50 protein-coding genes and 1 pseudogene (2 of these 51 running past the window's edge) are annotated in these 56,043 nt (G+C 64.6%); 28 read left to right on the top strand and 23 right to left on the bottom strand.

Annotation, left to right across the window (positions count from 1 at the left end; translation table 11 throughout):
• From bioC to ppk2, 8 genes are all read left to right on the top strand, one after another.
• Positions 1-727, top strand: the 3' portion of a protein-coding gene (gene bioC / locus L1F06_RS22190) for a malonyl-ACP O-methyltransferase BioC (RefSeq protein ID WP_129482543.1). 77 nt of this gene lie to the left of the window's left edge; only the last 727 of its 804 coding nucleotides appear in the window; its start codon lies off the left edge, out of view; its stop codon occupies positions 725-727.
• Between the two features lie 47 nt (positions 728-774).
• Positions 775-1,461, top strand: coding sequence for a dethiobiotin synthase (gene bioD / locus L1F06_RS22185; RefSeq protein ID WP_129482544.1), 687 nt, complete (start codon positions 775-777; stop codon positions 1,459-1,461).
• A gap of 99 nt (positions 1,462-1,560) precedes the next feature.
• Positions 1,561-1,869 (top strand): hypothetical protein, encoded by a 309-nt coding sequence (locus tag L1F06_RS22180; protein ID WP_090429284.1) that lies wholly within the window; start codon positions 1,561-1,563, stop codon positions 1,867-1,869.
• 52 nt (positions 1,870-1,921) lie between these two features.
• Positions 1,922-2,656 (top strand): putative metalloprotease CJM1_0395 family protein, encoded by a 735-nt coding sequence (locus L1F06_RS22175; RefSeq protein WP_129482545.1) that lies wholly within the window; start codon positions 1,922-1,924, stop codon positions 2,654-2,656.
• Positions 2,657-2,826: 170 nt separating this feature from the next.
• Entirely contained in the window at positions 2,827-4,632 is a 1,806-nt protein-coding gene (locus tag L1F06_RS22170; RefSeq protein ID WP_004373634.1) for a phenylacyl-CoA dehydrogenase, read from the top strand.
• A 115-nt stretch (positions 4,633-4,747) separates the two neighbouring features.
• On the top strand, positions 4,748-6,067 hold the full coding sequence (locus L1F06_RS22165; RefSeq protein WP_230089956.1) for a GGDEF domain-containing protein: 1,320 nt from the start codon (positions 4,748-4,750) through the stop codon (positions 6,065-6,067).
• Positions 6,068-6,232: 165 nt separating this feature from the next.
• On the top strand, positions 6,233-8,011 hold the full coding sequence (locus L1F06_RS22160; RefSeq protein ID WP_004373631.1) for an acyl-CoA dehydrogenase C-terminal domain-containing protein: 1,779 nt from the start codon (positions 6,233-6,235) through the stop codon (positions 8,009-8,011).
• A 280-nt stretch (positions 8,012-8,291) separates the two neighbouring features.
• A complete protein-coding gene (ppk2, locus tag L1F06_RS22155; protein ID WP_004373628.1) occupies positions 8,292-9,224 on the top strand; it encodes a polyphosphate kinase 2 in 933 nt (310 codons plus the stop codon).
• Between the two features lie 34 nt (positions 9,225-9,258).
• On the opposite strand, the gene L1F06_RS22150 is transcribed toward ppk2, so the two are convergent.
• From L1F06_RS22150 to L1F06_RS22140, 3 genes are read right to left on the bottom strand one after another with little or no spacing between them, the layout of a single operon-like run.
• A complete protein-coding gene (locus L1F06_RS22150) occupies positions 9,259-10,200 on the bottom strand; it encodes a PstS family phosphate ABC transporter substrate-binding protein (protein ID WP_129482546.1) in 942 nt (313 codons plus the stop codon).
• Between the two features lie 4 nt (positions 10,201-10,204).
• Positions 10,205-10,432: a hypothetical protein gene (locus L1F06_RS22145; RefSeq protein ID WP_004373623.1), complete on the bottom strand. Its 228-nt coding sequence runs from the start codon at positions 10,430-10,432 to the stop codon at positions 10,205-10,207.
• A 19-nt stretch (positions 10,433-10,451) separates the two neighbouring features.
• Positions 10,452-11,612 carry a Na/Pi symporter gene (locus L1F06_RS22140; protein WP_129482547.1) on the bottom strand — a complete coding sequence of 387 codons (1,161 nt, stop codon included), beginning with the start codon at positions 11,610-11,612 and terminating at the stop codon, positions 10,452-10,454.
• Positions 11,613-11,947: 335 nt separating this feature from the next.
• Between L1F06_RS22140 and L1F06_RS22135 the strand changes: the two genes are divergently transcribed.
• Positions 11,948-14,035 (top strand): TonB-dependent receptor, encoded by a 2,088-nt coding sequence (locus tag L1F06_RS22135; RefSeq protein WP_129482548.1) that lies wholly within the window; start codon positions 11,948-11,950, stop codon positions 14,033-14,035.
• Positions 14,036-14,039: 4 nt separating this feature from the next.
• On the opposite strand, the gene L1F06_RS22130 is transcribed toward L1F06_RS22135, so the two are convergent.
• Positions 14,040-14,630 (bottom strand): HutD/Ves family protein, encoded by a 591-nt coding sequence (locus L1F06_RS22130; protein ID WP_129482549.1) that lies wholly within the window; start codon positions 14,628-14,630, stop codon positions 14,040-14,042.
• 227 nt (positions 14,631-14,857) lie between these two features.
• On the opposite strand from L1F06_RS22130, the gene hutI reads away from it, so the two are divergent.
• From hutI to hutC, 6 genes are all read left to right on the top strand, one after another.
• Positions 14,858-16,075 carry an imidazolonepropionase gene (hutI, locus tag L1F06_RS22125; protein ID WP_129482550.1) on the top strand — a complete coding sequence of 406 codons (1,218 nt, stop codon included), beginning with the start codon at positions 14,858-14,860 and terminating at the stop codon, positions 16,073-16,075.
• The gene (gene hutG / locus L1F06_RS22120; protein WP_129482551.1) at positions 16,065-17,000 is read left to right on the top strand and encodes a formimidoylglutamase; all 936 of its coding nucleotides are present in this window, start codon (positions 16,065-16,067) and stop codon (positions 16,998-17,000) included. The genes hutI and hutG overlap by 11 nt, the downstream gene beginning before the upstream one ends.
• 91 nt (positions 17,001-17,091) lie before the next feature.
• Entirely contained in the window at positions 17,092-18,417 is a 1,326-nt protein-coding gene (locus L1F06_RS22115) for a YjiH family protein (protein ID WP_129482552.1), read from the top strand.
• Between the two features lie 38 nt (positions 18,418-18,455).
• Positions 18,456-20,117: a urocanate hydratase gene (hutU, locus tag L1F06_RS22110; RefSeq protein ID WP_129482553.1), complete on the top strand. Its 1,662-nt coding sequence runs from the start codon at positions 18,456-18,458 to the stop codon at positions 20,115-20,117.
• 117 nt (positions 20,118-20,234) lie between these two features.
• Positions 20,235-21,770, top strand: a complete 1,536-nt coding sequence (gene hutH / locus L1F06_RS22105) for a histidine ammonia-lyase (RefSeq protein ID WP_129482554.1) — start codon at positions 20,235-20,237, stop codon at positions 21,768-21,770.
• A gap of 88 nt (positions 21,771-21,858) precedes the next feature.
• Positions 21,859-22,572: a histidine utilization transcriptional repressor HutC gene (gene hutC / locus L1F06_RS22100; protein WP_129482555.1), complete on the top strand. Its 714-nt coding sequence runs from the start codon at positions 21,859-21,861 to the stop codon at positions 22,570-22,572.
• A 115-nt stretch (positions 22,573-22,687) separates the two neighbouring features.
• On the opposite strand, the gene L1F06_RS22095 is transcribed toward hutC, so the two are convergent.
• The 4 genes from L1F06_RS22095 to L1F06_RS22080 all read right to left on the bottom strand — a co-directional run bounded on the left by L1F06_RS22095 (position 22,688) and on the right by L1F06_RS22080 (position 26,199).
• Positions 22,688-23,347 (bottom strand): endonuclease, encoded by a 660-nt coding sequence (locus L1F06_RS22095; RefSeq protein WP_004373600.1) that lies wholly within the window; start codon positions 23,345-23,347, stop codon positions 22,688-22,690.
• A gap of 737 nt (positions 23,348-24,084) precedes the next feature.
• Entirely contained in the window at positions 24,085-24,963 is an 879-nt protein-coding gene (locus L1F06_RS22090) for an alpha/beta hydrolase family protein (RefSeq protein WP_129482556.1), read from the bottom strand.
• Position 24,964: 1 nt separating this feature from the next.
• Positions 24,965-25,540: a TetR/AcrR family transcriptional regulator gene (locus L1F06_RS22085; protein ID WP_129482557.1), complete on the bottom strand. Its 576-nt coding sequence runs from the start codon at positions 25,538-25,540 to the stop codon at positions 24,965-24,967.
• A 104-nt stretch (positions 25,541-25,644) separates the two neighbouring features.
• Positions 25,645-26,199 carry an NADPH-dependent FMN reductase gene (locus L1F06_RS22080; protein WP_129482558.1) on the bottom strand — a complete coding sequence of 185 codons (555 nt, stop codon included), beginning with the start codon at positions 26,197-26,199 and terminating at the stop codon, positions 25,645-25,647.
• A gap of 221 nt (positions 26,200-26,420) precedes the next feature.
• Here L1F06_RS22080 and L1F06_RS22075 point away from each other — a divergent pair, with 221 nt between their 5' ends.
• Positions 26,421-26,585 carry a hypothetical protein gene (locus tag L1F06_RS22075; RefSeq protein ID WP_177491120.1) on the top strand — a complete coding sequence of 55 codons (165 nt, stop codon included), beginning with the start codon at positions 26,421-26,423 and terminating at the stop codon, positions 26,583-26,585.
• On the opposite strand, the gene L1F06_RS22070 is transcribed toward L1F06_RS22075, so the two are convergent.
• Positions 26,582-27,478: a LysR family transcriptional regulator gene (locus L1F06_RS22070; protein WP_129482559.1), complete on the bottom strand. Its 897-nt coding sequence runs from the start codon at positions 27,476-27,478 to the stop codon at positions 26,582-26,584. The genes L1F06_RS22075 and L1F06_RS22070 overlap by 4 nt on opposite strands.
• A 142-nt stretch (positions 27,479-27,620) precedes the next feature.
• On the opposite strand from L1F06_RS22070, the gene L1F06_RS22065 reads away from it, so the two are divergent.
• Both L1F06_RS22065 and speB read left to right on the top strand, forming a co-directional pair.
• Positions 27,621-28,694: an extracellular solute-binding protein gene (locus tag L1F06_RS22065; protein WP_129482560.1), complete on the top strand. Its 1,074-nt coding sequence runs from the start codon at positions 27,621-27,623 to the stop codon at positions 28,692-28,694.
• A 54-nt stretch (positions 28,695-28,748) separates the two neighbouring features.
• Positions 28,749-29,711: an agmatinase gene (gene speB, locus L1F06_RS22060; protein ID WP_004373585.1), complete on the top strand. Its 963-nt coding sequence runs from the start codon at positions 28,749-28,751 to the stop codon at positions 29,709-29,711.
• Here speB and L1F06_RS22055 read toward each other — a convergent pair.
• From L1F06_RS22055 to L1F06_RS22040, 4 genes are all read right to left on the bottom strand, one after another.
• A complete protein-coding gene (locus L1F06_RS22055) occupies positions 29,708-32,020 on the bottom strand; it encodes an FdhF/YdeP family oxidoreductase (protein WP_129482561.1) in 2,313 nt (770 codons plus the stop codon). The two genes, speB and L1F06_RS22055, sit on opposite strands and share 4 nt — an antisense overlap.
• Before the next feature lie 141 nt (positions 32,021-32,161).
• Entirely contained in the window at positions 32,162-33,721 is a 1,560-nt protein-coding gene (locus tag L1F06_RS22050) for an acyl CoA:acetate/3-ketoacid CoA transferase (RefSeq protein ID WP_129482562.1), read from the bottom strand.
• Positions 33,722-33,864: 143 nt separating this feature from the next.
• Complete coding sequence (locus L1F06_RS22045) at positions 33,865-35,250, bottom strand: GntP family permease (protein WP_004373579.1); 1,386 nt, start codon at positions 35,248-35,250, stop codon at positions 33,865-33,867.
• Between the two features lie 427 nt (positions 35,251-35,677).
• Positions 35,678-37,138 carry a sigma-54 interaction domain-containing protein gene (locus L1F06_RS22040; protein WP_004373578.1) on the bottom strand — a complete coding sequence of 487 codons (1,461 nt, stop codon included), beginning with the start codon at positions 37,136-37,138 and terminating at the stop codon, positions 35,678-35,680.
• 297 nt (positions 37,139-37,435) lie between these two features.
• Between L1F06_RS22040 and L1F06_RS22035 the strand changes: the two genes are divergently transcribed.
• From L1F06_RS22035 to L1F06_RS22020, 4 genes are all read left to right on the top strand, one after another.
• A complete protein-coding gene (locus L1F06_RS22035; protein ID WP_004373575.1) occupies positions 37,436-38,437 on the top strand; it encodes a DctP family TRAP transporter solute-binding subunit in 1,002 nt (333 codons plus the stop codon).
• A 157-nt stretch (positions 38,438-38,594) separates the two neighbouring features.
• Positions 38,595-39,071: a TRAP transporter small permease gene (locus L1F06_RS22030; RefSeq protein WP_012019890.1), complete on the top strand. Its 477-nt coding sequence runs from the start codon at positions 38,595-38,597 to the stop codon at positions 39,069-39,071.
• Positions 39,061-40,356 carry a TRAP transporter large permease gene (locus L1F06_RS22025; RefSeq protein WP_129482563.1) on the top strand — a complete coding sequence of 432 codons (1,296 nt, stop codon included), beginning with the start codon at positions 39,061-39,063 and terminating at the stop codon, positions 40,354-40,356. The genes L1F06_RS22030 and L1F06_RS22025 overlap by 11 nt, the downstream gene beginning before the upstream one ends.
• Before the next feature lie 87 nt (positions 40,357-40,443).
• Positions 40,444-41,544, top strand: coding sequence for a GGDEF domain-containing protein (locus tag L1F06_RS22020; RefSeq protein ID WP_096825449.1), 1,101 nt, complete (start codon positions 40,444-40,446; stop codon positions 41,542-41,544).
• Between the two features lie 34 nt (positions 41,545-41,578).
• Here L1F06_RS22020 and L1F06_RS22015 read toward each other — a convergent pair whose 3' ends face one another.
• The gene (locus L1F06_RS22015) at positions 41,579-41,950 is read right to left on the bottom strand and encodes a hypothetical protein (protein ID WP_004373567.1); all 372 of its coding nucleotides are present in this window, start codon (positions 41,948-41,950) and stop codon (positions 41,579-41,581) included.
• 182 nt (positions 41,951-42,132) lie between these two features.
• On the opposite strand from L1F06_RS22015, the gene L1F06_RS22010 reads away from it, so the two are divergent.
• Entirely contained in the window at positions 42,133-43,764 is a 1,632-nt protein-coding gene (locus tag L1F06_RS22010; protein WP_129482564.1) for an ATP-binding response regulator, read from the top strand.
• Position 43,765: 1 nt separating this feature from the next.
• On the opposite strand, the gene L1F06_RS22005 is transcribed toward L1F06_RS22010, so the two are convergent.
• Positions 43,766-44,401, bottom strand: coding sequence for a LuxR C-terminal-related transcriptional regulator (locus L1F06_RS22005; protein WP_129482565.1), 636 nt, complete (start codon positions 44,399-44,401; stop codon positions 43,766-43,768).
• Between the two features lie 197 nt (positions 44,402-44,598).
• Here L1F06_RS22005 and L1F06_RS22000 point away from each other — a divergent pair, with 197 nt between their 5' ends.
• Positions 44,599-44,757 carry a YqaE/Pmp3 family membrane protein gene (locus L1F06_RS22000; protein ID WP_003084988.1) on the top strand — a complete coding sequence of 53 codons (159 nt, stop codon included), beginning with the start codon at positions 44,599-44,601 and terminating at the stop codon, positions 44,755-44,757.
• A 239-nt stretch (positions 44,758-44,996) separates the two neighbouring features.
• Here the strand turns inward: L1F06_RS22000 and egtD are convergent, their stop codons facing one another.
• The gene (gene egtD, locus L1F06_RS21995; protein ID WP_012019884.1) at positions 44,997-45,959 is read right to left on the bottom strand and encodes an L-histidine N(alpha)-methyltransferase; all 963 of its coding nucleotides are present in this window, start codon (positions 45,957-45,959) and stop codon (positions 44,997-44,999) included.
• Positions 45,960-45,961: 2 nt separating this feature from the next.
• Positions 45,962-47,245 (bottom strand): ergothioneine biosynthesis protein EgtB, encoded by a 1,284-nt coding sequence (gene egtB / locus L1F06_RS21990; protein WP_129482566.1) that lies wholly within the window; start codon positions 47,243-47,245, stop codon positions 45,962-45,964.
• 853 nt (positions 47,246-48,098) lie between these two features.
• On the opposite strand from egtB, the gene L1F06_RS21985 reads away from it, so the two are divergent.
• From L1F06_RS21985 to L1F06_RS21970, 4 genes are all read left to right on the top strand, one after another.
• Positions 48,099-49,814: an HsdM family class I SAM-dependent methyltransferase gene (locus tag L1F06_RS21985; RefSeq protein ID WP_252576695.1), complete on the top strand. Its 1,716-nt coding sequence runs from the start codon at positions 48,099-48,101 to the stop codon at positions 49,812-49,814.
• The gene (locus tag L1F06_RS21980) at positions 49,814-50,896 is read left to right on the top strand and encodes a BsuBI/PstI family type II restriction endonuclease (RefSeq protein WP_129482568.1); all 1,083 of its coding nucleotides are present in this window, start codon (positions 49,814-49,816) and stop codon (positions 50,894-50,896) included. Before L1F06_RS21985 ends, L1F06_RS21980 begins: the two co-directional genes overlap by 1 nt.
• A gap of 86 nt (positions 50,897-50,982) precedes the next feature.
• Positions 50,983-51,855 (top strand): HAD family hydrolase, encoded by an 873-nt coding sequence (locus L1F06_RS21975; RefSeq protein ID WP_129482569.1) that lies wholly within the window; start codon positions 50,983-50,985, stop codon positions 51,853-51,855.
• Between the two features lie 15 nt (positions 51,856-51,870).
• Positions 51,871-52,686: a hypothetical protein gene (locus tag L1F06_RS21970; protein ID WP_129482570.1), complete on the top strand. Its 816-nt coding sequence runs from the start codon at positions 51,871-51,873 to the stop codon at positions 52,684-52,686.
• A 36-nt stretch (positions 52,687-52,722) separates the two neighbouring features.
• Here the strand turns inward: L1F06_RS21970 and L1F06_RS25015 are convergent.
• From L1F06_RS25015 to L1F06_RS21940, 6 genes and pseudogenes are all read right to left on the bottom strand, one after another.
• Positions 52,723-53,279: pseudogene (locus tag L1F06_RS25015) on the bottom strand (Fic family protein); the annotation flags it as partial.
• Between the two features lie 15 nt (positions 53,280-53,294).
• The gene (locus L1F06_RS25045; protein ID WP_252576693.1) at positions 53,295-53,435 is read right to left on the bottom strand and encodes a DUF4172 domain-containing protein; all 141 of its coding nucleotides are present in this window, start codon (positions 53,433-53,435) and stop codon (positions 53,295-53,297) included.
• A gap of 527 nt (positions 53,436-53,962) precedes the next feature.
• Positions 53,963-54,217: a bacteriocin immunity protein gene (locus L1F06_RS21955; RefSeq protein WP_129482571.1), complete on the bottom strand. Its 255-nt coding sequence runs from the start codon at positions 54,215-54,217 to the stop codon at positions 53,963-53,965.
• Between the two features lie 4 nt (positions 54,218-54,221).
• The gene (locus L1F06_RS21950; protein WP_129482572.1) at positions 54,222-55,487 is read right to left on the bottom strand and encodes a pyocin-S2/colicin E7-DNase domain-containing protein; all 1,266 of its coding nucleotides are present in this window, start codon (positions 55,485-55,487) and stop codon (positions 54,222-54,224) included.
• Positions 55,488-55,688: 201 nt separating this feature from the next.
• Positions 55,689-55,985, bottom strand: a complete 297-nt coding sequence (locus L1F06_RS21945) for a LasR-specific antiactivator QslA (RefSeq protein ID WP_129482573.1) — start codon at positions 55,983-55,985, stop codon at positions 55,689-55,691.
• Positions 55,982-56,043: the end of a hypothetical protein gene (locus tag L1F06_RS21940; RefSeq protein WP_129482574.1), read on the bottom strand. Its footprint extends 208 nt past the window's final position; only the last 62 of its 270 coding nucleotides appear in the window; its start codon lies off the right edge, out of view — the gene reads right to left on this strand; its stop codon occupies positions 55,982-55,984. Before L1F06_RS21940 ends, L1F06_RS21945 begins: the two co-directional genes overlap by 4 nt.

The raw sequence follows: 56,043 nt of genomic DNA, 5'->3' as shown, positions 1-56,043 counted from the left end.
CTACGACGCCGTTGCCGAGTTGCAGCGCAGCGTCGGCGTGCAGCTGTTGGCGCGTCTGCCCGCATCGCTGCAGCCACAGCGCTGGCTGGATCTGGGCTGCGGCACCGGATTTTTCACCCGCGCCCTGGCCGAGCGCTACCCGTCAGGCGAGGGCGTGGCGGTGGATATCGCCGAGGGCATGCTGCGTCATGCTCGGCCGCTTGGCGGTGCGACGCATTTCATCGCCGGCGATGCCGAGGCGCTGCCACTGCAATGCGCCAGCGCCGATCTGCTGTTCTCCAGCCTGGCCCTGCAGTGGTGTGGAGATTTTCAGCGGGTGCTGAGCGAGGCCCGGCGCGTGCTGCGTCCCGGCGGTGTGATGGCCTTTTCCAGCCTGTGCGTCGGCACTCTGCAGGAGCTGCGCGACAGCTGGCAGGCGGTCGATGGCTTCGTCCACGTCAATCGCTTTCGCCGGTTCGAGGATTATCAGCAGCTCTGCGCAGGCGGCGAGATGCAGGTGCTGGCGCTGCAGCACCGGGCCGAAACCCTGCATTTTGCCGATTTGCGCAGCCTGACCAGTTCGCTCAAGGACCTCGGCGCGCACAACCTCAATCCCGGCCGCCCGGGCGGGCTGACCGGGCGCGCGCGGATTCGCGCGCTGATCGAGGCCTACGAGACGTTCCGCCAGCCAGCCGGGCTGCCCGCCACCTACCAGGTGGTCTACGGCGTGCTGGGCAAACCCCGCTAGAGCTGTTTCGGTGTCGCGCGCTCGAATACAGCACAGAGGAAAACGATATGACCCACGCTTACTTCGTTACCGGCACCGATACCGAAATTGGCAAGACCACCATCGCCGCCGGCCTGCTGCATGCCGCGCGTCTGCGAGGGCTGAGCACGGCGGCGGCCAAGCCGGTGGCCTCCGGCTGCGTCGCGAGCGCCGATGGCCTGCGCAATGACGATGCCCTCGCGCTGCTTGCGCAGTGCTCCCTGCCGCTGCGCTACGAGGAGGTCAACCCCTTCGCCTTCGCGCCGGCCATCGCGCCGCATCTGGCAGCGCGCGAGGCCGGGGTAAGGCTGGATGTCGCCAGCCTGCTCGGGCCGGCAAAGGCGATCCTGGCCAAGGGCGCGGACTTCGCTCTGGTGGAAGGTGCCGGTGGCTGGCGTGTGCCCCTGGCCGGCGCCGAGAACCTCTCCGACTTCGCCGTGGCGCTCGAGCTACCGGTGATTCTGGTGGTGGGTGTGCGCCTGGGCTGCATCAACCATGCGCTGCTCAGCGCGGAGGCCATCGCACGTGACGGCCTGAGCCTGGCGGGGTGGGTGGCCAACGTGGTCGACCCGCACACCTCGCGCTTGGAGGAAAACCTCGCCACCCTGGCCGAGCGCCTGCCTGCTCCTTGCCTGGGCCGTGTGCCGCACCTGGCGAGCGCTTCGGCCGCTGCAGTGGCGGAGCATCTCAGCCTTGAGCGGCTGGCAGACTGGTAATAAACAGCAAACAGACGATAGCCTTTTGTCTGTACATTTTTTAGCCGTCTTCTGCTTCAATACAGGGCGTCAGGTTCTATTTCCCGCAGGGAGCTGTCGATGGAAATCTCCGCCAATGCATTCAACTCGGGTCTGAGCGGCATTCAGGCCGGGCAGCGTCGTGTCGAGCAGGCTGCCGTCGAGATCGCCAGCAATTCCGTCAGCCAGCCAGCGCAGCAGCCAGCGAGCCAGCAGACCCCGGCACAGAATCAGGTCAACCAGGCGCCACGCGCTGCCGAGCAGACCCGTCCCGACCTCGCCGAGAGTCTGGTGGCGCTGCGCGTCGGTGAGAACGAGGTGCGCGCCAACGCACGGGTGGTGGAAACCGCCGACGAAGTGCTGGGCACCCTGATCGACACCCGTGCATAGGTAGTTCCGCCCCGGCCGCTGCAGCGGCCAGCAACGGGGCAGGAGGGAGCACATGCTGATCGGCAACAGCCTGCCGTCGTTCGCACCTGCGCCCTCCGCTGCGCCGGCCCGCCCGCTTTCGTCCGATGTCTCCCCCGATATGCTCCGTGCCGATCTCCCGCCGGTGGCCGCTGCTCAGGAGCAGCAGGCGGATTCGGCCGCCTCGGAACGCGAGGAGGCCGATCGTCCTTCCACCGAAGGGCGTGCCGGCGACAGCGAGCCCGGCCCGCAGGAGCAGCGTCTTGAGCAGCTGGAAATCGCCGAGCTGGCGCAACGCGACCGCGAGGTCCGCGCTCACGAGCAGGCGCACGCGGCAGTGGGCGGTCAGTACGCCGGGGCTCCCACCTACAGTTTCAAGCGCGGGCCCGATGGCCAGCGTTACGCCGTGTCCGGCGAAGTCAGCATCGATACCGCGCCCGTTCCCAACGACCCTGAAGCCACCTTGCGCAAGATGGAGATCGTCCTGCGCGCGGCGCTGGCCCCGGTTGAACCCTCTGCGCAGGACCTGCGCGTGGCTGCGCTGGCTCAGGCGCAGGCTGCCCAGGCACGCGTCGAGCTGGCCGAGCTGCGTCGTGAGGAAGCCGCGGCGGCGGAGCAGGCGCGCGACGAGCGCGCACGGTCCCGGCGCGACGAGCAGGAACAGACGAGCCAGCAGCGGCAAGCCCCGCCGTCTGCGCCTAGTCTTGATCTGTATCGGCGCCTGGGTGAACTGCCGGCGCCTGAGCCGCGTGTCGATCTGGTCGCGTAGCCGGCCGATTGGCAGCGCTTGACAAGGGGATGGCGTAAACGTATGTTTCAAACGCCTGTTTGATTGCTTCGGCCGCAGCCTCGTGGCCAGGCAGCCGGGAGTGATCCCGAGAGCGACCGCCAAAGCCGGTCACCCCAACTACTAGGAATCCACCGCAGAGGTTTACCGTTATGCCTGACTACAAGGCCCCCTTGCGTGACATTCGTTTCGTTCGTGACGAGCTGCTGGGCTATGAAGCTCACTACCAGAGCCTGCCAGGTTGCCAGGACGCCACTCCGGACATGGTCGACGCCATCCTCGAAGAAGGCGCCAAGTTCTGCGAGCAGGTTCTGTCGCCGCTGAACCGTGTGGGTGATACCGAAGGCTGCACCTGGAGCGAATCCGGCGTGAAGACCCCGACCGGCTTCAAAGAGGCCTATCAGCAGTTCGTCGAAGGCGGCTGGCCGAGCCTGGCGCATGACGTCGAGCACGGCGGCCAGGGCCTGCCGGAATCCCTCGGCCTGGCCATCAGCGAGATGGTCGGTTCGGCCAACTGGTCCTGGGGCATGTACCCGGGCCTGAGCCATGGTGCGATGAACACCCTGAGCGCTCACGGCACCGACGAGCAGAAGCACACCTACCTGACCAAGCTGGTTTCCGGCGAGTGGACCGGCACCATGTGCCTGACCGAGCCGCATTGCGGCACCGACCTGGGCATGCTGCGCACCAAGGCCGAACCGCAGGCCGACGGCAGCTACAAGGTCACCGGTACCAAGATCTTCATTTCCGCTGGTGAGCACGACATGGCCGACAACATCGTCCATATCGTTCTGGCCCGCCTGCCCGATGCCCCGGCCGGTACCAAGGGTATCTCGCTGTTCATCGTGCCGAAGTTCCTGCCCAATGCCGAAGGCGGCGTAGGCGAGCGCAACGCCGTTTCCTGTGGCTCCATCGAGCACAAGATGGGCATCCACGGCAACGCCACCTGCGTGATGAACTTCGACGGTGCCACCGGCTACCTGATCGGCCCGGCCAACAAGGGCCTGAACTGCATGTTCACCTTCATGAACACCGCTCGTCTGGGTACCGCGCTGCAAGGCCTGGCCCACGCCGAAGTCGGTTTCCAGGGTGGCATCAAGTACGCCCGCGAGCGTCTGCAGATGCGTTCGCTGACCGGCCCGAAAGCCCCGGAAAAAGCCGCCGACCCGATCATCGTGCATCCGGACGTGCGCCGCATGCTGCTGACCATGAAGGCGTTCGCCGAAGGCAACCGCGCCATGGTCTACTTCACCGCCAAGCAGGTGGACATCGTCAAGTACAGCCAGAACGAAGAAGAGAAGAAGGCCGCCGACGAGCTGCTGGCCTTCCTGACTCCGATCGCCAAGGCGTTCATGACCGAAGTGGGCTTCGAAGCCGCTTCCCACGGCATGCAGATCTACGGTGGCCACGGCTTCATCAGCGAGTGGGGCATGGAGCAGAACCTGCGCGACTGCCGCATCTCCATGATGTACGAAGGCACCACCGGCGTTCAGGCGCTGGACCTGCTGGGCCGCAAGGTGCTGATGACTCAGGGCGGCGCCCTGAAGAACTTCACCAAGATCGTGCACAAGTTCTGCCAGGCCAACGAAGCCAATGACTCCGTCAAGGAGTTCATCGAGCCGCTGGCCAAGCTGAACAAGGAGTGGGGCGACATCACCATGAAGATCGGCATGGCTGCGATGAAGGATCGCGAAGAAGTCGGTGCCGCCTCCGTGGACTACCTGATGTACTCCGGTTACGCCTGCCTGGCCTACTTCTGGGCCGACATGGCGCGCCTGGCCGCCGAGAAGCTGGCTGCCGGCACCGGCGACGAGGCCTTCTACAAGGCCAAGCTGCAGACCGCGCGCTTCTACTTCGCACGTATCCTGCCGCGCACCCGCGCGCACGTCGAAGCCATGCTGTCCGGCGCCAACAACCTGATGGAAATGGACGAAGAGCATTTCGCGCTCGGCTTCTAAGTCCTGATCGGTTGAACCGCAACGCCGCCCCTCGGGGCGGCGTTGTCGTTTTTGCGCCGTGCATTGAAGCGAATGTCGCATCCTGTCGCTGTTTTCAAGGGGCGAAGCAAGCAGAATGCCTTCATCTATCGTCCGGGATGCCAGCGTGATTCGTCCGGCCAATCTGCGCCTCAGTCACTTCTTCTCCTCGCTGCCCTTGCTGGTCGGTGGGCTGGTGGCTGCACGCTTGCCGGCGCTCGGCGAATTCTTCCTCTCCCTGTTCAACGTGTTGCCGACGCTTCTTCTGCTGCTGGGGGGCGCCTTCTGTCTGGTCTATGGCCGCCAGCGCGAAGTGTTCCTGCTGCTGGCGCTGTATGTCGGCTATTTCCTGCTGGATATCCAGATCGATCACTTCCGTGACGGCGGTCAGGTGCGCGACGATGCCGCGCTGGTCTTTCACCTGGTCTGCCTGCTGCTGCCGCTGCTCTACGCCTTGTACGGCTGCTGGGAGGAACGTTCGCACCTGGCGCAGGACATGCTGGCTCGCGCGCTGGTGCTGCTGGCGATCGGTGCGGTGGCCTTCGGCCTGGCGCGGCGTTATCCGCAGGGCATCGCCGAGTGGCTGGCGCAGATTCACTGGCCGGCGCTGCATGGCGCCTGGATGAACCTGGCGCAGCTGGCCTATCTGATGTTCCTGCTGGCCTTCGTCGCCTTGCTGGCGCAATACCTGCGTCGTCCCCGCCCGCTGCACGCGGCGCAACTGCTTGGCCTGTGCGGCCTGCTATGGATGCTGCCGCAGGTATTTATCCTGGCCAATGCGTTGCAGGTGATGATCAGCATGGTGATGCTCATGCTGGTGGCTTCGGTGGCTCATGAGGCCTACCAGATGGCGTTCCGCGACGAGCTCACCGGGCTGCCGGGTCGGCGCGCACTCAACGAGCGCCTGCAGCGTCTGGGGCGTGACTATGTGATCGCCATGGTCGACGTCGATCATTTCAAGAAATTCAACGACACCCACGGTCACGATGTCGGCGATCAGGTGCTGCGCCTGGTCGCCAGCCAGCTGCGCAAGGTCGGCGGTGGCGGCAAGGCCTATCGCTATGGCGGCGAGGAGTTCACCCTGCTGTTCCCCGGCAGGAGCCTGGAGCAGTGCCTGCCGCATATGGAGACCGTGCGCCTGGCCATCGAGCAGTACCGCATGCAGTTGCGCGACAAGCAGAACCGGCCGCGCGACGATCGTGAGGGCAAGCCGCGCCGCGCCGGCAAGGGGGCCAGCGAGGTGTCGGTGACCGTCAGCATTGGCGTGGCCGAGCGCAAGGCCGAACAGCGCAACCCTCAGGAAGTGATCAAGGAAGCGGACAAGGCGCTGTACAGCGCCAAGGCTGCCGGGCGCAACTGCATCCGCAGCGCCGGCCAGCGTCGGGGCGCCGTCAAGCTGGCCTCCGGGGGCGAATAGCCAAGCCGGCGACGAGCGGTTGATGAGGTTTTCCCTCGCTCTTCATCAATCAAATAGTTAGTGACCTGTTGTGAATATATGGTCACAACACGACCCTATGTGTCTGTAAAGTTGTTCCAGTAAACTCGGCCCTCTCACGTAAGTCCGTTTTTCCGAGGATGTGTCATGGCCGATTACCAAGCCCCCCTGCGCGACATGCGCTTCGTGCTCAATGAAGTCTTCGAAGTTTCCAAGCTCTGGGCCGAGCTGCCGGCCCTGGCCGAGGTGGTCGATGCCGAGACTGCCAGCGCCATCCTCGAAGAAGCCGGCAAGGTCACCGCCGGCAGCATCGCCCCGCTCAACCGCAGCGGCGACGAGGAAGGCTGCTCCTGGGACAACGGCGCGGTGAAGACCCCGGCCGGTTTCCCCGAGGCCTACCAGACCTACGCCGAAGGCGGCTGGGTCGGTGTCGGCGGTTCGCCGGAGTTCGGCGGCATGGGCATGCCCAAGGTGATCGGCGCCCAGGTCGAGGAAATGGTCAACTCGGCCAACCTGTCCTTCGGCCTGTACCCGATGCTGACCGCCGGCGCCTGCCTGTCGATCCTCAACCACGCCAGCGAAGAGCTGAAGGCGCAGTACCTGCCGAACATGTACGCCGGCGTCTGGGCCGGTTCCATGTGCCTGACCGAGCCGCATGCCGGTACCGACTTAGGGATTATCCGCACCAAGGCCGAACCTCAGGCCGATGGCAGCTACAAGATTTCCGGCACCAAGATCTTCATCACCGGCGGCGAACACGACCTGACCGAGAACATCATCCACCTGGTGCTGGCCAAGCTGCCGGACGCACCGGCCGGGCCGAAGGGCATCTCGTTGTTCCTGGTGCCCAAGTTCATGGTGGGTGCCGACGGCTCGCTGGGCGAGAAGAACGCCCTGGGCTGCGGCTCCATCGAGCACAAGATGGGCATCAAGGCCTCGGCCACCTGCGTGATGAACTTCGACGGCGCCACCGGCTACCTGGTCGGCGAAGTGAACAAGGGCCTCAATGCCATGTTCACCATGATGAACTACGAGCGCCTGGGCGTCGGCATCCAGGGCCTGGCCCTGGGCGAGCGCAGCTACCAGAGCGCCATCGAGTACGCCCGCGAGCGCATCCAGAGCCGCGCGCCGACCGGCCCGGTCGCCAAGGACAAGGCCGCCGACCCGATCATCGTGCACCCGGACGTGCGCCGCATGCTGCTGACCATGAAGGCGCTGAACGAGGGCGGTCGCGCCTTCTCCAGCTATGTCGCCATGCAGCTCGATACCGCCAAGTACAGCGAGGACAAGGACACCGCCAAGCGTGCCGACGAACTGGTGGCGCTGCTGACCCCGGTAGCCAAGGCCTTCCTCACCGACATGGCGCTGGAAACCACCGTGCACGGCCAGCAGATCTTCGGCGGCCACGGCTTCATCCGCGAGTGGGGCCAGGAGCAGCTGGTGCGCGACTGCCGCATCACCCAGATCTACGAAGGCACCAACGGCATCCAGTCGCTGGACCTGATGGGGCGCAAGATCGTCGGCAGCGGCGGCAGCTACTACAAGCACCTGGCCGACGAGATCAAAGCCTTCGTCGCTTCGGCCGATGCCAGCCTCGCCGAGTTCACCAAGCCGCTGGCGGCTGCAGTGCAGAACCTGGATGAGCTGACCGCCTGGGTACTGGACCGTGCCAAGAGCAACCCTAACGAGATCGGTGCGGCCTCGGTGGAATACCTGCACGTCTTCGGCTACACCGCCTATGCCTATATGTGGGCGCTGATGGCCAGGGCCGCGCTGGGCAAGGAAGGGCAGGACGAGTTCTACGCCAGCAAGCTGGGCACCGCACGCTTCTACTTCGCCCGTCTGCTGCCGCGCATTCACTCGCTGAGTGCGTCGGTCAAGGCCGGTAGCGAGTCGCTGTATCTGCTCGACGCCGCGCAGTTCTAAGCGCCTCCGGCACCATCCGAAAGCCCCGGCCCCAGTGCCGGGGCTTTTGCGTTCAGGGCCTCTGGTGCGAGGTGCAACGAATGCCATATCGCGTCGCTTCGTAGCCCGGATGCAATCCGGGGCAGATCGTCACTTCCCGGATTGCATCCGGGCTACGGTAAAGCGCCGCCGGTGCGCGCGGCGCACCCTACGTGGTGGGTTTTGCCGGTCACGCCGCTGTCATTGCTGCTCGCTAGCCTGTGGCGACCCAGTGGGGTAATCCAGTCAGCGAGGAGCCGTCATGACCGATCCGATGCACAGTTCGTTACAGGCCTACGAGCAGTTGCTGCAGGCCGAATTCCAGGACAGCCTCGACGAGGAACTGGAAATGGAGCTGGACGATGCGCGCATGGATGGCCTGATCGCCCGCGCCGAGGGCGGCGTTCCGCTACAACCGGGCGATCTGTCGCGGCGCACCTACTTCTCCGAGTTGCTGCGTCTGCAGGGCGAGCTGGTCAAGCTGCAGGACTGGGTGGTGCACAACCACCTCAAGGTGGTGGTGCTGTTCGAGGGCCGCGACGCCGCCGGCAAGGGCGGGGTGATCAAGCGCGTCACCCAGCGTCTCAACCCGCGTATCTGCCGGGTCGCGGCGTTGCCGGCACCCAACGACCGCGAACGCACCCAGTGGTACTTCCAGCGCTACGTGCCGCATCTGCCGGCCGCCGGGGAAATGGTCCTGTTCGACCGTAGCTGGTACAACCGCGCGGGCGTCGAGAAGGTCATGGGCTTTTGCAGCGATGCCGAGTACGAGGAGTTCTTCCGCTCGGTGCCGGAGTTCGAACGCATGCTGGTGCGCTCCGGCATCCTGCTGATCAAGTACTGGTTCTCCATCACCGACAACGAGCAGAACCGCCGCTTCCTGGCGCGCATTCACGATCCGCTCAAGCAGTGGAAACTGAGCCCGATGGACCTGGAGTCGCGGCGACGCTGGGAGGCCTACACCCAGGCCAAGGAAGTGATGCTCGAGCGCACCCATATCCCCGAGGCGCCCTGGTGGGTGGTGGAGGCCGACGACAAGAAGCGCGCGCGGCTCAACTGCATCGCCCACCTGCTCAGCCAGATCCCCTATCAGACGGTGCCGCGGGCGCAGGTGCAACTGCCGGCGCGGGTCTACAACCCGGACTATCTGCGCATGCCGGTACCCGACAGCATGCTGGTGCCGGCGCGCTACTAGTCACCGCTTGCTGCCCAGGCGGCCCTGCGCGCGCTCAGGGTGCCTTGCTCAGGGCCTCCAGGCTGCTGCGGTAGCTGTCGCGGGCCAGCGGCATATAGCCGGTGAAGTGAATCCAGCCGGGCAGGCCGTCCAGGTAGTGGCGCAGGAAGCTGTCCAGCAGCGGCTTGTCCGCCAGGCTGCGCTGGCTGACGTAGAGAAACAGCGGCCGGGTCAGCGGCTGGTAGCGGTTCTGCGCGACAGTCTCCAGGGTAGGGAAGACCGCGCCGTTGCCGGCGTCGACGGCCACCAGCTTCAGCTCGTCCCAGTGCCGGTGGTAGGCGCCGATACCGAAGAAGCCCAGGGCATTGGGCTCCGCGGCGATGGACTTGGCGAGAAACTCCTCGTCCTCGCTGGCCTGGTAATCCTGCCGGCTGCTGTGCGTAGTGCCGACGATGGCCTGGGTGAACACGTCGTAGGTGCCGGAGTCCTGGCCGCGGCCGAACAGCACGATGGGCTCATCCGGCCAGTCCGGGCGCAGGTCGCGCCAGCTGTTGAGCTTTTTCTCGGCAGCCGGCGACCAGAGTTTCTTCAGCTCCTCGACGCTGATGGCATCGACCCAGGTATTGGCCGGATTGACCACCACGGCGATGGCGTCCATGGCCAGCGGCACGACGCGAAAGTCGATGCCGTTGGCCTGACACTGGGCCAGTTCTTCGGCATTGATTTCCCGCGAGGCGTTGCTGATGTCGGTCTCGCCGGCGCAGAAGCGGCGAAAGCCGGCCGCGGTGCCGGAGAAGTCCACGGCTATACGGCTGCCCCCGGCCGTGCGCTCAAAACGTCGCGCCGCCTCGCGGGTCAACGGAAACACCGTGCTGGAGCCGTCGATACGCAGGTCGGCCGCGGCCGAAGTCAACGGTGGCGCCTCGTCGCAGGCGCTGAGCAGGCTGACGGCGAGGCCGCCGAGCAGGGTCTTGGCGAGAGAGAGTCGGGTCGTCATGGGATCACGCCTTGGGCTTGCGCCATTCCTGTTTCAGCGAATTCCAGAACAGCTGCAGGCTGCTGAGCTTGGTGTCGACGGCATCGATATAGTCGTCGAGGTGCTCGATCTGCTGGTGCTGGGCCTGCTCCTGCGCCTCCATCCCGGCCAGTTGCGTCTCCAGCTCGTTGAGGGTTTCGCGCAGCTCGTGGATGCGCTGCTGGGTTTCCTGGCGACTCTGTTCGCGTCTCATGGCAACTCCTTGGCAGGGCTCAGATCTGGCTGGCGCCGATCAGCAGCAGGGGCAGGGCGAAGAACAGGCCGGCGATATAGGCGACCACGTAGAGCTTGCTGCGCTGCGCCAGCGTGGCCAGGCCCTCGGCGATCATCGGCGGTACGCCACGCAGCAAGGGCAGGGCGTAGATGATGAGGATGCCCAGCAGGTTGAACAGCAGGTGCACCAGGGCGATCTGCATGGCCACCTCCGCGGTCGGCCCGGTGATCGCGGTGGCAGCCAGCAGCGCGGTGACGCAGGTGCCGATATTGGTGCCAAGGGTGAAGGGGTAGACCTGCTTGAGGCTGAACACGCCGCTGCCGGCCAGCGGCACGATCAGCGCCGTGGTGGTCGAGGACGACTGCACCAGCACGGTGATCACGCTGCCCGAGGCGATGCCGGACAGCGGGCCGCGGCCGACGCTGGCGTGCATGATGTCCTTGGCGCGGCCGACCATCACCTTGCGCAGGACCTTGCCGATGACCGTGACCACGAACAGGATCATCGCCACGCCGATCAGGATCAGCGCGACGCCGCTCCATACGGCGCCGGGCAGCCAGCTGACGCTGCCCGCGAGCAGGTCGGAGGCCGGCGACAGCAGGGTCTTCATGAAGTTGACGCTCTTCATGTCGACGCTGGCATCGCTGACCAGCAGGCCGGCGAGCGATTCCGACAGGCGCTGCAAGGGCTGGAACAGCAGCTCCAGCGGCAGCAGGATGGCCACCGCGGTGATGTTGAAGGCGTCATGCACCGTGGCTGCCGAGAAGGCACGGCGGAACTCCTCGCCGCTGCGAATATGGCCGAGGCTGACGATGGTGCTGGTCAGCGAGGTGCCGATATTGGCGCCCATGATCAGCGGAATGGCGATGGGAATCGGCAGGCCGCCGGCGACCATGCCGACGATGATCGAGGTCACGGTGCTGGAACTCTGGATCAGCGCGGTGGCCACCAGGCCGATCATCAGGCCGACCAGCGGGTTGGTGGCGAAGGCGAACAGTTCGCGGGCGTTGTTGCCGGTGGCGGCCTTGAAGCCGTCGCCGATGGCGCCAACGCCGGCCAGCAGCAGGTAGATCAGCGCCACCACCAGCAACCAGGACAGCCATTGGCGCGTGGCCGGCAGCGAGGGTTCGACGGTCAAGGCATCGGCATTGGCGGTCATCGGCCATTCTCCCTTGGGGCAGCGATGGCTCGATGTTGGCGGCGCGGGGTTAAGCTTTCGTGACCGCGGCAGGGTGTCTTCAGCCCTGCCGATACAGCCAGGCCACATAGAACAGAGCGGCGAGAAAAGCCTTCCTGGGCTTCTTGGGTATCCATCACCGCGTCCGGGCAGGTCGATGGCGCTGCCGCAGGAGTAAGCCTGTTGGTGCGAGCCCTGTTCTTGAGCTCGATCAGTGGTGTTATAGTATAACGTTACTATAATCGAGCCGCAGCGCTCGAACCTGCCGACCTGCGTGCCTGCCGGCGCGCCATTTCATTCGTAATGTGAGGTTTTTCATGAGGTTGTATCGCCATCCCCTGGCCTGGGCCGTGACTGTTGCCCTGTTGCCGGTTCCTCCCGCTTTTGCCGAAAACCAGCCCATCGAGCTGGAGTCCAGCGTAGTCAGCGCCAGCCCGTTGGCGGGTTCGACCGCTCGCATGGTCACGCCGGCGGCGGTGCTGGAAGGCGATGAGCTGATCGACCGACGTCAGGCTACCCTCGGCGGTACCCTGGACATGTTGCCCGGCGTGCGCGGCAGTTCCTTCGGTGCCGGCGCCAGTCGTCCGGTCATTCGTGGGCAGGATGGCGCGCGGGTGAAAGTGCTGTCCGATGGTGTCGATGTGCTCGATGCCTCGACCATCAGCCCGGATCACGCGGTCACCGTCGAGCCGATGCTGACCGAGCGTATCGAGGTACTCAAGGGGCCGGCGACGCTCCTGTATGGCGGCGGCGCCATCGGCGGCGTGGTCAACGTGATCGACAAGAAGGTGCCGACCCACGCCCCGGTCAACGGCTACGAGGGTGAGCTGGAATGGCGTGGTAACACGGTGGCCAACGAGAGCACCGGACTGTTCGGGATCACCGTCGGCAGCGGCAACTTCGCCGCGCGCATTGAGGGTCTCAAGCGCAATGCTGACGAGTACGAGATTCCCGGCGCCGAGGGCGATCCGCGTTCGGACAAGCAGTTGGGTTCCTACAACGACACTGAGACTGGCACCGTCGGCGCCAGTTGGGTTGGTGAGCGCGGCTACCTCGGCCTGGCCCATACCCGGCAGAAGAATCGCTATGGCTTGCTCGCGCATGCCCACGCCGATTGCCACACTCACGGTCCGGCCGACTGGCATTGCGTAGACGAGCATGATCATGGTCACGGGCATGACGACCACGACGATGACCACGACCACGGTGAGCATGAAGAAGAGCATGAGCATGCCGAGGGCGTGCCCTATATCGATATGGATCAGAAACGCTGGGACCTGCGTGGCGAGCTGAGTGATCCTTTCGATGGATTCGAGAGCGCCCGTCTGCGAGTCGGTCACAGCGACTACCAGCACCGCGAGATGGAAGGCGGCGTCGCCTCCACCACCTTCAAGAACAAGGCCACCGACGCCCGTATCGAACTGACCCACGAGCCGCTGCTGGGCTGGCGTGGCGTACTCGGCGTGCAAACCCTGCGCCGAGATTTCGAAGCCCTCGGTGAAGAGGCCTATGTACCGCCGACCCTGACCCGCAATCACGCGCTGTTTTTGCTCGAGGAATACAATCTGGGCGACTGGCGTTACGAGCTGGGGCTGCGTCACGAGTGGCAGGACATCGATGTCGACGGCGCGCAACCCGACACCGATCACCGTGGCACTTCGGTCTCCGCCGGGGCGGTCTGGACCTTTGCCCCGCAGTATTCCCTGGGCTTCTCGCTGTCGCGCTCCAAGCGTCTGCCAACCGCCGAAGAACTGTATGCCAACGGTCCGCACGCGGCGACCCGCACCATCGAGCTGGGCAACCCCGAGCTGGACGAGGAAACCTCGCACAACGCCGAACTGACACTGCGCAAGTTCGCCGGACGCACCACCTTCAGCCTGAGCCTGTACCGCAACCAGGTGGACGACTTCATCTACGCCGCCGAAACCGGGCATGAGCCTGGCGCCGGCTACCGCGAGATCGAGTACCGCCAGCACGATGCTGTGCTGACCGGTGCCGAGGGTGAAGTGCGTTTCCAGGCTACCGCTGCTCTGGCCATGACCCTATTCGGCGATCATGTGCGCGGTAAGCTGCGCGATGGCGGCGGCGATTTGCCGCGCATCCCGGCTGACCGTCTGGGCGTGCGGTTGGAGCAGGCCTTCACTCCGGCGCTTGGCGGTCAAGTGGAGTTCTACCGGGTACAGCGTCAGGATGACAGTGCCGACTACGAGAGTAATACCTCCGGCTACAACATGCTCGGTGCCGGTCTCAGCTATCGCGGCAACCTCGGGCACACCGGCTACACGGTCTACGTGCGCGGCGACAATCTGCTCGACAGCAAGGCACGTGAGCATACCTCCTTCATCAAGGACGAGGTGCTGCTGCCCGGACGCAACCTGACCCTGGGTATGCGCTTGAGTTTCTGACGCCTCAGCGTCGATACATTCTGCCCACATAGAGCCGGGCCGGCTGCGCACTGCGAAGCGTCAGCCGGCCCGTTTCTTTTTCCAGCAGCAGGCCGCGATCCGGGTCTAGGCGCAGGTGCTGGCCGTCGGGCAGCTGGCAGCCCAAGTTCGAACCGGCCTGGCACCAGAGCAGCAGCACTTCGGCAGCGTTCTCCAGCGTCCGCTCGCCATCCAGAGGCAGCAGCTGCAGCTCGTGGCGCCAGGCGTCGCGGCGGGTCATCAGGTTGAAGTCGCGCACCGGACCGGCGTCGAGCGCCGCGCAGATCGACTCTTCGCCGGTAAACGCCAGGGGCGCTTCGCCTGGGCGCAGGCGTTGCGAGCCGGCACCTGCCCGTTGCAGGGTCAGGCTCTCGCCGGCCAGCAGCGCCAGGCTGCGGTCGACCCCGGGAAAGCGCGAGAACGGTCCGCTGCTGGCGACCCGGGCGCAACTGATGCGCCAGGCGAAATCCTCCAGCCCGGCGCCCGCCGGCGCGATGGCCAGTTCCAGGGTTTCGCCGCCGCCGTTCTTCCAGGGCATGACGCGGGCAGTGGCGAGGTCGAGCAGGGTGCAGGGCATGGCTTCTCCAAATGTATATACATGGCCGATGGGCGACGAATGGCAACCATTGTCAGCGCGGTCGCTCGGCCACCGTTGAGCGACAGTGATGGCTCTATGTCGGGCGATCCGCTCGATAATTCGATGGTGTCTGCAGTCATATGACCGTCCGGTCAAAAACATTTTCATGGCTTGACGGTCCGTCGAGTCACTCATATTGTATATACAAAACAAGCAGGGAGAATCCCATGCCGACGCAATCAACTTCGAAACAGCTGTGGCGTGATGTGCAGGTCTTCGATGGCCTGGTGCAGCTGAGCGAGGCGATGACCGTGCTGGTCGAGGACGGGCGCATCGCCGGTCTGTGGCCGGCGCGCGAGTTCAACGAGGCGCACGCCCAGGGCGCCGCCTGCGCTGGTCGCAGCGGAGTGCTGACTCCCGGCCTGGTCGACTGCCACACCCACCTGGTCTACGCCGGCAACCGCGCCGGCGAGTTCGAGCAGCGCCTGGAGGGCGTCAGCTACGAAGAGATCGCCCGCGCCGGCGGCGGCATTCTCAGCAGCGTGCGCGCCACTCGCGCGGCCAGCGAGGACGAGCTGATCGCCGCCAGCCTGCCGCGCCTCGATGCGCTGCTGGCCGATGGCGTGACCACGGTGGAGATCAAGTCCGGTTACGGCCTGACCGTCGCCGACGAGCTGAAGATGTTGCGCGTGGCCCGCCGCCTCGGCCAGCTGCGACCGGTGCGGGTGATCACCACGCTGCTCGGCGCCCACGCCCTGCCGCCGGAATACGCCGGCCGCGCCGACGACTACGTGAGCCTGGTCTGCGACGAGATGATTCCGGCCGCTGCCGCCGAAGGCCTGGCCGATGCGGTGGACGTGTTCTGCGAAGGCATCGGTTTCTCCCCGGCGCAGTGCGAGCGCATCTACCTGGCGGCCAAGGCCCATGGTCTGGCGATCAAGGCACATGCCGAGCAGCTGTCCAATCTGGGCGGCAGTGCCCTGGCCGCGCGTTACGGTGCGCTGTCGGCCGACCATATCGAATACCTCGACGAGGCCGGCGTGCGCGCCATGGCCGAGGCCGGCACCGTCGCCGTGCTGTTGCCCGGCGCCTTCCATGTGCTGCGCGAAACCCAGCTGCCGCCCATCGAGCTGCTGCGCCAGTACGGCGTGCCGATGGCCGTGGCCAGCGACGCCAACCCCGGCACCTCGCCGATCTGCATGCCCACGCTGATGGCCAACCTGGCCTGCACCCTGTTCCGGCTGACCCCGCGCGAAGCGCTGAGCGGCATGACTGCCCAGGCCGCCCGCGCCCTCGGGCGCCTCGACCTGGGGCGGATCGAGGTCGGCGCGCCTGCCGACCTGTGCCTGTGGGACATCCAGCAACCGGCCGAACTGGCCTATGCGGTGCAGGCCGGGCGCCTGCGCCAGCGCGTTTTCAAGGGAGAAGTGGTTTATGCACGCTGACCGTCATTGCATGAGCGCCTGGACCGGCCGCACCGATCCCGAAGCCGACAGCGCGCGCTGGCACCAGCGCATCCGCGTGCTCGGCGAAGCCAGCGAGCCTGGCCTGGCCCTGCTCGGCTTCGCCTGCGACGAGGGTGTGCGCCGCAACCATGGCCGTGTCGGTGCCGCCGGCGCGCCGTCGAGCGTGCGCAAGGCGCTGGCCAACCTGGCCTGGCATCGCCAGGCGCCGGCCTATGACGCCGGTGACGTCACCTGCGAAGACGGTGACCTGGAAGCGGCTCAGGCGCGCCTCGGTCGCAACGTCTGTGCGCTGCTGGATGCCGGCCACCTGCCGGTGGTGATCGGCGGCGGCCACGAGGTGGCCTTCGGCAGCTGGTCCGGTCTGGCCGAACACCTCTCCGGCAACCACGCCCCGAAGATTGGCATCGTCAACTTCGACGCCCATTTCGATCTGCGCGATCCGGCCCATGTGCATTCCTCCGGCACGCCTTTCGCGCAGATCGCCGAGCAGTGCGCCGCGCGCGGCTGGCCGTTCCGCTATGCCTGCCTGGGCGTCAGCCGCGCCAGCAACACCCGCGCGCTGTTTTCTCGCGCCGCCGAGCTGAACGTGCTGGTGCGCGAGGACCGCGAAATCCGCGAGGCCACCCTGGAGGCCATCGGCGCCGAGCTGGACGCCTTCGCCGCCGGCTGCGATGCGCTCTACCTGACCATCGACATCGACGTGCTGCCGGCCTGCGAGGCGCCCGGCGTCAGCGCCCCGGCCGCGCGCGGCGTGCGCCTGGAGTTGCTTGAGCCGCTGATCGAACGGCTCAAGGCCAGCGGCAAGCTGCGCCTGGCCGACCTGGCCGAGATCAACCCCGACTACGACATCGACAACCGCACCGCCAAGGTGGCGGCGCGGCTGATCCACCTGCTCAGCCTCTGAGCACGCAAGCCCGACGCTTTCCCGCACAACAACAACTACGAGGAAACCACGATGTTCACCACCGCCCGCCGCCGCGGCCAGGAGCCGCGCCATGTCTGAGTCCCTGCCGCTGAGCGCCGGCGTGTCGCGCCCGCGTGCGCTGGCCCGTCTGCTGGGGTACAGCCTGATCGGCCTGCTGCTGTTCTTCGTGCCGTTCGAGATCGGCGGGCGTTCGACCATTCTCCTCGACCACGCTGCCAGCGCCCTGCAGGTGCATGCGCGCCCCCTGGTGATCGGCCTGGCGCTGCTGTTCATGCTCTACGGTGCGCTGGCGCCTTGGCTCGACGGCAGCTGGCGGCGCAGTCGCACCCACGGCGTGTTCAGCGTGCTCAAGGTGTTCGGCCTGCTGATCGGCGTCGCCTATCTGCTGCAGCTCGGCCCGCAGGCGCTGTATCAGCCCGGCATGCTGCCGTTTCTGTTCGACAAGCTGGTGCTCAGCCTGGCGCTGATCGTGCCGCTGGGCTCGCTGGCCCTGGTGTTTCTGATCGGCTTCGGCCTGCTGGAGCTGATCGGCGTGCTGATGCAGCCGGTGATGCGGCCGATCTGGCGCACGCCGGGCAAGTCGGCCATCGACGCCGTGGCCTCCTTCGTCGGCAGCTACTCGGTGGGCCTGCTGATCACCGACCGCATGTACCGCCAGGGCCACTACAGCCTGCGCGAGGCGGCGATCATCGCTACCGGTTTCTCCACCGTGTCGGCGCCGTTTATGGTGATCATCGCCAAGACCCTGGGCCTGATGGGTCAGTGGAACCTGTATTTCTGGAGCGCCATGGCGGTGACCTTCAGCGTCACCGCGATCAGCGCGCGCATCTATCCGCTGTCGCGGCTGCCGTCCGAATCCATCCCGGAAGCGCCGCTGCAGAACGGCGAAGGCCGACTGGCCAGCGCCTGGCGCGCCGGCCTGCAGCAGGCGAGCAACGCGCCTTCGCTGCCGATGGCACTGCGCGAGACTTTCCTCGACGGTCTGCGCATGACCGCGGCGATCCTGCCGAGCATCCTCGCCGTCGGCCTGCTCGGTCTGCTCGCGGCCCAATACACCCCGCTGTTCGACGCCCTCGGCCTGCTGCTCTATCCGCTGACCTGGCTGTTCGGCCTGGACGAGCCGATGCAGGTGGCCCGCGCCCTGTCTTCGGGCCTGGCCGAGATGTTCCTGCCGGCCATGCTGCTCAAGGATGCCGACGTGCTGGTGAAATTCGTCACCGCCATCGTCTCGGTGAGCAGCGTGCTGTTTCTCTCCGCCTCGATTCCCTGCGTGCTGGCCACGCGGATTCCCCTGAGCCTGGGCCACCTGCTGCTGATCTGGCTGCAGCGCACCCTGCTCAGCCTGCTGCTGGCCATCCCCCTGGCCTATCTCGCGCAATTTCTGGGCTGGCTCTGACCGCCCACCCTTAACTCGTTCTCCACAGGAGCCCGCAAATGACCAAGTACCGCGACATCGAAATCCGCGCCCCGCGCGGCAACACGCTCACCGCCAAGAGCTGGCTGACCGAAGCGCCGCTGCGCATGCTGATGAACAACCTCGACCCGGACGTGGCCGAGAACCCCAAGGAGCTCGTGGTGTACGGCGGCATCGGCCGCGCCGCGCGCAACTGGGAGTGTTACGACAAGATCGTCGAGACCCTCAAGGAGCTGAACGACGACGAGACCCTGCTGGTGCAGTCCGGCAAGCCGGTCGGCGTGTTCAAGACCCACAGCAACGCCCCGCGCGTGCTGATCGCCAACTCCAACCTGGTGCCGCACTGGGCGAGCTGGGAGCACTTCAACGAGCTGGATGCCAAGGGCCTGGCCATGTACGGCCAGATGACCGCCGGCAGCTGGATCTACATCGGCAGCCAGGGCATCGTCCAGGGCACCTACGAGACCTTCGTCGAAGCCGGTCGCCAGCACTACGGCGGTGACCTCAAGGGCCGCTGGGTGCTGACCGCCGGCCTGGGCGGCATGGGCGGTGCCCAGCCGCTGGCTGCTACCCTGGCCGGCGCCTGCTCGCTGAACATCGAATGCCAGCAGAGCAGCATCGACTTCCGTCTGCGCAGCCGTTACGTCGACGAGCAGGCCACTGACCTCGACGACGCCCTGGCGCGCATCGCCAAGTACACCGCCGAAGGCAAGGCCATCTCCATCGCCCTGCTGGGCAACGCCGCCGAGATCCTGCCGGAGCTGGTCAAGCGTGGCGTGCGCCCGGACATGGTCACCGACCAGACCAGCGCCCACGACCCGCTCAACGGCTACCTGCCCATCGGCTGGACCTGGGCCGAATACAAGGATCGTGCAGCCACTGATCCGGCGGGCGTGGTCAAGGCCGCCAAGCAGTCCATGGCCGTGCACGTCAAAGCCATGCTCGACTTCCAGAAGATGGGCGTGCCGACCTTCGACTATGGCAACAACATCCGCCAGATGGCGAAGGAGGAGGGCGTGGACAACGCCTTCGACTTCCCCGGTTTCGTCCCGGCCTATATCCGCCCGCTGTTCTGCCGCGGCATCGGCCCGTTCCGCTGGGCGGCGCTGTCCGGCAACCCCGAGGACATCTACAAGACCGACGCCAAGGTCAAGGAACTGATCCCCGACGACGCCCACCTGCACCGCTGGCTGGACATGGCCCGCGAGCGCATCAGCTTCCAGGGCCTGCCGGCGCGTATCTGCTGGGTCGGCCTTGGCCTGCGTGCCAAGCTCGGCCTGGCCTTTAACGAGATGGTGCGCAGTGGTGAACTGAGCGCACCTATCGTGATCGGTCGCGACCACCTGGACAGCGGCTCGGTGTCCAGCCCCAACCGCGAGACCGAGGCGATGCAGGACGGCTCCGATGCCGTGTCCGACTGGCCGTTGCTCAACGCCCTGCTCAATACCGCCAGCGGCGCGACCTGGGTGTCGCTACACCACGGTGGTGGCGTGGGCATGGGTTTCTCCCAGCATTCGGGTATGGTCATCGTCTGCGATGGCACCGACGAAGCCGCCGCGCGCATCGCCCGCGTGCTGACCAACGACCCGGGCACCGGGGTGATGCGTCATGCCGATGCCGGTTACCAGATCGCCATCGACTGCGCCAAGGAGCAGGGGCTGAACCTGCCGATGATCGGTTAAGGCACGTTCGCCGCCGGCCCGATGGGCCGGCGCATCAATCACTGCACGTATCGCGACTTCAGCCATTATTCGGCTCTGATTCGCCAGGCGCGAACTCACTCCGTGGAAGAACAGAACATGAACACCCTGAACCTGAAACCCGGCCAGCTGACCCTGGCCGACCTGCGCGCCGCCTACCAGGCGCCCGTGCACCTGACCCTGGACGCCAGCGCCCACCAGGCCATCGACGCCAGCGTCGCCTGCGTCAACCAGATCATCGCCGAGGGGCGCACCGCCTACGGCATCAACACCGGTTTCGGCCTGCTGGCCTCGACCCGCATCGCCAACGCCGATCTGGAAAAGCTGCAGCGCTCGCTGGTGCTGTCCCACGCCGCCGGCATCGGCGAGCCGCTGAGCGATGCCATGGTGCGCCTGATCATGCTGCTCAAGATCAACAGCCTGGCGCGCGGCTTCTCCGGCATCCGCCGCAAGGTGATCGATGCGCTGATCGCCCTGGTCAATGCCGAGGTCTATCCGCATATCCCGCTGAAGGGCTCGGTCGGCGCGTCCGGCGACCTGGCGCCGCTGGCGCATATGTCGCTGGTGCTGCTCGGCGAAAGCCAGGCGCGCTACAAGGGTGAATGGCTGCCGGCCACCGAGGCGCTGGCCATCGCCGGCCTGGAGCCCATGACCCTGGCCGCCAAGGAGGGCCTGGCCCTGCTCAACGGCACCCAGGTGTCCACCGCCTACGCCCTGCGCGGGCTGTTCGAGGCCGAGGACCTGTACGCCGCCGCCAGCGTCTGCGGCGCGCTCAGCGTCGAGGCGCTGCTGGGTTCGCGTTCGCCCTTCGATGCGCGTATCCATGCCGCCCGTGGTCAGCGCGGGCAGATCGACGCGGCAGCGGCGTTCCGTCACCTGCTCGGCGACAGCAGCGAGATCGGCCGTTCCCACGCGGCCTGCGACAAGGTGCAGGACCCGTACTCGCTGCGCTGCCAGCCGCAGGTCATGGGCGCCTGCCTGACCCAGCTACGTCAGGCCGCCGAGGTGCTCGGCGTCGAGGCCAACGCGGTATCCGACAACCCGCTGGTGTTCGCCGCCGAAGGCGAGGTGATTTCCGGTGGCAACTTCCACGCCGAGCCGGTGGCCATGGCCGCCGACAATATCGCCCTGGCCATCGCCGAGATCGGCTCGCTGTCCGAACGGCGCATCTCGCTGATGATGGACAAGCACATGTCGCAACTGCCGCCGTTCCTGGTGGCCAATGGCGGGGTCAACTCCGGCTTCATGATCGCCCAGGTGACGGCGGCAGCATTGGCCAGCGACAACAAGGCGCTGTCCCACCCGCACAGCGTCGACAGCCTGCCCACCTCGGCCAACCAGGAAGACCACGTGTCCATGGCACCGGGTGCGGGCAAGCGCCTGTGGGAAATGGCCGCCAACACCCGCGGCATCCTCGCCGTGGAATGGCTGGGCGCCTGCCAGGGCCTGGACTTCCGCGAGGGCCTGAAGAGCACGCCGGCGCTGGAGCAGGCGCGCCAGACGCTGCGCGCCAAGGTGCCGTACTACGTCGAGGACCGCTTCTTCGCCCCGGACATCGCCGCCGCCGACGAACTGCTGGCCGAGCGCGTGCTGACGCCGCTGCTGCCGGCCGGCATGCTGCCCTCGGTAGGCTGATGCGCGCGGCTTGCGCCCGCTCCCGCAAGTGGGAGCGGGGCGCAAGCTCCGCTATCATCCGCGCACCGGGCATTTCCAAGGAGTCGACGTGACCAGTCCCACCCCGCGCTACAAGGCCATCGAGGATTTTCTCCTCGAGCGCATTCACGGCGGTGCCTATCCGGTCAATCACCAGATTCCGCCCGAGGAGCAGCTGGCGCGGGATTTCGCCGTCAGCCGCATGACCGCCAACAAGGCGATCCAGAACCTGGTGCAGAAGGGCTATCTGGTGCGCCAGGCCGGCCTCGGCACCTTCGTCACCGACCGCAAGGCCGAGTCGCCGCTGCATGAGGTGATGAATATCGCCAGCGAAGTGCGCGGTCGCGGCCATGCCTACAGCAACGAAGTGGTGCGCTGCGAGGCCATTGCCGCCGATGACGAAGTGGCCCTGCGTCTGGGGCTGCGTCTGGGCGCCGAGGTGTTTCACAGCATCCTCGTGCACCTGCAGGACGGCCTGCCGATCCAGCTCGAGGACCGCTTCGTCAACCCGCGCTGGGTACCGCATTACCTGCAGAGCGACTTCACCCAGGTCACGCCCAACGAGGTGCTGGTCGCCAGTTGCCCGATGTCGGATGTCGAGCATGTGGTCGAAGCGGTGCTGGTGGATGCGCGCACCGCCGAGCTGCTGCAGATCGACCCGGCCATGCCCTGCCTGAGCGTGATCCGCCGCACCTGGTCGGACGATCACCTGATCAGCTACGCGCGGCTGATCCATCCCGGCGACCGCTACAAGCTGCGTTCGCTACACAAGCGCAGAGCGTAGGGTGCGCGCGATTTGTAGGGTGCGCTGTGCGCACCAAGCACGCTGTAGTTCGGTGCGCACAGCCTCGGCGGCCCCGCGACACCCTACGGAGCGGCGATATCGAACGCAGCGAGCCTCAATCAGCGATCAGCTGATCCACCAGTGACGGATCGTCGATAAAGCGATTGCGCGTGCCCTGCAGCACCTCGATCTTGTCGTTGCGCGCCTTTTCTTCCGCGTCCGGCGGGTCCATGCGGTGCCAGTTCTTGTACATCGACACCAGGCCGACGATGGGCAGGTCGTACTCCACGTGCATGTAGAAGATCGCCCGGGCGATATTGCCCTTGGCCTCGTCGCGCGGCTCCACCAGCTGGAAGCTGGTCTTCATGTCGCAGCCGATGTCGGCGAACTTGCTCGGCACGTCGGCGGCCAGCTCGGCGAACTGGGCGTTGCGTCGTGCCAGCTCGACGCGGGTCAGGGCCGGGTAGTGGTTGTGCAGGTCCGCCGCGATAAAGGGGTAGCGCGGATTCATGATGGTGCACTGGCGGTCGGTGACGCAGCGCAGCGCGCTCTTGAGCTGCTTGCTGCTGTAGATGGGACTGGCGGTGAAGGTGCTGCCGGGAGTCGTGAACGTCTGGCCGCAGTACAGCGAAGTGCCGCCGGTGCCGTAGAGGTCTTTCCAGAAGGCCTGTTCGATGGCCTGCTTGGGATCGCCCAACTGATTCTGTCCGCTGGCGACGGCAGGCAGGCTGATACAGGTTGCCAGGCAACCGAGAAGCAGGATGGCAGTACGCATGATCGGCCCCAATGACCGCCGTTGACGGGGTCTGTTGTTTTTGTAGGACAAAGTGGAGTCTAGCAAGACGTGCGTCACAGAATAAAGCCGAGCGAATGCTTGGTTGGGTGAGTGTAAGCTTAGGCTTACAAAGGCTGCCGCTTATCGCCACTTCTGATATGTCGGGTACGAGCGTACTCTGCCGTGCATGGATTCAGCGCAGGAAGCGCCTAGAGAAACAGGGACACGCTGGACAGCCACCAGGACGGTGAGCAGATCAGGGATGTCAGGACAACAGTCTGCAAGGCCCCGCAATCGCGGGGTTTTCTTTTTTTGGGCGTTCGCCCGATTCCGCAATTTCCCGCGATTTCAGCTGCATCAGACCACACCATTCGGCCACCCACCCCGGGCAGGCGTTCGCCAGACAGCGGCCGCAGGAAGTACAGGGTCATATTCGCCTCGGGCGAAAGGCGAGTGCGCAGCGAGATTGGTGCACGCAGCCCACCCTACGAATGTCCGACCGCTCTGCCGTAGGGTGCGCCATGCGCACCAATGTTTCCGTGCGCCATCGCCGGTACGCACCATGCGCCGATGGTTCCGTCGTCCTGGCTGGTGCGCACAGCGCACCCTACGCGAATGTCCGACCGCTCTGCCGTAGGGTGCGCCATGCGCACCAATGTTTCCGTGCGCCATCGTCGGTACGCACAATGCACCAATGGCTCCGTCGCCCTGGCTGGTGCGCCGCGCACCCTACGCGGTCAGGCCGCCTGGCGGCCGGCCTGCAGTTGCTCGAACCAATCCAGGGTTTCGTCCCACAGGCGCTGGGCGGCGGGGCGGAAGTAGCCCATATGGCCGATATTGCCCAGGCCCTCGGCCTGCGAGTCGAGCGTGCGGGCCAGGTAGGGCGCGTTGACATAGGCGGCCATGAAGGCATCGCGCGAGGCGGGTGGGGCCCACAGGTCGTCCAGGGCATTGAGCGCCACCATGGGGGTGCTCACCTGGGCGAAACGCTCGGCCAGCCCCGGCATCTGCGGGTCGTCGAAGAAGTAGCGCGGGTAGCGGCACCAGCGCTTCCACTGGCGGTACACGCCCATGGGCAGATCCTCGCCCATGCCCAGCTTGCTCCAGGCCAGGTAACCCTTGTAGCGCGTCATCAGCGGGCCGATCACGCGCCACATGGCCAGCACGCGAACCTGCTCGGCCCTGGGCATCCAGCCATGCCAGCCGGCACCGGTGCCGAAGGTGTAGAAGCCGGTCACCTGATCATGATTGGGCAGCAGGCCGAAGGCATGCCCGCCGAAGGAGTGGCCGACCATGAACAGCGGGCGTTCGGCATGCCGATGCTGATCCACCGCGGCCGCCAGATCGAGGTGGGCCCAGTCCAGGTAGTCCATCTCGAAGCCGCGCAGGCTGGCCGGCCTGGACTGGCCGACGCCGCGGTAGTCCAGGGTCAGGGTGGTGAAACCGCGGCTGGCCGCATGTTCGGCGAAGCGCCGGTAGAACCCCTGTGGCACGCCGGTGGCGCCGGCGATCAGCAACTGCGCCCGTGGCTGTGGCGCGTGGTAGCGGGTGGCGCTCAGCTGATAATCGTCCAGGGCGAGCAGGGGCAGGGTTTCGCTGCGGATGGTGGCGTTCATGTCATCTGGGCTCCGTACGGTGCTGACGGGTCAGGTGGAGCAGCGTCTGCGCTGCCTGTTTCAGCGGTTCGCTGGTGCCGGCGACGCGGGCCTGCAGCAGCCCGCCTTCGTAGAGCGCGACGAACAGCGCGGCGAGGCCTTCGGCCTCGGGGTAGCCGTGCTGCTGCAACTGACGCTGCAGCGCATGACGAATGGTGCCGAAGGCCTCGGCCAGGGCGACGCGGATCTCGCCGTCCTCCGGGCCGCTCTCCAGGGCGACGGTGGCCAGCGGACAGCCGCGCTCGAAGGCACTGCCCTGCAACTGGCCGAGGGCCGACTGCAGCCAGGTCGCCAGCGCATCGAGCGGCTCGGGCTGATGCTCGAACAGAGCGGCGAAGGCCTGTTCGGCGCGCCGGCCGACACGCTCGATGGCCGCCACCGCCAGTTCCGTCTTGCCGCCGGGGAAGTGGTGGTACAGGCTGCCCTTGGGCGCACCGGCTCCGGCCAGCAGTTCGTTCAGGCCAACCCCATGCAGGCCCTTGCGCTGCAGGGCGTCGATCATGGCGTCGATCAGTTTGTCGCGAGTGGTCTTGGTCATGGGTGGGATTATGTAGACCGGTCGGTCTAATGGCGAGTGTCATTCAGGCCGCGGATGAGGGCATATCGGCAGAGCGAGTCGCCGCCCGGAGGCGGCGCAGTGCATCAGGCGTGCTTGGCCACCCAGGCCGCGTAGGCGTCGATGAATTTCTGCAGGAAGGGCTTGATGCCGTCGCTCAGCGTGCCGCTGTCGTCGAAGAAGCTGCCGGCGCCGCCGAGGTAGGCCTCCGGCTGCTGCATCATGTGCACGTCGAGAAACACCATGCACTGACGCAGGTGGTGGTTGGCGCCGAAGCCGCCCATGGCCCCCGGCGAGGCGCTGAGCACGGCACCCGGCTTGCCGCTGAAGGCGCTCTGGCCGTAGGGGCGTGAGCCGACGTCGATGGCGTTCTTCATTGGCGCCGGCATCGAGCGGTTGTACTCCGGGGTGACGAACAGCAGGGCGTCCGCGCCCTTGAGCTTGGCACGGAAGGCGCTGTAGGCCGGCGGCGCCGGGTCGACGTCGATGTCCTCGTTGTACAGCGGCAGTTCGCCGATCTCGACGATCTCCAGTTGCAGCGAAGCCGGCGCCAGTTCGGCCAGGGCCAGAGCCAGTTTGCGGTTGATCGAAGCCTTGCGCAGGCTGCCGACCAGTACGGCGACCTTGTGAGTCTTGCTCATGGAAACTCCTTGCGGCGGGAACGAAGGGGAGTGGTCAACTATAGACCGCCGTTCATCACCTGCCGGACGCTCTGGCTTGAGCCTCGCCGTCGATCGGGGTCATAAAGGCGTCATGTTGCGAGCACAGTCTGATGTGCAGCGTCCCGTTTCGAGCCGTTCGGCTCATCTCCTGCCTAGCGATCCTTCGGCCATGTTCGGCCAGCACCGACGAGGACAACGTCATGGGCATCCATTTCCCCCTGGGCTTCGATCCACAGCTGCAACTGGAAGCGGAAGCTCCCGACGAACGTGACCTGCATGCCGATATCGTGGCGATTCTCGCTGCGCTGGAAGCCTTGGCCGCTGAGCTCAGGGCAGACGGTGAGCAGCGCGTGCAGCGCCCCTAGCCCGCGGCGAAGGCCGCCAGCAGGTCATCGGCGAAGGCCAGCTGCGCTTCGCTGGGCGTATGACCACGGTGGCTGGCCAGGCGAAACTGCACGGTGAAATCCCAGTCGCCGGGCAGGGCGCGCAAGCTGCCGCGGGCGACCCAGGGCTGGGCGATGTGCTCGGGCAGATAGCCCAGGTGAGCGCCGGAGAGGATCAACGCCAGGCTGCCCTCGACCTGCTCGCAGCGCGCGCTGCTGGTGCCGCCCTGCCAGGGCTCGTCGGCACTGATGAAGCGGTAGGGGTGCACGACGCGGTCGCAGCTCTGCAGGTCATCGACGCTCAGCGTCTCACGTGCGAACAGCGGGTGCTGGCGGCCGCAGTACAGGCGCTGGCGCTCGTCGAACAGCGGGTGATAGTCCAGCGCCGTCTGGCTGCCGGAGAAGTAGCCGATGGCCAGTTGCAGCTGGTCCTGCAGCAGACGCCGTTCCAGCTCGGCGGGCATGGCGCTGAGCAGCTCGATCTGTACCGCCTGGTTGCGCCGGCGGAAACGCCCGATGGCCACGCCGAGGCGCTCCAGTACCTGATCGGGCAGCGCTTCGGAGAGGCCGATGCGCAGCTCGCCGAGCAGCTTGTCGGCCATGCCCTGGGCCTCGCCCTTGAAGGTCTCGATGGCGGTGAACAGCTTGCGCGTGGCGGCCAGCACCTGCTCGCCCTTGGCCGTCAGGCGAAAGCCGGCCTTGCCGCGTTCGCACAGGCGAAAACCCAGGCGCGTTTCCAGTTTGGCCATCTGCGTGCTGATGGTCGACTGGCCGATGCCCAGCTCGCCTTGCGCCGCGCTGAAGCCACCGCTTTCCACCACGGTGACGAACAGCCGCAGCAGTTGCAGATCGAGGTCGCGCAGTTGGCTGAGCATGGCGGCTCCCAAACATTGATAAGGATCGATGTTGGAGTAGATCACTTCGTATTTATCCGAAGCAACGGCGGGCGCAGCATGCCGACATGCCCAGCCTCCGCAGAAGAGGTGCGGCCAACCGCATCTGCCCGAGGATCGAACCATGCGTCTCGCTGCAAGCCTGCTGCTTCTGACCATCGCCACGCCGCTGCTGGCCGAGCCGAAACAGCTCAACCTGTACAATTGGGCCGACTACGTGGCGCCGCAGGCGCTTGCGCGTTTTCAGGCCGAGACCGGCATCCGGGTCAAGTACGACACCTTCGACAGCACCGAGGTGCTGGAAAGCAAGCTGCTGACCGGCGGCAGCGGCTACGACCTGGTCTTTCCCGCTTCCAGCGGCCTGGCCCGAGCCATTCAGGCCGGGGCGCTGCAGCCGGTCGGCGAGCTGAAGCATGCCGGCAATCTGGACGCCGAGCTGCTGGCCAAGCTGGCCAGCGTCGACCCCGGCAATCGCTTCGGCGTGCCCTATACCTGGGGCACCGTGGGCCTGGGCCTCAACCGCCAGGCGCTGGAGCAGCGTCTACCCGGCGTGGCCCTGGACAGCCTCGATCTGCTGTTCCGGCCCGAATACGCCAGCAAGCTCAAGGATTGCGGCATCGCCGTGCTCGACTCGCCGCAGGAGGTGATCGCCATTGCCCTCAACTACCTGGGCAAGAATCCCTACAGCAATGCGGCCAAGGATCTCGAGGCGGCTCGGGCACTGCTTGCCGGCCTGCAGCCGAACCTGCGCTATGTCGGCAGCGCCCGGCATATCGACGATCTGGCCAACGGCAGCCTGTGCCTGGCGCTGACCTACACCGGCGACGCCGGCATGGCCGCCGCACGTGCCGCCGAGGCCGGGCAGCCGTTCGAAGTGGTCTACCGCATCCCGCGCGAGGGCACGCTGATCTGGTTCGACACCATGGCGATTCCCGCCGATGCGCCGAACCCCGAGGCGGCGCGGGCCTTCATCGACTTCATGCTGCAGCCCGAGGCCATCGCCGAGCTGAGCAACGCGCTGTTCTTCGCCAACGCCAATGCCGCCGCCACGCCGCTGCTGGACGAGGCGGTGCGCGGCGACCCGGATATCTACCCGCCGGCCGCGGTGCGCGAGCGCCTGTTCCCCGAGCAGGTGCAGGGCCCGCGCGAGCAGCGCCAGCGCACCCGCCTGTGGACCGCCTTCCGCAGCCAGTACTGAGCCCGTAGGAGCGAGCTCTGCTCGCGAACATCACCGAAAACGAGTAGCCGACCCATGGACCAAGCCTTCGACAACGACCAGGCCATCACCCGCGCCAGCCTTTACGGCACCGCCGCCGAGCCCACCTACGCCGGCATCACCAGCTTCATGCGTCGGCGCTACACGCGCGACCTCAGTGGCGTGGACCTGGCCATCAGTGGCGTGCCCTTCGACACCGCCACCACCAACCGCCCCGGCAGCCGCTTCGGTCCGCGGGCGATCCGCGCCGCCTCGATCCAGTCGGCCTGGGCGCGGCATTACCCCTGGGAGTTCGATCCCTTCGATGTGCTCGCCTGCATCGACTACGGCGACTGCCTTTTCGACCACGGCACGCCGCAGCACACCCCGGCGGCGATCGAGGCGCACGCCACGCGGATCCTCGAGGCCGGCGCCGCCATGCTTACCCTCGGCGGCGACCACTTCATCAGCTACCCGCTGCTCAAGGCCCATGCCAGCAAGCACGGCAGGCTGGCACTGATCCACTTCGACGCGCACAGCGACACCTGGCCGGACGAGGAGGTCCAGCGCATCGACCACGGCACCATGTTCTACCACGCCGCGCGCGAGGGCCTGGTGGACCCGGCGCGTTCGGTGCAGGTCGGTTTGCGCACCACCAACGACGACGTGATGGGCTTTCAGGTACTTGATGCCCGCGAGGTGCAACGCAGCACGCCGGAGCAGATTGCCGAGCGCATCCGCGCACGGGTGGGCGACCATCCGGTGTACCTGACCTTCGATATCGACTGCCTCGACCCGGCCTTCGCCCCCGGTACCGGCACGCCCGTATGCGGCGGGCTATCCAGCCACCAGGCGCTGGAAATCCTGCGCGGCCTGCGCGGCATCAACCTGGTGGGCATGGACGTGGTTGAGGTGGCGCCGCCCTACGACCATGCCGAAGTCACCGCGCTGGCCGGCGCCACCCTGGCGATGGAGATGATCTGCCTGTATGCCGCGCGCCATAAGCTCGGCATGCGCTAGCGCGCCTGGGCCATGGCGATCAGGCGGCGCAGGGTCACCGGGATCGACTTGGCCGCCGGCACCTTGGCCTTCTCCTCGTGGTGCCAGAGCGGCAGCAGCGGGTTGCACTCGGGGTAGTAAGCGGCGCAGCAGCCTTCGGGGATGTCGTGCGGGGTGACGCGCAGCGGCCCGACCGAGCGCTGCACGCCGTCGTCCACGGCGGTGCTCACCTGCACCTGATCACCCTCGTTCAGCGCCAGCCGGGTCATGTCGTTGCGGTGCATGAGAATCACCGAGCGGGTGCCATGAATGCCGCGGAAGCGGTCGTTGTAGCCATACACCGTGGTGTTGAACTGGTCGTTGCTGCGCACCGTCATCAGGTTCAGCACGTCGCGGCGCTCCGGGTCCGGCTCGACGTCGTCGTTCACCGCCAGGGTGCTGGGCACCATGAAGTTGGCCCGGCCGCTGTCGGTGGCCCATTGCCGCTGGCTGGCCCCCAGCGGCCGGTGAAAGCCGCCGGGCTCGAGCATGCGCGTATTGAAGTCGTGGAAGATCTCCGGATAGCTGCCGGCGATGGCCTCGCGGATCAGCCCGTAGTCGGCCACCCAGGCGTCCCAGTTCATCAACGGGTTGTCGGGCAGGGTGGCCTTGGCCAGCGCGGCGATGATCGCCGGTTCCGAACGCAGCAGTTCGCCGGCCGGCTTGACCACCCCCTGCCAGGCGCGGATGCAGGCGGTGCTGTCTTCGGTGGTGTGGTACTGCAGGCCGCTGGCCTGCCTGTCCATTTCGGTGCGGCCGAGGCAGGGCAGGATGTAGGCCTTCTCGCCATGCACCAGGGCGCTGCGGTTGAGCTTGGTGACGATCTGCACGGTCAGGCGCAGCTTGCTCCAGGCCGGTTCCAGGCGATGGCTGTCCGGTGCGGCGCGGACGAAGTTGCCGCCCAGCGAGAGGAAGGCGCGGATGCGGCCGGCGATGATGCCCTCGCAGGCATCGACGGTGCTGACGCCATCCTCTGCCGGCACCTCGAAGGCGAACTGCTCGCGCAGCCGCTCCACCGGCACCTGCGCCACCTGTTCGGTGATGCCCACGGTGCGCTGGCCCTGCACGTTGGAATGGCCGCGCACCGGGCAGATGCCGGCGCCTTCCTTGCCCAGGTTGCCGCGCATCAGCAGCAGGTTGACCAGCATCTGGATGTTGGTCACGCCGTGGCGATGCTGGGTCAGGCCCATGCCGTAGATGGCGATGACCCGCTGGCAGCCGGCATAGACCTTGGCTGCGCCCTCCATGGCGCCGCGGGTCAGGCCGCTGCGGCGCTCCAGGTCCGCCCAGGCATAAGCGCGGACGGCCTGCTCGAAGGCTTCGAAGCCCTGGGTGTGCTGCTCGATGAAGACGCGGTCCAGCACGCTGGGCTGGCCGCTGGCGAGCGCCTCGTCGTCCAGCGCCAGCAGGGCCTTGCAGATACCGGCGATGGCCGCCACGTCGCCGCCGATGGCGACCTGGTGATAGTGGGTGCTGACGACGATGGAGTGGCCGCTGAGCATCTGCGTCGGCGACTGCGGGTCGGTGAAGCGCTCCAGGCCGCGCTCGCGCAGCGGGTTGAAGGTGAGGATGGGCGCGTCGCGGCCGCGCGCGGCCTCCAGGTCGTGCAGCAGGCGCGGGCTGTTGCTGCTGGTGTTGTGGCCGAAGATGAGGATGCCATCGGTCTTGGCGAAGTCGTTGAGGGTGACGGTGCCGACCGGTACGCCGATGCTCTCCGGCAGCGCCACCGAGGTGCTCTCGTGGCACATGTTGGAACTGTCCGGCAGGTTGTTGGTGCCGAAGCGACGGGCCAGCAGCTGCCACAGGTAGGAGGCTTCCAACGAGGCCCGGCCGGAGGCGTAGAACACCGCCTGATCGGGGTCATCGAGTGCCTTGAGCTCGGCGCCGATCTCGGCGATGGCCTGATCCCAGCTGACGGGCAGGTAACGGTCGCTGCTGGCATCCCAGCGCATCGGGTGGGTCAGTCGGCCCTGCTGCTCCAGATCGTAATCGCTCCAGTTACGCAGCTCGCTCAGGCGGTGCTGGGCGAAGAACTCCGGGGTGCAGCGCAGGCTGGTGGTTTCCCAGGCCGTGGCCTTGGCGCCGTTCTCGCAGAAGGCCAGCGGTTTGGAGGGGTGCGGCTTGGCCCAGGCGCAACTGACGCAGGCAAAGCCGCTGATCGGTCGATTCTGCTTGAGCAAGGCCATGGCGCCGGTCAGCGGGGCACGCTCGCGCAGCAGGATGCTGCCCACCGAATAGGCCGAGCCCCAGCCGCCCGAGGGGCCACGATAGGGTTTGAATCGGGGTTTCATGCTCCGTCTCCCTGGCTCGTCGTCTTGCAGTTACGACGGAGGGGGCGGGGGATGGTTCAGGTTGTTTGCCCGCGCATGGCGCGAGCGGAGCGTCGCGTGCCGGCCAAAAAAACGGGCCCGTTCAGGCCCGCGAGTTCACGCTCAAAGGTTTTCCAGGCACTGCGCCAGGCCGATGGGCTCGGGGCGGAACAGCCGTGCGTCCGTCAGCTTCGGCTCGCGCACGATGGGGGCGAAGTCCATGCGCGCGAGGATGTCGCGCTGGATATCCACACCCGGCGCCACTTCGATCAGCTCCAGCCCTTCGCGGCTCAGGCGCAGCACGCAGCGCTCGGTAACGTAGAGCACCGGCTGGCCGCGTTCGGCAGCCAGGCGGCCGGCGAAGGTGCGGTGCTCCACCTCGGCGACGAACTTGCGCAGTTCGCCGTCCTGAACGATGCGCAGCTGGCCGTCTTCGATGCGGATATCCTGTTTGCCGGCACTGAAGGTGCCGACGAACACCACCTGCTTGGCGTTCTGGCTGATATTGATGAAACCGCCGGCGCCGGCCAGGCGCGAACCGAATTTCGACACGTTGAGGTTGCCCGCCGCATCGGCCTGGGCCAGGCCGAGAAAGGCGATGTCCAGGCCGCCGCCGTCGTAGAAGTCGAACTGGTAGGGCTGATCGAGCAGCGCGCTGTGGTTGCTCGCCGCGCCGAAGTCCAGGCCCGAGGCCGGCACGCCGCCGATCACGCCGGGCTCGGCGGTCAGGGTCAGGCGCTCGATCACACCTTCCTCGGCGGCCACCGCGGCGACGCCCTCGGGCATGCCGATACCGAGGTTGACCACCGCACCGCCCTTGAGCTCCAGCGCGGCGCGGCGGGCGATCAGCTTGCGCACGTCCAGCGGCATCGGCGCCAGGCTGTCCACCGGCACCCGGGTCTCGGCAGCGAAGGCCGGGTTGTAGGCGGTGGCGAAGGTCTGCTGGTGGTTGGCCGGTTCGGCTTGCACCACGCAGTCCACGAGGATGCCGGGGATCTTCACCTCGCGCGCATTCAGCGAGCCGCGCTCGACGATGCGCTCGACTTGGGCGATCACCAGCCCGCCGCAATTGCGCGCGGCCATGGCGATGGCCAGGCTCTCGATGGTCAGCGCCTCGCGCTCGAAGCTGAGATTGCCGTCGGGGTCGCTGCTGGTGGCGCGCACCACCGCCACGTCGATGGGGAAGGTCGGGTAGAACAGGTAATCCTCACCGTCGATGGGCATCAGCCGCACCAAGTCGGTTGTGGTGCGCGCATTGAGCTTGCCGCCGCCATGGCGCGGGTCGACGTAGGTGCCCAGGCCGACCCGCGACAGCTGCCCCGGCTTGCCGGCGGCGATGTCGCGAAACAGCTGGGAAATCACCCCCTGCGGCAGGTTGTAGGCCTCGATACGGTTGTCCACCGCCAGCTTCTGCAGCCCCGGCACCAGCCCCCAGTGGCCGCCGATCACTCGCCGCACCAGGCCCTCGTGGGCCAGATGATTGAGGCCGCGACCCTTGCCGTCGCCTTGCCCGGCGGCATACACCAGGGTCAGATCGCGCGGCGCCTGTTCAGCGAGGAAACGCTGCTCCAGGGCGATGGCGATCTGCTCGGCGAAGCCGATGCCGACGAAGCCGCCGGTGGCCAGGTTGGCGTTGTCCGGGATACGCGCCACGGCTTCGGCGGCGGTCATGATCTTGCTCATTGCGGGTACTCGTGACGAAGGGGTCATGTAGGAGCCGGCTTGCCGGCGATCCATGCGGTTCAAAAGCATCGCCAGCAAGCTGGCTCCTACACCTTTTGCTGAGCGACAGTGCAGCGTCTGGAGGGCTCCTAGAGGCTTATGGCTTAGAAGCTGCCGAACAGCGTGCCCAACGTGATGACCACGGCCAGCGCCATCAGCGGGAAGGCCACGGTGTTGACGAAGATGAACTTGTACGACTCGCGGTGGGTGAGCTTGCAGATCGCCAGCAGCGAGATCACCGCGCCGTTGTGCGGCAGGGTGTCCATGCAGCCCGAGGCCATGGCGGCGACGCGGTGCAGCAGTTCGGGGCTGATGCCGGCGGCGTTGGCCATGGTCAGGTACTGCTCGCCCAAGGTCTTCAGCGCGATGGACATGCCGCCGGAGGCCGAACCGGTGATACCGGCGAGGATGTTCACCGCCACCGCTTCGGAGATCAGCGGGTTGCTGGAGACGCCCAGCACCAGGTCGCGGATGACCACGAAGCCGGCCAGGGATGCGATCACCGTGCCGTAACCCACCTCGGCAGCGGTATTGAGGATCGGCAGCATGGAGCCGAAGGCGCCCTCGTTGACGCTCTTCTTCAGGTCCATCCAGCGTTTCCAGTGCAGGGCGATCAGCAGCACGATGGCGGCGCTGAGGGCGACGATGATCGACCAGATGCCGATCAGCGACTTGGCGTCCTGCAGGCCGCCGTATTCCGGCTTGGCCAGGTAGCTGGTGTCCACGGCCGGCAGGATCTGCTTGGCCATCAGGAAGTTCAGCGCGATCACCACGAAGATCGGCAGCAGCGCCAGCCAGAAGCCGGGAATGTCGCGGCGTTCTTCGCTGACCGGATCATCGCGATGCTCGCCGTAGCCTTCGCCGGCAGCCATCAGCTTGCGCGACTGCGCGGTGAGCCACCAGGTGCCGAGGCCGAACATAATCAGGCCGGCGATCACCCCCAGGCCCGGCGCGGCGAAGGCGTCGGTGCCGAAGAAGGGGTTGGGAATGGCGTTCTGAATCGCCGGGGTGCCGGGCAGCGCGGTCATGGTGAAGGTGAACGAGCCGAGGGCGATGGCACCGGGGATCAGGCGCTTGGGAATGCCCGCTTCGCGAAACAGCGCAGCGCCGATCGGATACACGGCGAAGGCCACCACGAACAGCGACACGCCGCCGTAGGTGAGGATGCCGCAGGCCAGCACGATGGCCAGGATGGCGCGCTCGCTGCCGACCTTGGCAACGATGCCGTGGGCGATGGCGCGCGCCGATCCCGAGTCGTCCATCAGCTTGCCGAACAGGGCGCCAAGCAGGAACAGCGGGAAGAACTGGATCACGTAGCCGCCCATGGCCTTCATGAACACCTGGGTGTAGGTGGGCAGCAGCAGGCCGACGTCGCCGGCGAACAGCAGCGCCAGCAGGGCCAGCAGCGGAGCGAGGATCAGGACGTTGATGCCGCGGTAGGCGAGGTACATCAACAAGGCGAGAGAAATCAGAATACCGAGGGTACCCATGGGTGGTTCCTTTTGTTGTTGTTCTGCCGGCTCAAGGCCGTTGTCTGCGAAAGCGCGCCGGAGGCAGCGCAGCTTTGCCGGATATAGAGCCAGAGTCGTGCCAGGCCGGCATAGGACTTTCGGCGAAGGCCCTGCAAGGCCCGTGCGGCGCAGGTTTCGGGATTACGCGCGAGGTCTGCATGGCCAGCCGAGCCGTGAGCCCGTGTCTGGATTTCTGGATTGGTCCAGATTCATGGACTCGACCGGCGCGATACATGTCCAGATTTCTGGATCTACGCCCCGCACCGGCGCCGCTGCGTAGCCCGGATGCAATCCGGGGCCTGGGGCTTCTGAATCGCTGGCCTTTAGGCGCGAGCTTGCTCGCGATCGCTCCCGCCAGGGATCGCCGGCAAGCCGGCTGCTACGAGACGAGATGCTCCATCGGGCCCTAATCGCGCCGCCCCAGCCCATGCTGCGCCAGCTTGGCGTAGAAGCCGGCGCGGGAAATGCCCAGGCGTTCGGCGGCCTGCTGGCGATTGCCGTCGGTGGCCTGCAGGGCCGCCAGCAGCGCCTGGCGTTCGGCCTGCGCCAGCTGCTCGGCCAGCGTTTGCGCCGTGCCGCTCATCGCCGCCGCTAGGGGCAGCGGCGCACTTGGCGCCACCGGATCGGTCAGCAGGCTGCGCACCGTCGCGCCATCCAGTCGCCCGTCGACCGCCAGCTGCGCCCGTTCCAGCAGGTTGCGCAGCTCGCGCACGTTGCCCTTCCACGGCTGTGCGCAGAGCAGGGCCAGGGCATCGTCGCTCAGCTCCATGGGCGCCAGGCCGGAACGGTTGGCCAGGTCGTCGAGCAGATGTTCGATCAATGCGGGGATGTCGCTGGCGCGTTCGCGCAGCGGCGGTACGCGCAGGGCCAGCACGTTGAGCCGGTAATACAGATCGTCACGGAACTGCCCGGCCGCCACCTTGGCTTCCAGGTCGATATGGGTGGCGGCGATCACCCGCACGTTGAGCGGCTTGACCTGGTTGGAGCCGAGCGGCTCCACCTCCTGCTCCTGCAGCACGCGCAGCAGCTTGGCCTGCAGCGGCAGCGGCAGGTCGCCGATCTCGTCGAGAAACAGCGTGCCGCCGTTGGCCACCTCGAACTTGCCGATGCGCGCCTTGCGCTCGGCGCCGGTGAAGGCGCCCGGGGCGGTGCCGAACAGCTCGGCTTCGACCAGGGTTTCCGGGATCGCCGCGACGTTGACCGCGACGAAGGGGCCGTTGGCCCGTGGCGACAGGTTGTGAATGCCCTGGGCCAGCAGCTCCTTGCCGGTGCCGGTCTCGCCGCGGATCAGCACCGTGGCGTCGAGTTGCGCGGCACGACGCGCCTGGCGCTTCACTTCACTGGCCGCCGCGCTGGCGCCGATGAAGCCGGCGATGGTGTAGCGCGCACGGCGCGCCTTGGCCAGCTCGTGCTGGGTGGCGAGCAGCTGGGTCTGCAGGTTGGCGTACTTGGCCATCAGCGGCTTGAGGTGGCGGGCGCGGTCGAACAGGACGAAACCGAGGGCGCCGACCAGGGTGCCGTCCTCGTCACGCAGGGGGATGCGGGTGACCACGAAGTGCTCGTCGCCGAAGGCCATCAGGTCGAGCATGCTCGGCTGGCCGCTTTCCACCACCTCGCGCAGGCGGCTGGCCGGCAGCACCTCTTCGACCTCCTTGCCCAGCGCACTGCGCGGATCGCTGATGCCGACCTTCTGCGCGTACTTGTCGTTGATCCAGACGATGCGCGCCTGGCGATTGACCGCGATGGTGCCCTCGCACTGGGCGTCGAGGTGGTCGAACAGCAGCGGCATGGCCACGGCGCGAAAGCGCTCGGGCGACACGCCGATGATCAGGCCGTGCTGGTCGAGGTCGTCACGGGAAATGGCCATCAATCAAGGTCCGAAGTCAGGTGTCGGCGATTATGGGCAGCGGCCGTTGGCATGGGCAATGTCAACAGACATCGGACAATGGTATTCGCTGCGCGCTTCTGGAATAGTTGGGCGGCTGCGCGTAACCCGCCGGCACCTGCCGATCGCCCACAAGGCCTGCCCGGCAGTCGTGACACCTGCCGTGTCCCTCTCGCGTGCCGACCAGGCGCGCCAGGCGAGCCAACCGCTCACCGCTGGATCCGCACCGCTTTGCGGTGCCACAACGACAACGACCAAGATCCATACAAGGACGCCCCGATGAAACTCAAGCGACTCTTCTCCGCGCTCGCTGCCGGCGCTGCGCTGACTGCCCTCTGCGCTACCGCGCAGGCGCGTGAATACTCCGTTTCCACCGTGCTTTCCGACGCCTTCCCCTGGGGCCAGGCCGCGCAGAAGTGGGCCGACCTGGTCAACGAGCGCTCCGCAGGGCGCATCACCCTGCGCGTGTACCCCAATGCGCAACTGGTCGCCGGCGACCAGACCAAGGAATTCTCCGCCATGCGCTCGGGCCTGATCGACATGGCCGTGGGCTCGACCATCAACTGGTCGCCGCAGGTGCCGGAGCTCAACCTGTTCTCCCTGCCGTTTCTGATGAAGAGCGATGCCGACCTCGACGCCATCACCCAGGGCGAGGCCGGCAAGCTGGCTTTCGCCGCCATCGAGCAGCGCGGCATCGTGCCGCTGGCCTGGGGCGAGAACGGTTTCCGCCAGCTGTCCAACTCGGCCAGGCCGGTGCGCAGCCCGGCCGACATGGCCGGCCTGAAGATCCGTGTGGTCGGCTCGCCACTGTTCCAGGACACCTTCACCGCGCTCGGCGCCAACCCCACGCAGATGAGCTGGGCCGACGCCAAGCCGGCCCTGACCACCGGCGCGGTGGACGGCCAGGAAAACCCGCTGTCGGTCTTCGACGTGGCGCGCGTCGACCAGGTTGGCCAGAAGTACCTGACCCTGTGGGACTACATGGCCGACCCGCTGGTATTCGCCGTCAACCAGCGCGTGTGGAAAGGCCTGCCCGAGGAAGATCGCGAACTGCTGCGCCAGGCGGCCATCGACGCCGGCAAGTGGGAGATCGAGCTGTCGCGTGGCGCCCAGGCCCAGCGCCTGGCCGATGTGCGCGAGCGCGGTGTGGAAGTGATCGAGCTGAGCGACGCCGAGCGCGCCGCCTTCGTCGAAGCCACTGCCAGCGTGCAGGAGAAATGGGCACCGCGCATCGGCGACGCGCTGATGGACGCCGCGCGCAAGGCCGTGGCCCAGCCCTGATTCGTTCCATCTGACCGCAAGCCCTCACTACGGGGCGTAGTGGTGCTTGCCCCCCTCATCCTGCTCTGCTCCCCTCTCCCGCATGCGGGAGAGGGGCCGGGGGAGAGGGCAGGGGGCGCCACCGCTCGATGGTATTGCCCGGTCATTCGAGGTCCCTATGAGCAAGCAAGTCGACGCGCCGCTGGAGCGCGTGCTCGCCACCCTGGCCCTGGTGATCATCAGCCTGATCAGCCTGGCCAACGTGGTGGTGCGTTATTTCACCGATGCATCCTTCGCCTTCACCGAGGAAATCTCGGTGTTCCTGCTGGTCATCCTCACCTTCGCTGGTGCCTCGGTGGCCATGCGCAGCAACCGGCACATTCGTATCGGCCTGCTCGAGCGCCTGTTCCCGCGCCTGCGCACGCCGCTGATCCTGCTGCAGTGGCTGGCCGGCGTGCTGGTGCTGGCTCTGGTGTGCTGGTTCGGCGGTCAGTTCGCCTGGGAGGAATTCCAGTGGGATTCCGAGTCGCCCGGTCTGGGCCTGCCCAACTGGTGGTACGTGATCTGGCTGCCGATCCTGGCGCTGCTGGTGTTCGTGCGCCTGACCCAGATGACCCTCGATCGCCTGCGCGGGAGGATCAGCGATGAGCCCTGATCTCTGGCTGATCCTCAGTTTCGCCGTGCTGCTGGCGCTCGGCGTGCCGGTGGCCTTCGCCCTCGGCCTGTCCGGCGCCATCGGCATCATCGCCGGGCTGTCGCCGGACATGCTCGCCACCCTCGGCACCAACACCTATAACGGCGTGGCCAAGTACCCGCTGATCGCCATCCCGCTGTTCATCCTCACCGGCCTGGTGTTCGAGAAGGCCGGTGTGGCGCTCAGATTGGTGCGCTTCGCCCAGGCGCTGATCGGCCCGCGTCATGGCGGCCTGGCCGTCGTCGCCGTGCTGGTGTGCCTGATCATGGGCGGCATGAGCGGCTCCGGCCCTGCCGATGCGGCAGCGGTGGCCATGGTGATGCTGCCGAGCATGACCAAGGCGGGCTATCCCAAGCCGTTCTCGGCCACGCTGATCGCCGCCTCGGCCGCCACCGCGATTCTGATTCCGCCATCCATCGCGCTGATTCTCTACTCCATCGTGGTGCCGGGTGTGGACCTGCGCGCGCTGTTCGCCGCCGGCCTGTTCCCCGGCATTCTCGCCGGCCTGGTGCTGTTGCTGCCGGCCTGGCTGCTGTCGCGTCGCTATGGCTGGGAATCCCCGGAGCAGGGCGAGCGTCCGCCGCTGGGCGCGAGCTTCAGGCAGGCGCTGCCGGCGCTGTTCGCCCCGGTGCTGATTCTCGGCGGTCTGCGCAGCGGCCTGTTCACGCCCACTGAAGCCGCTGTGGTCGGCGTGACCTACGGCGTGCTGATCGGCCTGTTCGTCACCCGCGAACTGGACTGGCGCAGCCTCTGGCGCCTGTGCGGCGAGGCCGGGGTGATCTCCGGCGTGGTCATGCTGATCATCGCCCTGGCCGGCATCTTCGCCTGGGCCGGCACGATGCTCGGCACCTTCCGTCATCTGGCCGAATGGCTGATCTCGCTGTCGGACAACGGCTGGGTGCTGCTGGCGCTGGTGATGCTCGCGGTGCTGCTGGCCGGCATGCTGCTCGATGCCATTTCCATCTACCTGATCCTGATGCCGATCCTGATTCCGGTGATGCAGCACTTCGGCTGGAACCCGGTGTGGTTCGGCATCCTGCTGGCGATGAACATCGCCATCGGTCAGTTCACGCCACCGGTGGCGATCAACCTGATGGTCACGGCGGAAGTGGCCAAGATACGGCTGGAGCAGACCGTGGGCTGGGCCCTGCTGTTCGTGCTGGTGATGTCCAGTGCCCTGCTGCTGGTGGCCATCTTCCCGGAAATCGCCCTGTGGCTGCCGCGCGTGCTCGGCTATGCGGTGTAAGAGCGGCGGGTGCTTGCGCTTTGCCGTCTATAGTTGCCGGATGGTGCGCGGTGGGGGCGCATTTCCGGGGGCGGCACAGGCGCGAAGATGGTGGATGGCAAACATAACGATGACAGGGACGTAGGCACGGGGCACTGCGAAGGGCTGCGCGAGTCGGGCAAGCGCACGCTGATGCGCACCATCCTGCTCGCCACCGGCCTGACCCTGGGCGGCTTCGCCGTGCTGCAGGCCCTGGCCGGCAACTACCCCTTCGCCATCCTCGAAGTGCTGTGCACCGCGCTGCTGCTGTTCGGCGCCTGGCGCATCGAGCGCGCGCGGCATCTGTATCTGTGGATCTACCTGTACCTGATCCCGACCTTCTGTTTCATCCTCTACATCATCGTCATGCCGGACGCGTCCTCGGCCGCCTTCGTGTGGCTGTACATGATCCCGCTGCTGGCCTACCTGCTGCTGGGCAAGCGCCGCGCCTTCCTGCTCACCGCACCCTTCATGCTTGCCGGCCTGCTGCTGTACTTCTCCGGCAACCACCTGACCCTGGACACCCACGGCTTGATCGACCTGGGCAATGCCACGCTCTGCGGCGTGCTGATCCTGGTGTTCGTGCACATCTACGATGGCCTGCGCATGCAGGCCCATGAGGAGCTGGAGCGGTTGGCGCAGACCGACTCGCTGACCGGCGTGGCCAGCCGCGGCAGCTTCCAGCATGCGTTGCAGCGCAGCATTCAGGAGGCCGAGCGCAGCAACGGGCATCTGGTGCTGGTGCTGCTCGACGTCGACCACTTCAAGGAGGTCAACGACCGATGGGGACACGAGGCGGGCGACATGGCGCTGCAGCACATCTGCCAGATGCTCCAGCAGCGCCTGCGCGTCACCGATTTTCTCGGGCGGCTGGGTGGTGAAGAGTTCGGTCTGCTGCTGCGTCATACCGACAGTGCCGGCGCCGGCCCGCTGGTGGAAACGCTGCGCCGGCAGCTCACCGAACGCCCGCTGGAATACCACGGCCAGCCGATCGCGCTTTCCGCCACCTTCGGTCTGGCCGCCTGGCCCGAGGATGGCCGCAGCGCCGCCGAGCTCTACCGCAGCGCTGATCGCCGCCTGTACAGCGGCAAGCAGCGCGGGCGCAATCAGCTGGTCAGCAGCGACCTGCCGGCCGAGCTGCTGCTGGACAAGTTCGACGTGCGCTTCTGAACGTCAACGCCCGGCTGCGGCGCGAGAGGATCGGTCAGCGCGACGCGCTGGCCGGTGCGGCGGCCGGGACGCAGGGCGCGTTGGCGGTGCCGGCGAGATTTTCCACGTTGTTGAGCACGTTGTGCCCCTGGTTGAGCTTCTGCGCGTTCTCCATGGCCTGCACGCGTTGCGCGTAGTTGGTGGAGCTGCCGTTGAAGCTCTGCTGGGTTTCCAGCACGGAGTTGGCGATATCCAGCAGGCTGCGGCCAGTGGCGACCAGGCTGCTGGTCGCGCTCGGTGCGCAGGGGTCGTTGGCCATCTGGGTGTTGTGCAGGCCCTGGTTCTGCGCGTTCTGCGGCAGGCATCCCGCGAGCGTGGCCAGCATCGGTGCGATGAACAGAGCGCCTAACCTTCCTTTGATGTTCATGTGAACTCCCTTCGATCACCGGGCTTCGACCCGGTGTCGAAGCGATGGTCCGGAGTGTAAGAAGGGCAGGTACGCGGCGAAATAGTACGGGTGTGCTAGCGGCCTATTGCCCGCCTTGTGCCTGGCATCCGCTACGGCCTATGGTGGGTGCCACAGGATCGATGCCGCTGCAGGGATTTGCCATGTTCGCGCCCGCTTCCCCCACCTACGACACCGAGCGTGCCCAAGCGGTAGTGCGCCTGATCATCGCGCCAATCGCGATCGGCTACACACTGCTGCTCTACCAGCTGGCCCTGATCGAAACGAGGCTGGCTGGGCAGATATTCACGCTCGCGGTGATCTTCTGCGTCGTTTCCCTGCTGCTGTGGCACGACATTCGGCGCCGTCCCGGCAATCGCCCTGCGCGGCGCTTGTTCACCATGCTCAACGACTACGTGTGCATCACCCTGGTGATAGCCGCCGGCGGCGCCGCCATGCTGCCGGTCTATGCCATTCTGGTCTGGGTCACCGTCGGTTACGGCCTGCGTTACGGCTCGGGCTATCTGCTGCTGGCGACCTGCATGGCCATGATGTCCCTGGCCGTGACCCTGGCCACGTCCCCCTACTGGCAGACCCAGCCCTACCTGGTGATCACACTGGCACTGACCACCCTGAGCGTGCCGGCGTACATGCATGCCCTGCTCAAACGCTCGCGCCTGGCCGCCGAGGCCGAGCAGGCCGCGATCCTGGCCAAGTCGCAGTTCCTCGCCCAGGCCAGCCACGACCTGCGTCAGCCGATCCACTCCATCAGCCTGTTCACCGCCTGCCTGCGCGACAGCAGCCTGGGCGCCGAGCAGCGGCAACTGGTGGAGAACATCGACAAGTCCCTGCACAGCGTCGCGCGGCTGTTCCGCTCGATTCTCGACATGTACTCGCTCGACAGCGGCAAGGTGGTGCCGCAGATGGAGCCGCTGGCGCTGCACGCAGTGCTGCGCCAACTGCTCGAGCAGAATGCCGAGGCCGCACGCTGGGCCGGTGTCGAGATTCGCCTGCGCTGCCCGTCGGTCTACGTGCTCGCCGACCAGGGGCTGTTGACCACCATGCTGCAGAACCTGTTGTCCAACGCCCTCAAGTACGCGCCGGGGCGCCCCGTGCTGATTGGCTACCGACGCCACGGCGAGACGCTTTCGGTCGAGCTGTACGACCGGGGGCGGGGGATCGCCGAGGAGCATCTCGACGGCATTTTCGAAGAGTTCTACCGCGTGCGACAGGCGCGCGACAGCGATATCGAGGGCATGGGGCTGGGCCTGGCCATCGTCAGGCGCCTGGGCGCGCTGATGCACATGCAGGTGCGCATCCGTTCCGTCGAGGGGCGCGGCACGCTCGCCGCAATCGATGGTCTGCAGCCGGTAGCGGCGCCAGCCCGCGCGGTGGCCGCGCAGCGCAGCGGCATGCAGGCACCGCGCATGCTCGATGGCATGCGCGTGTGCCTGATCGAGGATGATCGGAACGTGCTGCTGGCCACCGCGACCCTGCTGCAGAAATGGGGCTGCGAGGTGGCCACCTACAGTGCGCTGCCCGAGGCGTCGGCGAATTTCGATCTGCTCATCACCGACTTCGATCTCGGCAGCGAAGTCTCCGGCGCCGACTGCATCCGCCATGTGCGGGCGGTCAGCGGCCAGAGGGTGCCGGCCATCGTCATGACCGGGCACGACGTGCGCCGCGTGCAGGAAGAGCTGGCCGACACGGACATTCCGGTACTGCCCAAGCCGGTGCAACCGGCGCAGCTGCGCTCGCTACTGGTGACCTTCAAGCTCAGGGAGCAGGCCGGCTAGCCTAGCTCAGGCCGGCCTTGGCGCCCTTGGCGGCAGCCGCTGCGCGGGTCCCGACATCCAGCGTGCGCAGCAACGAGGACACGTGGATACGCACGGTGAACGGCGAGATATCCAGCTGGCGGGCGATTTCCTTGTTCGACAGGCCGTGCACCACCAGTTGCAGCACCTCCTGCTGGCGCGGCGTCAGTTGCTCCAGCAGGTGTCTGTCCTCGGCGAAGGTCGGTATGCCGGGCGGGCCCAGGGTCATCACGAAATCGCCCGCCCGTACCGCCAACAGCGCCTCGGCGATGTCATCGGGAGGCGTCGCCTTGCCGATAAAGCCATCGGCGCCCGCCGCCATCACCTCGTCGATCAGCTCGCGGTTATCCACCATCGAGACGATCACGATCGAACTGCAGGGGAAGTGCTGGCGCAGCGCGCCAATGGCCTGCGGCGATTGTCCGGGGAACAGCAGATCAAGGACGAACAGGCAAGGCGCCGCCCCGGCATTGGCCAGGCTCAGGACCTCATCCATATCCCCCGCCTCGCACACCTGCGCCTGCGCAAACACGCGCTGCGCGATACGGCTGAGACCGTCGCGAAACACCGGGTGATCGTCGGCCACGATGATGCGTTCTTGTTGGAATCGTTCGGGCATAGTGGGCGCTTCCATCCTGGCCTCAGACTAGGGGCATATCCGGCGAGGCGCCAGCGCCTGGTTCGCAGTCCGAGCCGCGGCGCGGCCGAAGGGCGATCGCATGTCCGTAGCGCCCGGCGCGCATCGGGGCGGTGCGACTAGCTGAACTGCACGGCGCGCCATTGGGTCTGTTTCAGTACGACCTCAAGGAGTGCCCCATGGACCTTATCCGTATCCTCATCGCCATCCTCCTGCCGCCGCTGGGCGTGTTTCTCCAGGTGGGTTTCGGCGGCGCGTTCTGGCTCAATATCCTGCTTACCCTGCTCGGCTACATCCCCGGCATCGTCCACGCGGTGTACATCATCGCCAAACGCTGAAACCCCAGTGGCCGCTGCGTTTGCGCAACAGACGCCGAACGCCGCTCTCGCAGGGTGGGTTAGCCGCCTGTGACCTTGCCGAGCGACTCGCAGCAGCGGAGGCGGCGTAACCCACCATCGGCGCAACGCCGTCCCTCGTCTGGTGGGTTACGCGGCGCACCAGCCTCCTCTGCGCCTGGACTACCCGGCAGTCGGCGCCGCCAAACCACCCTGCGCAGCGGTGGATGTCTCGCCGCCTCTCACTCCCGCCGCAGAAAGTGCACGCTGAACAGCTGCGCCGGGTCGCGCCACATGGCGGCGCAGGCGAAACCGCATTCGCCCGCCAGAGCGCGGAAGCTGCTGGGCGTGTACTTGTAGGAATTCTCCGTGTGCAGGGTCTCGCCCGCGGCGAAGTCGAACACGCGATCCTCGATGCGCACCTGCTGCGCCTGCCGGCTGACCAGATGCATTTCGATGCGCGATTGCGCCTCGTTGTAGAAGGCCCGGTGCTGGAAGCGGCGCGGGTCGATGTCGCTGTCCAGCTCGTTGCGGATGCGCTCGAGCAGGTTGAGGTTGAACAGCGCGGTGACCCCGGCCGCGTCGTTGTAGGCGCGCTCCAGTACCTTTCGATCCTTGATCAGATCCACGCCGATCAGCAAACCGCTGCCTGCCGGCAGGGCCTGATGCAGATTGCGCAAAAAGGCGCGGGCCTGATCCGGGTCGAAATTGCCGATGCTGGAGCCGGGGAAGAACGCCAACGGGCGCTGCCCCAGCGCCTCGGCGGGCAGCGTCAGGGGCTGGCTGAAGTCGGCGCACAGCGCGTGCACGTCGAGCCAGCGATAGTCGGCGGCCAGGCGGCGGGTACAGATCTGCAGAAACTCGCGGGAAATATCGATGCCCAGGTAGCGCGCCGGGCGCAGGGTTTCCAGCAGCAGGCGGACCTTGCGGCTGGCGCCGCTGCCCAGTTCCACCAGGCTGGCGTTGCGCCCGGCCAGCGCGGCGATATCCTGCGCAGCCAGGCGCAGAATGGTCTCCTCGGTGCGCGTCAGGTAGTACTCCGGCTGCTGGCAGATCAGCTCGAACAGCTGCGAGCCGCTGTGATCGTAAAAGAACTTCGGCGACATCGCCTTCGGCCGGGCGGCGAAGCCGCGCAGCGCTTCCTCGCGCAACGCCTCCTGTTCCGGGCTGATCGACTGTTCGTGGGTACGGATTGCCAATGCCATGCTCAGAGCTCCTTGGCCAGGCGCAGGCCGGAGAACTGCCAGCGCATCGTGGGGTAGAAGAAGTTGCGATAGGTGGGGCGAACGTGGTCTTCAGGGGTGGCGCAGCTACCGCCACGCAGCACCATCTGCCCGGACATGAACTTGCCGTTGTACTCGCCCAGGCTGCCGCCCAGCGGACGAAAGCCGGGGTAGGGCCGGTAGGCGCTGGCGGTCCATTCCCAGACATCGCCATAGAGCTGTTGCAGGCCATCGCCGGTGCCCGCGGCCACCGGCTGCAGATGATCGTTCTCGACGAAGTTGCCCCACAGCGGTTCGTCCTGCGCGGCCACTTCCCACTCTTCCTCGCGCGGCAGGCGCGCCTGCGCCCAGGTGGCGAAGGCCTCGGCCTCGAAGTAGCTCAGGTGACAGACCGGTGCATTCAGATCCAGCTCGCGCGGGCCGCCCAGGGTCAGCTCCAGCCAGTCGTCGCCCTCGCGCTGCCAGTACAGCGGCGCCTGCCAGCCGGCGCGCTGGATATGGTCCCAGCCGTCCGCCAGCCACAGCGCCGTGCTGCGATAACCGCCATCGCGGATGAACTCCAGATACTCGCCATTGCTCACCGGCCGGCTGGCGAGCCGGAAGGCCTCGACGAACACGCGATGCCGCGGCCGCTCGCAATCGAAGGCGAAGTCCTCGCCGGCATGGCCGACATGGCGCAGGCCGGCGGGAAAGTTGATCCAGCGCAGCTTGCCTGCCTCAGTGCCACCCGGCTTGAGGTCGCGGCGATAGACCGGGCGCAACGGGTTCTGCGCCAGGATGTGCTTGATATCCATCAGCAGCAGCTCCTGATGCTGCTGCTCGTGCTCCAGCCCCAGCTCGACCCGCTGCAGCACCTCGTCGTCGAGCTCGCTGCCCATCCGGTTGAGCAACTGCTCCATGGCCAGATCGACATGGCTGCGATAGGCGTACACCTCGCTTACCGTCGGCCGCGACAACAACCCCCGCCGCGCCCGCTCGAAGGGCGTGCCGTGGGTCTTGTAGTAGGAATTGAACAGATGGTCGTAACGCTCATCCAGCGGGCGATAGCCGCGCAGGAAGGGCTGCAGCACGAAGGCCTCGAAGAACCAGGTCACATGTGCCAGATGCCACTTCGGCGGGCTGACGTCCGGCATGCTCTGGATCACGTAATCCTCACGCTCCAGCGGCTCGCAGAGCCGTTCCGTGGCAGCGCGCACCCGCTGATAACGCTGCCATAGCTGTTCGAGTTGCAGTTGTGAAACGTCGATCCTGCTGGCGCGGTTCGGCATATCGCGCATCCTTTGCTGGCGTCGCGAAGCGCGACGGTTCTTTAAGCCGACCGGGCGGAAAGGGGAAAGGTTCAGGGAAAATTGAATGGCTGCGAAACGCAGCTAAGAGGGGACGAGAAATACGAAAGCCGCGCAATGCGCGGCTTTGAAGGTACGGACTCGAACCGTGGACCAAGGGATTATGAGTTGGCTCGAAACGCCGCAAGCCCAGTAAAACCGTGAGCAGCTCAGCGTAAGTAAAATAAGCTGAAAGCAGCGTCCTTACTGGGCTTAAGCGTAATTTTGCGAAACCTGCAAAAGCTAGGGACTGTACCGCTAGTGTACTGTTTTTTGTACCGCGGAACGGTCAGCTTTTCACGAGCTTACATGAGCCTTAGGGGGAGTGGCGCTATTGTGTTTTTACTGTATATTTAAACAGTATTTGGTGGGTGGCTTTCCGTGCCGGGGAAGTCGGAGGCTCAGTAGTTATTCCTTGGACTACCCATCGCCAGAAAGCTTTGTGCTTCGTGAAACCAGCTCTGATGGGGGATATCTGTCATTTTTCTCTCGACGAAGACTCGATTGCCCAATCGAGATGCGACCACCAAGCGCTCGCCCAAAGCACTGCGTACCAGCTAACTCTGCCCGAATTGAGGGTAATTCGGTTGCATAACTGGCGCTCCTGCGATTGTTGGGTATCAATTTATCACGCAGTATTGCGCAATAGCGGTCGGCGTGGATGCCGAATCCTGTAGAATCTCGGCCCGCGAAAAAAAGGGGGAATATGACTCACATGGCACAGGCAAAACAGGCACGGCAGGCAGACCCAGCGGCTGCGGAATCCCCGAGCCAAATACTGGCCTCAGCCAGAGTCATGGCCCGCGCCTTGGCAACTACTTTCCCAGTAGATCATCAGTTGGCCCTGGCGCGTGCGTTCGGCGTCCGGCTGATCGAGGCTTGGTGGCGTGGCCTGACCAGCGTCGATATCGTTCCCCAGGAACTGCGCTCGCCACTCCAGCCGTTCCCTACCGAGCCGCTTCCAGAGGCCGCCGCTGCACTTGCTGAAACCATCGGCCGCACAGCAGCGAGTTTTGATGCCGAGACAGCCGCCTATCAGATAGGCCTGACTTACACCGGCATGCTCCCGGCTGAACATCGCGGGGAGTACGGCATTTTCTACACCCCGCCCGTCCTGACCGCCCGCCTCATCGACCAGGTAACGGCCGCCAATGTCGACTGGACAAAGTGCCGTGTACTTGATCCAGCTTGTGGCGGGGGGGCCTTCCTTGCTCCCATAGCCCAGCGGATCATGATTGAACTGAAGGATTGCAGCCCGAAGCTGCTGATGCAGAGCATCGGCAACCGCTTGCGCGGCTACGAGATCGATCCCTTTGGGGCTTGGCTCAGCCAGGTCACCTTGGACGCCGTGGTACTTCCGATCAGCCGGCTGGCTGGGCGCAAGCTGCCTGTCATGGTGACTGTTTGCGACTCGCTGCGTCGTAGCCCACCGAAAGACCGTTTCGACCTCGTAATTGGTAATCCTCCATATGGACGAGCCAAGCTCGATCTAGAAACTCGCGAACGCTACAGGCGCTCGCTGTATGGTCATGCCAACCTGTATGGGTTGTTCACCGATTTGGCCCTACGTCATACCAAGTTGGGCGGCGTGATTGCTTACGTGACACCGACCTCCTTCTTGGCCGGAGTCTACTTCAAGAATCTACGGGCCCTGCTGGGACGCTCAGCACCACCGCTGACCATCGATTTTGTCACCGCCCGTAAGGGCGTTTTTGATGACGTGCTGCAGGAAACTGCTCTTACGACCTATCGTCGAGGCGCTGATAGCGCCCCGGTCGTCGTTGCCGAAATTGCTCCCTCCAAGGGCGGGCTTGAGATTCAGCAGACGGGCGAGATCGCTCTCCCTGCTGACCCATCGCAACCTTGGCTCTTGCCGCGCACAACTGAGCAAACCGCGTTGGTCGAATGCCTGACCCACATGCCTCATCGTCTGGCCGACTGGGGTTATGGCGTGAGTACTGGCCCGCTGGTGTGGAACCGTTTCAAGAACCAGCTAGCCCAGCGTCCAAGCAGTAAACGCCTGCCACTGATCTGGGCCGAGGCAATCACAGCCGACGGCCGTTTCGTGTTCCGTGCGGACAAAAAGAATCACGCTCCCTACTTTGAGCTGAAAACCGGAGATAACTGGCTTGTGACCACTAAGCCCTGCGTCCTATTGCAACGGACCACGGCCAAGGAACAGAGTCGCCGCCTGATTGCTGCGGCGCTCCCCGCCGAGTTTTTGGAAAGGCATGGTGGCGTCGTGGTCGAAAATCACATCAACATGATTCGTCCAATTACCGAAGCGCCCCAGGTTAGCGCCGAGGTGCTGGGGGCATTCATCAACAGCGTGGCTGCAGACCGCGCATTTCGTTGCGTCAGCGGCTCGGTTGCAGTCTCGGCCTACGAGTTGGAGTCGCTGCCGCTGCCTGCGCCTGAGGACCTCGTGGAGCTAACTAGATTGGTCGATGCTGGTGCCGACCGAGAAGCCATTGAGGCCGCATGTAGTCGATTGTTTGAAGGAGATATGTAGTGCTGCCACCGTATGTACCAAGGGAACTGGTCGCTGAGAGGCTCCCGCTGATCTTCCCGGAAGGAACTCCGAATCGGGTCTACTGCACTCGCGAGCTCGCGGCCAGCACTGTATTCGCAATGCTGTATATCGGTGCAATTGAGCACACGGACGTTCGACTGGGGCCGGTGCATGTCTATCGCATGACCGATTTGCAAGCCGTGAATAGCAGCGATGAGCAACGCCTTAGCTACAGATCGAATCTGCGCAAGAAATCGTTCGAGGTTCCAGGCAAGCGCTGGTATGCGGATAACACCCGCGAACCCATCCGCGATGAGACCCTACGAGAAGGTCTGGTCGCCGTTGGCGCTGTCATGGAAGACAAGGACGTGCCCACCACATCCGGTAAGCCGCGTTATGCACTCAAGTCTGATCTGGCGGCCTTGTTCGACCCTGAGCTCCAGGGCGAAGAGTTGGCAGCCGCCATCCTCAAATGGCAAGACGAACACCTGAACAAAGGCGCGCTTGCCCGCATTTCGTTGATGCGCTTGGGCGCGGTCGATCAGGAAGGCGTACTTGTTCACTTCCCCAACGGTGAAACGCGCACCCTGTCCTATGGCCCTAGTTCGCTGATTTCTCGTGCTGTTGTTGAGGTCTTCGCCAAGCGGTTCCTGGAGAAGCCTGCTGTGCTCTGGCTCAGTGAGTCGAGCAACAAGGTAGCCATGCAGGATTTGCGCATGGCATCGACCATTGGTCTAGATATAGAGGCTCAGAAAAACCTGCCTGACCTGATCTTGGTAGACCTCGGGCCGAAACATCCCCTGATTGTATTTATCGAGGTGGTTGCAACCGATGGTGCGATCAATCCTCGTAGGCAAGAAGCGCTATTTGAGCTGACAGACAAAGGTGGTTTTAAGCGTTCGCAAGTAGCCTTTGTAACTGCTTATGCGGATCGGCAATCGGCGGGGTTCAAAAAAACCGTCACGTCTCTGGCCTGGGGGTCGTTTGCCTGGTTTATGAGCGAGCCAGACAAAGTAGTGGTGCTGCGTGATGGTTTGGTTCGCCTTTCAAGTTTGAATGATTTTTTCATGTTTCCGGATTAAGTCTTAATATTGGAGCTGTTCTTCAAATTGGGCGGGTATAGCTCTTCGCCTGGCTGCTTTGTAAATGGATGTTGGAGGCTAGGTTGATGTCAAATTACAAGACTACGGTTATTACTGATCTGGATAATACATTATTCGACTGGGTTGAACTCTGGTTGAATTGCTTTTCAGCGATGCTTGATGAAATAGTCCGTATAAGCGGGGTGCCAAAAGAGGTTCTCATTCCAGAGATTGCTGCGGTACATCAAAAGCATGGGACTTCGGAGTATTCCATGCTGATTGAAGAGTTGCCATCTTTAGAGAATGTGTTGAACGGGCGGCCTGCTGTTGATGTGTTTGCTAGTGCAGTGCAAGCTTATCGTGATCAACGGCGGAAGTATCTGGTGCTATATCCAGGCGTTGCTGAAACTCTTCAGGAGTTGAAGGCGCGTGGCACAAGAATCATTGGGTACACAGAGTCCATGGCGTTCTATTCTAATTATCGTGTCAAACGTTTAGGGCTGGATGGAGTTTTTGATTTTATCTTCTGCCCGGCAGACCACGTACTACCGGAAGGGGTTTCTGTCGATGATCTTCGCTATTATCCAGCTGAGCACTACTCACTACAGAACACTGTACAGCACTTCACGCCCAAGGGCTCAAAAAAGCCTGATACCAAAGTTTTGGAGGCGATAGTCACCGATCTTGGTTTGACAAAATCGGAATGCATATACGTCGGCGATAGCCTCATGAAAGACATTGCTATGGCAGCTGACTGCGGGATTGAGAATGCTTGGGCTAAATATGGGCAAGCGCATAGTAGGAAAGAATATCGTTTGCTTCAGGATGTTACGCACTGGACTCCAGAAGAGGTAGCGAGAGAACAGAGAATTCAAGCTCGTGTGGATGTACATCCAGACCATACTCTGGAGGTGGGGTTTTCTGAGTTATTGGATATATTCGTTTTTCGTAAATTTTGAACAGGGAGTTTGAAGATGGCGAATATTGATGGCAAGGAGGTTGTCGAGATCTGGAAGGTGGTTGTTGGTGTTCAGATGCATTTTAATGACATCAGCATGCGAATTAGAAGTATGTTTGTTACTATCCTGCTTGCATTGTTTGCATCTCTTGGTTTTTTGCTGGATAAAAATCTTGGATTGCAGGTGGGGGATTACTATGTCCAATTTGCTACGATATTGCCTTTATTTGGAATCCTAGGTACTTATCTTTTTTATTTTATAGATCGCTATTGGTATCATCGCTTGCTAGTGGGATCTGTTAAGCAAGGGCTTTTTATTGAATCTAAGTTTAGATCAGAGCTTCCCGAGCTTTCCTTGACAGATGCGATAGGTAAAGAAAGCCCATATGAGCCGCGTGGATTTGCACGAATTCTTGCAAAGTTAATTGTTAGTGATGATCGCTTTCCTCAAACCGGGAAATTGCATTCCGATGGGAAGGTTGAGTTTTTTTATAAGTCGGTCATGGTTGCTCTTCTCGGGACTGTCATTCTTGTTGCAGTTTTTGGTGGTGTAGCTCATAAACCTGTTTTGATCGAGCCGGGTGCAGGGCGGCCCATTAGTGAGGCTTCCACAGAAAAACAGTTTAAGCGCATTGAATCTTCAGCCCAAGAAAAGCTGAAAGCGCTAGATGGGCAGCAAGAGGAGCCAAAACAAAAATCTTCTGCGGGGGTTGTTGCTCATGAGGGCATGTCAAATAAAATTAATGAGCCTCAATCAGCTCAGGCATCTAAAACTAGTACGAGGGTGAGTCCGGTCGAAGTAGAAGTGGATAATCCTCAAAATAATAAATAGAGCCTATTCTGTCCGATTACTGTATTGAATAGCATGCTAAAAGATTAGTCTTGCTGCCCGGTCTCCAATTGGTAATCGGCCCAAACAGCCCTTCTCAACAACGTTACTCCGATGGTGCGGAGCTGTGGCTTTAGAGTCCGTGGTGACGGCTTGGTACTGGGCCGCGCTGATACTGTTCTTGAAACTGGGGTCGTTACCATCGAGCAGGCGGTTGAGTGCTTTGATTTACTCCGCCGATAGCGTTCGGACTGCGAGTCCCTGCCGGAAGCACGCCTCACCAGTCGCCGATCTACTCGCTCAAGGGCCTGTCCAGACTATTGAGCAGCGTCGCGAGAAACCATTGCAGCCAGGCGGAGATATCTAGGGTGCCTTTCTGGATGGCTTCGAGGATTCGGTGGTAGCCGGCTCGGTCGTCGAGGATGGTAGCGGTCATGGCATATAAGAGAACGGCCTGCTGTCTCCTCTGGGCCAATCCAAGCCCGGTAATGACGCGCGTCAGGCGACGGTTACCGTCATCGAAAGGGCAGAGTAACGAACCAAAAAAGGACGATGCCAGCTCGCAGAAAGGGATCAAGTCTGGCACCGCTTCGGCTGATCTGCATTCGGCCTCACTCCCCACAGCGCTGAGCATTACTGACAAACGTCCTTGAGCCGGACCGTAAGCGCGCAGCAGCGGTGCAAGCGTTTTTGGCTTGCCAACTGAAGTGTGGCCAGTCGGACTGTTGCCAGATCCAGAGCGGGTCATTCATAAGGTGGGCATCTACGAGCCGATTAGCGAGCCTATTCGGCTCATTTGGTGAGCCGATAATGCCGGCTATTCGGCTCACTGTCCCATCTTCAACCGGGCTGGTCTGGCTTGGGTGGCATACCTAATCAGTGCTCCTGGTTCAATTCTTGAAGGCGCTTCAGTACTTCGTTCCGACTGTTCCAATCTGATCGCAATGAGGAGTACTAGGCACGCGCCAAAGCCAGCGCTGATAGGTGTTTGCGCTGTGCACGGCACGCCTATGCATGCCTTGGGTGCCGTCTCCAACCCCCGTGCAGACTGTTTTTCAGGCGAACGGAGTGCCGCCACCTTTTATCTTGCCCTTCGCCTTATCCGCACATTCTGAACTACTGGGTTGAGTAACTAGGTGGCGGAAGTAGGCGTTTAGGTCGCGGGGGGCGAGGGTAGGTCAGCGCTACTCGACCGCATACGTCATGCCGCCATTTTTGGCGGCATGACGGGATGGGTACCAGTAGCTGATCACTTTGTGCTCATACGATGATTAAGGGGCTAGGCTATTTTGAAGCCAGGTAGTCCGTTAGCGATGCGCCAAGTTTTGACTGTTTGCAGAATGCCTTCGGGGCTGTCATCTGCACCAGGCTCAGGGTAGTAGAGCAGATCGGACCCCGCCGGGTGCTCTGCAACGGTGACAAAGTGCTCTAGTAGTCTGTCACGTTCACTTTCTGTCGCTGCACTCTCAATCGCTCGAATCAACTCTAGAAACTCATCTTGCGTGTAATCGGAAAAATTGCTTTTCAAGTCCATTTGATTAACCCTTTTTATGAAGCTCAATATGATGTTTTGGCGTCGTAACGCCTAAGTTTTCAACATCGTACACGGCGCCACCCTCGGATATTGCTTCAATGTGATGGAGCTCATAGGCGCGTCTTTTTCCCGCATGTTCAGAGGAAGGCGCAACTGGGGAAAAGCCTTTTGCCATGTCCTTCGCATTTCGCTCGTTAAACTGCCCGCTCAAAAACGGATCACCACCGACGGCAGTCCAAAATGCCCGCCTAAAGTCATCGAAGCTGTTGAACCGCCTCCCTCGTAACTGGTCGGCAATTTGCGAGGGAATCGGAGCTCCCAGCTCCCTGCCTGCATCCGCCAACCAAATGCCCGTTACGTCCTTCCCTTGCCCTGTCACTACACCTGGTTCGTCACGAAGGCTCAGCGCGATGTAGATCGGCTGAATATCGGTGCTGGGGAACCAGATGATTGCATCCTGGTAGTCAGGCGGATGTACGGGGTTAACCAGAATGTGATCAGACTTGTCGGTCGGTGGATACACCCACACGGCTGGCAGCGCAGGTGCCCCTTCTAGCGCCGGAATATCCAGCACTTCGTTCGGATCGGCAGCGGGCGTCCAGATGAGTTCGATACCTTGGCCTAAATCGGCGACGAACTGATCACCGCGCGGAAGAGCTGCAATGACCGGAACATTCTCCCAGCTGGCTTTGCCGCCGGTATAAAAACCATAGACGTCGACCGAACCGTCGGGAAGGTGCTTGATGTTCAATCGCGCTCGGGTCCGCCCCATATTGAGCGCTGCGTATTGTTCCCTGGTGTAGTAGGCGCTGTCTGGGGACAGGCTATTGTTGGGCAAAAGCATGGCAATGCTGCCCAACGCAGTACCAGCGATTACGCCAGCCGTTGCAGCACCCTCTGCCAGACCTAATGCGATACTGCCACCCAGGCGCGAGGCCAAGGCCGTGCCCGATGAAGAACCACCCACTAACTGCAACTGTGTCCCGGTTGCGGCAATGGCGCTCCCGGTAGCCAGCACTGCCCACTCGCCGTAGGTTTTCAACGACTCCAGAGGGATGAAGTTGCCGGGTTGCCGATGGTCGATAACGCCGTCAGGCAAATTGCAGGATTTGGCAAATACACAGCCTGCCTGCTGAAGCTCTTGGCGCGGCGCTTCTGGCTGCACGTCCATTACTAGAGTGCGGGCTGGTTGTCGGTCGAAGTCGCCGTTATAGGGCTCAGCTTTTGGCGCAGGCCGCTCGTCTCTGTTGTTGGGCACATAGCCGCTCATTCTCGATCCCTCGAATTGGTATGGCATAAGCGCCGGCATCTTACCTTCAAGCTTGGGCACCGTGCCTACGTATTAGCTTCAGAAGGTTCTGAAAATTCCAGTAGCTTGGGTGGGTCATCAGAGCTGGAGGTGTGAAAGCCTATGTTGGCTCGTATGTCATATTTAGCGTGAGCCGGCTAGGCCGGCTCACGAACATCTGCTTTATAGCGCTAGGGTGAGTGTGTGGTCCGAGTGGCCGCAGAGTCCTTGTGAGCATATGCGTTGCTGGATCCGACTGAGAAAACCCACTTCGAAGGCTCTCCGTTCTATTGCACATGGCAGTAAGTCGCGCTCGGCGATCATGACTGCCCAGAGCCAACCGGTACGAGCGTTGTCGAGCCAGGTCTGGGCCAGCATCACTCCTTGATTAAATGCTTCGCTGCAGTCCGCAGCCCAGGTGATCTCTACCCCTGGGTGGCCGTCGTAAGGTGGCAGGCAGGTCATTACACCTTTGCTCATCTCGCACCCCCTCGCGCCTCGGATAGGGCGCGACGATAGAGCACGACCATCTCATCGA

Origin of the sequence: Pseudomonas hydrolytica (assembly GCF_021495345.1) — a bacterium.
GTDB lineage: Bacteria > Pseudomonadota > Gammaproteobacteria > Pseudomonadales > Pseudomonadaceae > Aquipseudomonas > Aquipseudomonas hydrolytica.
The sequence above is the reverse complement of the archived record's forward strand: the minus strand, read 5'-3'. Positions and strand labels throughout refer to the sequence as shown.

Excerpts from the sequence above, each read along its gene's own strand:
- L1F06_RS21945 (WP_129482573.1), bottom strand. The coding sequence starts at position 55,985 with ATGAGCAAAGGTGTAATGACCTGCCTGCCACCTTACGACGGCCACCCA.
- L1F06_RS22070 (WP_129482559.1), bottom strand. The coding sequence starts at position 27,478 with ATGCTCAGCCAACTGCGCGACCTCGATCTGCAACTGCTGCGGCTGTTC.
- L1F06_RS22160 (WP_004373631.1), top strand. The coding sequence starts at position 6,233 with ATGGCCGATTACCAAGCCCCCCTGCGCGACATGCGCTTCGTGCTCAAT.
- L1F06_RS22085 (WP_129482557.1), bottom strand. The coding sequence starts at position 25,540 with ATGACCAAGACCACTCGCGACAAACTGATCGACGCCATGATCGACGCC.
- L1F06_RS22090 (WP_129482556.1), bottom strand. The coding sequence starts at position 24,963 with ATGAACGCCACCATCCGCAGCGAAACCCTGCCCCTGCTCGCCCTGGAC.
- L1F06_RS22135 (WP_129482548.1), top strand. The coding sequence starts at position 11,948 with ATGAGGTTGTATCGCCATCCCCTGGCCTGGGCCGTGACTGTTGCCCTG.
- L1F06_RS22045 (WP_004373579.1), bottom strand. The coding sequence starts at position 35,250 with ATGGGTACCCTCGGTATTCTGATTTCTCTCGCCTTGTTGATGTACCTC.
- L1F06_RS21970 (WP_129482570.1), top strand. The coding sequence starts at position 51,871 with ATGGCGAATATTGATGGCAAGGAGGTTGTCGAGATCTGGAAGGTGGTT.
- bioD (WP_129482544.1), top strand. The coding sequence starts at position 775 with ATGACCCACGCTTACTTCGTTACCGGCACCGATACCGAAATTGGCAAG.
- egtD (WP_012019884.1), bottom strand. The coding sequence starts at position 45,959 with ATGGCATTGGCAATCCGTACCCACGAACAGTCGATCAGCCCGGAACAG.
- L1F06_RS22145 (WP_004373623.1), bottom strand. The coding sequence starts at position 10,432 with ATGAGACGCGAACAGAGTCGCCAGGAAACCCAGCAGCGCATCCACGAG.
- L1F06_RS22040 (WP_004373578.1), bottom strand. The coding sequence starts at position 37,138 with ATGGCCATTTCCCGTGACGACCTCGACCAGCACGGCCTGATCATCGGC.
- L1F06_RS22050 (WP_129482562.1), bottom strand. The coding sequence starts at position 33,721 with ATGAGCAAGATCATGACCGCCGCCGAAGCCGTGGCGCGTATCCCGGAC.
- ppk2 (WP_004373628.1), top strand. The coding sequence starts at position 8,292 with ATGACCGATCCGATGCACAGTTCGTTACAGGCCTACGAGCAGTTGCTG.
- L1F06_RS22170 (WP_004373634.1), top strand. The coding sequence starts at position 2,827 with ATGCCTGACTACAAGGCCCCCTTGCGTGACATTCGTTTCGTTCGTGAC.
- L1F06_RS22180 (WP_090429284.1), top strand. The coding sequence starts at position 1,561 with ATGGAAATCTCCGCCAATGCATTCAACTCGGGTCTGAGCGGCATTCAG.
- L1F06_RS22130 (WP_129482549.1), bottom strand. The coding sequence starts at position 14,630 with ATGCCCTGCACCCTGCTCGACCTCGCCACTGCCCGCGTCATGCCCTGG.
- L1F06_RS22010 (WP_129482564.1), top strand. The coding sequence starts at position 42,133 with ATGTTCGCGCCCGCTTCCCCCACCTACGACACCGAGCGTGCCCAAGCG.
- L1F06_RS22150 (WP_129482546.1), bottom strand. The coding sequence starts at position 10,200 with ATGACGACCCGACTCTCTCTCGCCAAGACCCTGCTCGGCGGCCTCGCC.
- L1F06_RS22075 (WP_177491120.1), top strand. The coding sequence starts at position 26,421 with ATGGGCATCCATTTCCCCCTGGGCTTCGATCCACAGCTGCAACTGGAA.
- L1F06_RS22065 (WP_129482560.1), top strand. The coding sequence starts at position 27,621 with ATGCGTCTCGCTGCAAGCCTGCTGCTTCTGACCATCGCCACGCCGCTG.
- L1F06_RS22095 (WP_004373600.1), bottom strand. The coding sequence starts at position 23,347 with ATGCGTACTGCCATCCTGCTTCTCGGTTGCCTGGCAACCTGTATCAGC.
- L1F06_RS22140 (WP_129482547.1), bottom strand. The coding sequence starts at position 11,612 with ATGACCGCCAATGCCGATGCCTTGACCGTCGAACCCTCGCTGCCGGCC.
- L1F06_RS22080 (WP_129482558.1), bottom strand. The coding sequence starts at position 26,199 with ATGAGCAAGACTCACAAGGTCGCCGTACTGGTCGGCAGCCTGCGCAAG.
- hutI (WP_129482550.1), top strand. The coding sequence starts at position 14,858 with ATGCCGACGCAATCAACTTCGAAACAGCTGTGGCGTGATGTGCAGGTC.
- L1F06_RS22175 (WP_129482545.1), top strand. The coding sequence starts at position 1,922 with ATGCTGATCGGCAACAGCCTGCCGTCGTTCGCACCTGCGCCCTCCGCT.
- egtB (WP_129482566.1), bottom strand. The coding sequence starts at position 47,245 with ATGCCGAACCGCGCCAGCAGGATCGACGTTTCACAACTGCAACTCGAA.
- L1F06_RS21975 (WP_129482569.1), top strand. The coding sequence starts at position 50,983 with ATGTCAAATTACAAGACTACGGTTATTACTGATCTGGATAATACATTA.
- L1F06_RS25045 (WP_252576693.1), bottom strand. The coding sequence starts at position 53,435 with ATGAATGACCCGCTCTGGATCTGGCAACAGTCCGACTGGCCACACTTC.
- L1F06_RS22000 (WP_003084988.1), top strand. The coding sequence starts at position 44,599 with ATGGACCTTATCCGTATCCTCATCGCCATCCTCCTGCCGCCGCTGGGC.
- L1F06_RS22025 (WP_129482563.1), top strand. The coding sequence starts at position 39,061 with ATGAGCCCTGATCTCTGGCTGATCCTCAGTTTCGCCGTGCTGCTGGCG.
- hutG (WP_129482551.1), top strand. The coding sequence starts at position 16,065 with ATGCACGCTGACCGTCATTGCATGAGCGCCTGGACCGGCCGCACCGAT.
- L1F06_RS22035 (WP_004373575.1), top strand. The coding sequence starts at position 37,436 with ATGAAACTCAAGCGACTCTTCTCCGCGCTCGCTGCCGGCGCTGCGCTG.
- L1F06_RS22015 (WP_004373567.1), bottom strand. The coding sequence starts at position 41,950 with ATGAACATCAAAGGAAGGTTAGGCGCTCTGTTCATCGCACCGATGCTG.
- L1F06_RS22030 (WP_012019890.1), top strand. The coding sequence starts at position 38,595 with ATGAGCAAGCAAGTCGACGCGCCGCTGGAGCGCGTGCTCGCCACCCTG.
- L1F06_RS21985 (WP_252576695.1), top strand. The coding sequence starts at position 48,099 with ATGGCCCGCGCCTTGGCAACTACTTTCCCAGTAGATCATCAGTTGGCC.
- speB (WP_004373585.1), top strand. The coding sequence starts at position 28,749 with ATGGACCAAGCCTTCGACAACGACCAGGCCATCACCCGCGCCAGCCTT.
- L1F06_RS21950 (WP_129482572.1), bottom strand. The coding sequence starts at position 55,487 with ATGAGCGGCTATGTGCCCAACAACAGAGACGAGCGGCCTGCGCCAAAA.
- L1F06_RS22020 (WP_096825449.1), top strand. The coding sequence starts at position 40,444 with ATGGTGGATGGCAAACATAACGATGACAGGGACGTAGGCACGGGGCAC.
- L1F06_RS22055 (WP_129482561.1), bottom strand. The coding sequence starts at position 32,020 with ATGAAACCCCGATTCAAACCCTATCGTGGCCCCTCGGGCGGCTGGGGC.
- hutH (WP_129482554.1), top strand. The coding sequence starts at position 20,235 with ATGAACACCCTGAACCTGAAACCCGGCCAGCTGACCCTGGCCGACCTG.
- L1F06_RS21955 (WP_129482571.1), bottom strand. The coding sequence starts at position 54,217 with ATGGACTTGAAAAGCAATTTTTCCGATTACACGCAAGATGAGTTTCTA.
- L1F06_RS22115 (WP_129482552.1), top strand. The coding sequence starts at position 17,092 with ATGTCTGAGTCCCTGCCGCTGAGCGCCGGCGTGTCGCGCCCGCGTGCG.
- L1F06_RS22005 (WP_129482565.1), bottom strand. The coding sequence starts at position 44,401 with ATGCCCGAACGATTCCAACAAGAACGCATCATCGTGGCCGACGATCAC.
- L1F06_RS22165 (WP_230089956.1), top strand. The coding sequence starts at position 4,748 with ATGCCTTCATCTATCGTCCGGGATGCCAGCGTGATTCGTCCGGCCAAT.
- hutU (WP_129482553.1), top strand. The coding sequence starts at position 18,456 with ATGACCAAGTACCGCGACATCGAAATCCGCGCCCCGCGCGGCAACACG.